Consider the following 57,671-nt stretch of genomic DNA (forward strand, 5'->3'; position numbering starts at 1 on the left):
TCGTGCAATTTGAATTCTAGCACGATCTTGACGAACAGCTTCACGAAGACGATTTTCAACTTCACGTTGATGTTTAATTGGGGTCATATCAATAAAATCAATAACAACTAAACCACCAAGATCTCTTAATCTCAATTGACGTGCAATTTCATCAGCTGCTTCAAGATTTGTTTTATATGCTGTTTCTTCAATATCGCATCCTCTAGTAGATCGAGAAGAATTAATGTCAATCGCAGTAAGTGCTTCAGTCGTATCTATAACTAATACCCCACCAGAAGGCAATCGTACTTCGCGTTTAAATGCTGATTCAATTTGCGATTCTATTTGGTAGTAACTAAATAATGGTATATCACCACAATAATATTTAATTTTTATTACAAAATCATTTCTACCAATGTCTTTTATATAATTACGTGCCATATCTACTATTTTTGGATTATCTATAAGAATTTCACCAATATCAGGATATAAATAATCACGAAATGCTCTTACAATTACATTACTTTCTTGATGTATTAAAAAAGGTGCTTGATGATTTTCAGCAGTTTTTTTAATAGCTTCCCAATGACGCAATCTATAAAATAAATCTTGTTGTAATAGTTCTGAAGTTTTCCCAACACCTGATGTACGAACTATTAAACCCATTCCATTTGGAAGTTTTAAAGTTGATAATACTTCTTTTAAATCTATACGATCATCTCCTTCAATACGACGAGAAATACCACCAGCTTTAGGATTATTTGGCATTAATACTATATAAGTTCCAGCTAAACTAATAAAAGTTGTCAACGCAGCTCCTTTATTTCCGCGTTCTTCTTTATCAACTTGTACAATAACTTCTTGTCCTTCTTTTAAAATATCTTTTATATTAGGGCGATTTAAATATTTATGATTATTTAAATAATATTCTTGAGAAATTTCTCTAATAGGTAAAAATCCATGTTTTTCAGCACCATAATCAACAAAAGCAGCTCCAAGACTTGGTTCAATACGAGTTATTTTGCCTTTATATATGTTAGCTTTTTTTTGTTCATGACCAGGAGTTTCAATATCTAAATCATAAAGACGTTGACCATCAACAAGAGCAACACGTAATTCTTCGTGTTGCGTTGCATTTATTAACATTCTTTTCATATTATAATTAACTTATTATTTTATTTTAAATAAACAGTAGAATAATTTATCTACTATAAAGTAGTACTTTTATAATTTTACGTAAAATTTAAATTTTTAATAATTTTATTTATTATAATAATGTTTTTAATAAACGTTATTTTTTTTAAATTTAAATATTATTTTTATGAAATATTTTATATTTTTTTATTAATTTATTTAAATAAATAATTTAATAAAAATATTTATTATTTAACGATATATTTTGCTTAATATTTATATATTTTTTTTAAAAAAATATATTACTTTTTAAAAAAAATATATTTGTTAATTATAATAACAAATTAATAAATAAGATATACGCAAAAATTATTTTTAAATATGATAACATATAATACATTTTTATTTTATGTATTCTTTTTTAGAATAATATAAAAAACATAAAATATATAAGTAAAAATTAAAATTAAATTATTTTATATGAATATAAAAAATGGGGTTCAATTTATTTGCATAGATGATGACGAATTTGAACAACGTATAGATAATTTTTTATTTACTAAATTTAAAAATGTTCCTAAAAATATGATTTATCGTATCATACGTAAAGGAAATATTCGAGTTAATAAAAATCGAATTAAACCTAAATATAAATTAAAAAAAAATGACATTATACGAATTCCTCCAATAAGAATTAAAAAAAAAATAATACTATCATCTTTATCAGATAAAAAAAATTTTTTAAAAAAATCTATTTTGTACGAAGATGAATCAATTTTAGCAATTAATAAACCATCAGGTATAGCTGTTCATGGTGGAAGTGGTTTAAGTTTCGGTGTAATTGAAGGATTACGTGCTATTTTTAAAAAACATCATTTTTTAGAGTTAGTACATCGTCTTGATAGAGATACTTCAGGAATTTTATTAATTGCAAAAAAACGATCTGTATTAAAAATATTACATGAGCAACTACGTTCAAATAAAATTAGAAAAGAATATATCGCACTAGTTCATGGTAAATGGTCATCTAAAATTAAATCTATACAAATACCATTAATAAAAAATATTTCAATTAATAATAAAAAAATAATAAAAGTTAATAAAAAAGGTAAATTCTCAGAAACTCATTTTGAAATAAAAGAGTATTTTGATAACGTAACGTTAATTAAAGCTATCCCATTAACAGGTAGAACTCATCAAATTCGTGTTCATACTATGTATGCTAAGCATCCAATCGTATTTGATGTATTATATGGTAATAAAAAATTAGATGAACAATTAAATAATATTGTTTTAAAAAGATTATTTCTTCATGCCAGTACATTAGATTTTATACATCCAAAAAGTGGTAAAAAAATACAATTACACGCACCTTTAAATGCAGAATTAATCAATTATTTAAAAAAAATACGTAATTACAAAAATAATTATAATTTATAACTATTTAAATTAAAATTTAAATAATTAAATTAATAATAATTTATATAAAATATTATTATAGTTGTACGTATATATTATATAATATAAAATATTATTATAAACTATAATAAACAATTTCATTATAAATTATTTGTATATTTAATATTACTAATAAACTTTAAAATTAAATATATTAGCTATAATAAATTATAATTTTTATAATTTATTATTCAAAATATCAAATAATAATATTACATAAAAAAAAGGAAATAAAAATGGCAGTACAACAAAATAAACCAACTCGTTCAAAAAGAGGCATGCGTAGATCACACGATAAAATTAACATTGCTTTAATATCTGTTGATAGAACTTCTGGTGAAACACATTTACGTCATCACATAACTAAAAATGGATATTATCTTGGACAAAAAGTTATAAATAAATAATGCATTTTTATTTTGAGAAATAATATAATTATTGCATTGGATATTATGAGCGGTGATATTGGTCCTAGCGTTACTTTACCTGCAGCTTTACAAGCTTTAACATCTAATCCAAGATTAAAATTGTTACTTGTTGGTAAAACAAAAATTATTCAAAAATTACTTAAAAAAGCTAATTCTGAACAAATATCTCGCATTGAAATTATTCATGCTGAACATATAGTTTTAAATAATATAAAACCATTAAGTGCAATACGGCAAAGCAAAGAAACTTCTATGCGAATAGCAATAGATTTAGTTAAAAATGGATATGCTAAAGCTTGTGTAAGTTCTGGAAATACTGCTGTATTAATAGGATTATCAAAATTAATGTTAAAATTAATTAATGGTATTAAACGTCCTGCATTAATGACAATAATACCAAATATTAAAAAAAAACAAACAATACTATTAGATTTAGGAGCAAATATTAATTGTACTAGCGAAATGTTAATACAATTTGCAATCATGGGTTCAGTTGTTGCAGAAGAAATAATTAATATTATAAAGCCTAAAGTAGCATTACTTAATATTGGTAAAGAAGAAAATAAAGGGTTAGATAATATTCAAAAAGCTGCAGCAATACTAAAAAAAATTACTTCAATTAACTATATTGGATATGCTGAAGGTGATGATTTATTAATAGGCAAAACTGATGTTTTAGTTTGTGATGGTTTTATAGGTAATGTTTTATTAAAAACTATGGAAGGTGTTATTCGAGTTATTTTTTCTTTTTTTAAATCAACAGATAAAACAACTAATAATAATTATTTTATACAATTAATTAAAAAAATTTTAATAAAAAAAATAACAAAACATTTTTTTAATTTAAATCCAGATCAATACAATGGTGCTATTATTTTAGGATTAAAAAATATTGTTATAAAAAGTCACGGTTCAGCAAATGAAAAAGCATTTAAATCAGCTATTGATTATACAATAAGAATTATTCAAAAACAAATTCCAGAAAAAATAACAGATAAATTAAATATACTTTCACTTAGGAGTATCAAATAACCTATGTCTATGTACAGTAAAATAATAGGAACAGGAAGTTATTTGCCTACACAAGTAAGAACTAATACAGATTTAGAAAAAATGGTTGATACTTCCGATGAATGGATTGTATCACGCACAGGAATTCGTGAAAGAAGAATAGCTAATGATAATGAAACTGTATCTATAATGGGTTCGTATGCTGCAAAAAATGCAATAAAAATGGCAAATATACATTTTAACGAAATTAGTTTAATAGTAGTTGCTACTACATCTGCAACACATGCATTTCCAAGCGTATCTTGTCAAATTCAACATATATTACAAATTAAAAATTGTGCAGCATTTGATGTAGCTGCTGCTTGTGCAGGTTTTACTTATGCAATTAGTATTGCAGATCAATTTATTAAAACAGGGATGATGGAAAATATATTAGTTATAGGTGTTGATGCATTATCTAAAACATTAGATCCAAACGATCGTGAAACAATTATTTTATTTGGCGACGCTGCTGGTGCTATAATTATTAGCAGATCGAATAAACCTGGAATAATTTCAACACATATACATGCAGATGGTAATCACGGAAATCTTTTAACATTACCGAATCGTAATCGTCATTCGAATGAACCAGCTTATCTAAAAATGATTGGAAACGAAGTATTTAAATTTGCAGTTCGAGAATTAACTCATGTCGTTGATGAAACATTATTAAAAAACGGAGTAGCAAAAGAACAACTTGATTGGTTGATCCCACATCAAGCTAATTTAAGAATAATTTCTGCAATGGCAAAAAAATTAAATATGACAATGGATAAAGTTGTTGTTACACTTGATCGTCATGGAAATACTTCTGCAGCATCAATCCCAACCGCACTTGATGAAGCAGTACGTGATGGACGTATAAAAAGAGGAAAACTTATACTATTAGAAGCATTTGGTGGTGGGTTTACTTGGGGTTCTGCATTAATAAAATTTTAATTTAATGAGAATATTAAAAATGAAAGAATTTGCTATGATTTTTCCTGGACAAGGTTCTCAATCATTAGGAATGTTATTAGAATTAGCTAAAGAAAATTATATAGTTGAAGAAACATTTAAAGAAGCATCTGATGTTTTAAGTTATGATCTTTGGAAATTGATACAACATGGGACAAAAGAAGAATTAAATAAAACACATAAAACTCAACCTGCTTTAGTAGCAGCATCTACATCAATTTTTCGTATTTGGAAAAAAAATAATTTTAAAAATCCTGTTTTTATGGCAGGACATAGTTTAGGTGAATATTCTGCATTAGTATGTGCTAATGTTATAAAATTTAAAGATGCAATTAAATTAGTTGATTTACGTGGAAAATTAATGCAATCTGAAATTCCTGAAGAAATTGGAGCTATGCATGCAATTATTGGTTTAAACAGTAATATAATTAAAAATGCATGCAAAAAAGCATCACAAGGTCAAATAGTATCTATTTCAAGCTTTAATTCATATGATCAAATTGTAATTTCTGGAGAAAAGAGCGCAGTAGAACGTGCTTCTATTATATGTAAAAAAAATGGAGCAAAACGAATAATAAAATTGCCAATTAGCGTTCCTTCTCATTGTGAATTAATGAAACCTGCATCAAAAAAATTAGAAAAAATATTAAATAAAATTATTTTTTTTGAATCAAAATATCAAATAATTAATAATGTTGATGTAAAAATAGAAAAATGTCCTAATAATATACGTAATTCATTAGTACGACAATTGTACAATCCAGTTCGTTGGACTGAAACTATAGAATTAATAGCAAAACAAGGAATTAAATATTTCATTGAAATTGGTCCAGGAAATGTTCTAAGTTCTCTTACTAAACGTATTATACATGATTCAACTGCTATATCTATAAATAATCCTACGTCATTTAAAAATTTTGTTTTAGGAATTAATTAAAATATAATGAACCATAATAAAAAAATTGCATTAGTAACTGGTGCTAGTCGAGGTATTGGTAAAGCAATCGCTTTAAAATTAATGAAACTTGGAATAATTGTTGTTGGAACATCTACAAATAAAATAGGAGCTGAAACAATTTCAATTTTTTTAAAAGAAAAAGGAAAAGGATTAATATTAAACGTAACAGAATCTATATCAATTAAAAATACTTTAACAAAAATACGAGAAACATTTGGTGAAATTGATATTTTAATTAACAATGCAGGTATAACACATGATAATTTGTTAATTCGTATGAAAGAATATGAATGGTATGATGTTATCAATACAAATCTTTCATCAGTTTTTCATTTATCTAAATCTGTGTTGCGTAGTATGTTAAAAAAACGTTATGGACGAATTATTTCAATTTCATCTGTTGTTGGTATTATTGGGAATATAGGACAAACTAATTATGCAGCTGCTAAAGCTGGATTAATTGGTTTTACTAAATCATTAAGTCAAGAAGTAAGTTCTCGTGGAATAACAGTAAATGTTGTCGCTCCTGGTTTTATAGAAACTGATATGACTAAAACATTATCAGATTTACAAAAATCAAACATTTTATCTAAAATTCCTATAAATAGGTTAGGTTATACAAACGAAATTGCTAACGCTGTAGCATTTTTGGTTTCTGATGAAGCTGCTTATATTACTGGTGAAACATTACATGTAAATGGTGGTATGTACATGGCTTAAAATTGAAATTTTACATCACTAAATTAATATTATACAATTATACTTTTAATATCTATAATTAAATTATCTTTTTTTATATTTTAAAAAACTACGAAAACTATCGCGAAAGCGAATTTTGATAGGAATTTAATATTATGAGCACTATCGAAGAACGTGTTAAAAAAATCATAGTTGAACAACTTGGTGTAAAAGAAGAAGAAGTTGTTAACACAGCTTCATTTGTTGATGACTTAGGAGCTGATTCTCTTGATACAGTCGAACTTGTTATGGCTCTTGAAGAAGAATTTGATTGCGAAATTCCTGATGAAGAAGCTGAAAAAATTACAACAGTACAAGCTGCAATTGATTATATTAAAAATACTTCTAAATAACTATGAAGTTATTACTAGACGTGAAATATTTCACGTCTAGAATTTTATTTATTTTATTTTTTTAAAATTAAAACATCAAAAAAATATATTTTATATGAAAATAAATCTTTTAAATTAATTTTTAAAATAAATATTTTTTAAAGTTTTTTAAATTTATTTATAATAAAATTATTAAATATAAAATTAACTAAATAAAATGTCATGTTGGATTAATGGTCATAAAAATAACCAAATTAATATTACTGATAGATCAATATCTTTCGGCGATGGATGTTTTACTACAATTTTTTGTTTTAATCAAAAAGCTATCATGTTAAAAGAACATATCATTCGATTAAAAAATGATTGCAAATGTTTAAAAATATCACAACCAAATTGAAATAAATTAAATAAACATATAAAATATATATGTAAATTACAAAATAAAAACAAATTTATAATAAAAATAATTATTAGTCGTGGAAATGGAACTCGTGGATATAGTTCTAAATTAATTAATAATTGCACTACAATTATTATGATTATGCCTTTTCCTAAACATTATAAAAAATTACAAAATAACGGTGTAAAACTTTTTATTAGTAGTATTTCGTTATCTCGAAATAAATTACTATCAGGAATAAAACATTTAAATCGATTAGAACAAGTTTTAATTTATCAAGAAATTGATAAAAAAGGTTATGATGAAGCTATAGTATTAGATACATCTGGGATTATAATAGAATGTTGTACTTCAAATATATTTTGAAGAATAGGTTTAAAAATTTATACACCTATTTTATCACATTCAGGTATAAATGGAATAATGAGACAAAAAATAATAAAAATTTTATCTAAAAGTTATTTTCATTTAGAAGAGATTAAAGCTTTTCCAAAAATATTATTAAAATCTGATGAAGTTATAATTTGTAATTCTTTAATGCCAATATTTTATGTTAATTATATTAAATTTAAATCTTTTAAAATAACTAAAAAATACTATTCTAAAAAATTATTTAATTATTTAAATTTTTATAAATAATATATACTTATTAAAAAATGAAATTTTTTAAAAAAAATATTTTTTTTGCAATAACATATATATTTTTGTTAATAATAATAACTATATATATTTATTTATTAGTATATGCAAAAAAAACTATAAAACTATCAGAAGAAAAAATTTTTATTGTACCTCCAGGTACAAATAGATTTTCTTTGGAAAAAATATTAATTAATGAAAAAATTATTTATAAAAAAAATAAATTTCAACTGTTATTAAGATTATACCCGTATTTATCTAAAATAAAAGCAGGTACATATAAAATAAAAACCAACATGACATTGGAAGATATTTTACTATTAATATCAAACGGAAAAGAATTTCAATTTAATATCCGTTTTATTGAAGGAAGTTGTTTTAACGATTGGATAAAAATTTTAAAAAAAACACCATATTTAAAACATGAATTACAAAAAATAACATACTCAGAACTTTGTTCTTTAATTGATTCAAAAAAAAAAATAAAATTAGAAGGATTATTATATCCTGATACTTATTTTTATACTGCAAATACATCTGATATAGAAATTATAAAGCGCGCTTATAATCGTATGAAACTAATCGTTAATAAAGAATGGAAAAACCGTGATAAATTAATACCTTATAAAAACAATTATGAATTATTAATAATTGCATCAATAATTGAAAAAGAATCAAAAATATATAATGAAAAATTAAAAATATCTTCTGTTTTTATTAATCGTTTAAAAAAAAATATGCGTTTACAAACCGATCCAACTGTTATTTACGGACTTGGTGATAAATATAAAGGAAAGCTTTATAAAAGTAATTTAAAATATTATACACAATATAATACTTATAAAATTATTGGATTGCCGCCAACCCCGATTTCGATGCCTAGTATTAAATCAATTAAAGCAGCTGCACACCCTGATAAAACAGATTATTTATATTTTGTTTCTGATGGTAAAGGAGGACATATTTTTGCTAAAAATTTAAAAGAACATAATTTATCAATCAGAAATCTCAATAATTCAATTAAAAAATTAAAATAATATGAAAAATCATTTTATAGTTGTTGAAGGTTTAGAAGGTTCCGGTAAAACAACAGCAATTAATACAATAAAAAAAACTTTAAATAATATAGGTATATCAGATATTATATTCACTCGTGAACCAGGAGGAACACGACTTGGTGAAAAAATAAGAAAATTAATAAAATATAATTTTAAAAATGATCAAATTACTCATAAAAGTGAATTGCTAATATTATATGCAGCAAGAAATCAATTAATTGAAAAAGTAATTAAACCAGCTTTAATGAAAGGTAAATGAATAATAAGTGATCGTCATGACTTATCATCACAAGCCTATCAAATAGGAGGACGTGGGTTAAATAAAAAATTAGTACAATTATTACGTTATTTAGTATTAGGAAAATTTCAACCATCATTAACATTGTATCTCGATATACCTCCAGAATTAGGATTACAACGTATCTATTCTCGTAATAAAATAGATAGAATAGAAAAAGAACCTTTATCTTTTTTTATTAAAACTAGAGAATATTATTTAAAAATTATATCAAAAAATAAAAATATTTTACTTATAAATGCAAATCAAAAAATAGAACAAGTTCAAAACGATATTAATTTAATTTTAAATAAATGGTTAATAAAAAATATTTAAGAACAATATAAAATGATAAATTTATATCCATGGTTAAATGATATTTATAAACAATTAATTATAAATTATAAAAAAAATATGATGCATTATGCATTATTATTACATTCAATTTCTGGTAATGGATGTGAATTACTTTGTAATTCAATTATTAATTGGTTATTCTGTAAAAATAAAATTAATGAAAAATCTTGTAATAAATGTCATAATTGTAATTTAATTTTATTAAAAAATCATCCAGATTTTTATACTTTAGAATCTGAAAGTAAAAATACCAAAATTAACATAGATTTAACAAGAAAAATAATAGAAAAATTTAATAATTACCAACACCAAGATAACTTTAAAATTTTATATATTCCATATATAGAAAAATTAAATGATGAATGTATAAATATATTGCTAAAAATGTTAGAAAATCCAAAAAAAAATATTTTTTATATATTAAAATGTGAAAAAAAAAATAAACTATTTAAAAATATACGTAATAGATGTTTTTATTTTTTTTTAAAAACCCCAAATCAAAAAAATACATTTTATTGGCTAAAAACAAAACTAACAAATATAAATAAGATTAATGCAATAACAGCTATAAAACTTAGCAATAACGCACCATTTGCAGCATTAAATTTACTTCAATCAAATAATTGGTTAAAACGAAAAGAATTGTGTTGTAAATTAAAAAATATTATACAACAAGGTGATTTATTAGATTTATTAAATATATTAAATACAAATAATCCTATAAAAATGATAAATTGGTTATTAACTTTATTATTAGATGCCATAAAATTACACAATAGAATTAATAAATTTTGTATAAATTATGATCAAAAACAATTATTGTTATTACTTGTAAATAAAATAAATAAATCACAATTAATTATTTTATATAAACAATGGCAGATTTGTAATTATCAATTACTAACAATTCCTGGATTAAATCAAGAATTAATTATAATAAATCAATTAATAAAATGGAAAAAATTAAATTATAAAATATAATATTATGTTTATAATAGATTCACACTGTCATATTGACTGTTTAAATTATAAAAAAGTACATATAGATGTTAATGATGTTGTTATAAAAGCATATAAACATAATGTTAAATTTATGTTATCCGTTTCAACAACATTACAACATTTTAAAAATATGAAAAAATTGATTGGAAAACGAGATGATATAGCATTTTCATGCGGAATTCATCCATTAAATTTAAAAAAAAAATGTAATTTTGAACATCTAGAAAAATTATCAGAAAAAAAAGAAGTAATAGCATTAGGAGAAACAGGACTTGATTATTACCATAAATATAATTGTGATATAAAATTACAACAAGAAGCTTTTCGTAAACATATTCAAATTGCTAAAAAACTAAAAAAACCGATTATTGTTCATAATCGTTCAAGTACTAAAGATGTAATAACTATTTTACGTGAAGAAAAAATTATGGATTGTGGTGGTATATTACACAGTTTTACTGAGGATGAAAATATTGCAAAAATATTTTTAGATTTAGGAATGTATATTTCTTTTTCAGGAATTATTACATTTAATAATGCAGAACATATACGTAAAGCTGTAAAAATAATACCATTAGATAAAATTTTAGTTGAAACAGATTCACCATATTTAACACCAGTTCCTTTTAGAGGAAAAGAAAATCAACCAGCTTATACATATAATATAATTAAATATATAAGTGAATTAAAAAATATTGATATTGAAATCTTATCGGAAATCACAACAAATAATTTTAATCGTTTATTTTGTTTAAAATTAAATAATAATTAAAAATATAAAAATCAATATAAACATATTAATTTAATTAATTAAAATGAAAATAAAAGAAACAATATTTAGTAAAATAATAAAACATGAAATTAAAGCTGATATAATTTATCAAGATAAATTAGTTACAGCTTTCCATAATATCAACCCGAAAGCCAAATATCATATTTTAATAGTTACTAATAAAATAATTCCAACAGTTAACTGTGTTACTAATAGTGATGAATTAATGCTAGGAAGATTATTTACAGTAGCTGCTAAAATTTCTAAAGAACTTGGAATATCTAAAAATGGATACAGATTGATAGTGAATTGTAATGCAGATGCTGGACAAGAAATTTTTCATATTCATATGCATTTACTTGGTGGTAATTTATTAAAAGATATATAATCATTTTTATTTTTATATAAATAATTATATTATTAAATTAATTATATTAAATCAATAAATATCAAATAATTTATAAAATTAAAAAATGATATTATAAATATTTAAATTAATTTAATTTATTTTTTTCGAAATCATCAATCAATTGTTTTACAAAATTAATTCTTTTATTTTTATCAATTAAATTATAAAAAAATTTTATCTTAAAAGGACCATCTAAACAATAAATATTAGAATTATTTAAAGGTAAACTAATTAAAAATTTTTGATTAATATTATTTTTTTTATTAAATTCAATAAAACCACCATTTTTACAAGCTTCTATACGTTTTATACCTAAAGACTTTGCTTTTAATTTAATTTTAGAAAAAATAAATAAATATTCACTTTCATCCGGTAAAATTCCAAACCGATCTATAAGCTCAGCTCGTAATTCATTAATTTCATATTCGCTTTTAATATTAGCAATTCGTTTATAAAATGAAAGTCTAATATTTACATTTTGTATATATTTCTCTGATAATATAGAAGATATATGTAATTCAAGTTCTGTTTGTTGAGATATTAAATCTATTAATGAAGGTTCTTTACCTTTTTTTAATGATTTTATTGCGTTTTTTAATAATTTAATATATAAGGTATGACCTATAGTATTAATTTGACCACTTTGTTCTTCACCTAATAATTCACCAGAACCTCTAATTTCAAGGTCATGCATTGAAATCGTAAAGCCAGAACCCAATTCATTAAAAGAAGAAATTACTTCAATTCGTTTTTTAGCATTCATTGTCATATTTTTTGGATTAGGAATTAACAAATATGCATATCCTTGATAATGAGATCTACCTACACGACCTCTAAGTTGATGTAATTGAGCAAGACCAAAATTATCTGCTCGTTCAATAATAATTGTATTTGCAGTAGGTATGTCAATACCTGTCTCAATAATAGTAGTACATATTAATACATTAAAACATAAATTACAAAAATCTATCATTACATTTTTAAGTTTTTTCTCACGCATTTGGCCATGAGCAATTAAAAAATTAGCTTCAGGAACTAGTTTTTCTAATTGTATTTTAACATTTTCTATATAATCTACATTATTATAAAGATAATAAACTTTTCCACCACGTGATATTTCATGTAAAATTGCTTCTCTAATAATTTTTTCATTATATTGATATACAAAAGTTTTTACAGATAAACGATTAACTGGCGGTGTAAAAATAACAGAAAGATCTCGAATTTCATTTATTGCCATATCCAAAGTACGTGGTATTGGTGTAGCAGTTAATGTTAAAACATCAATATTTGAACGCATAGAATTAATAAGTACTTTATGACGAACACCAAAACGATGTTCTTCATCAATTATAAGTAAACCAAGATTTTTCCATTTTATATTTTTTTGCAATATTTTATGGGTTCCAATAAGTATATTAATTTCACCTTCTGATATTTTTAAAAGTATTTTTTGTTGTTCTTTAATTGTTTTAAATCTAGATAATACTTCAATTTTAACAGAAAAATCTAAAAATCTTTTTTTAAAATTATCATAATGTTGTTGAGCAAGCAACGTTGTTGGAACTAATATTGCAACTTGTTTGTTATTAGTTACAGAAATAAATGCAGCTCTCATTGCTACTTCGGTTTTTCCAAAACCAACATCACCGCAGATCAATCTATCCATTGGTGTTGTTTTACACATATCTAATATAACAGAATTAATTGCATTTTTTTGATCTTTAGTTATTTCAAACGAAAAATTTTTACAAAATTTTTTATAAATATTCTCTTTTATTTTATAAGAAAAACCTACTTTTAATTTACGTTTTGCATAAATATCAAGTAATTCTACAGCAATATCTCTAGTTTTTTTAAACGCTTTTTGTTTTGCTTTTATCCAATTATCACTTCCAAGTTTATTTAATGTAATATTTTTATTAGAATTACTTACATATTTACTAATTAAGTTTAAAGATAAAATTGGAACATATAATTTAACATTATCTGCATACATTACAATAATATAATCAGCTTTAATATTGTTGGTTTTTATAGTAATTAATCCTTGATACCTACCTATTCCATGTTCTATATGTACTACAGCTTGATTAAAATATAATTCATCAATATCATTGATATATGTATTTATATTTTTTTTATAATAATTATTTAAATAAAAATCAATATTTTGTTCACCAAATAAATCATTTTCACAAATTACAGCAATATTATCTAACTTATTAATAAAACCATATTTACCTGTACAAATTATAATCGTAAAACGATTTTTTAAATAATCTTTATAATCATTAACTAATTTTACTATAACATTTATACTAGCTAATAATTCAATAATAATTTGACTACTGAATTTACTTTTTGCAAAAAAAATAATTTTTCCATTAAATTGTTCAATAAATAAACGTAATTTTTCTAATGATTTTTTATTTTCTATTTGTACTTTTATATTTGGTAATGATAAATAATTTAAATTTATAATATTTTTTTTATTTATCAATTTTTTATTTGAAAAATAAATACGAGGCCATTTATTTAAAAATTCTTTAAGGTTATCAACACTTAACCATAAAATATCAGGATAAAGCAAAGGACTTTTTAAATTATTATTATTTTCATAACGTTGTTTTATATCTTTTTGAAAATTTTGAGCAATTTTCATTAATTTTTGTAAAATAAAAAGAGTATTTTTAGGTAAATAATCAAAGATTGAAGATAGAGAATCAGAATAAAAAAAAGGATACCAATATTCAATTCCAACTTGTTTTTTCTTTTTATTAATTTGTTGATAAATATATTCAAAATTCTCATAAGTTTTAAAATGTTTTTTCCATTGATTACAAAAATTTTCAATTGATTTTTCATTGATTATAAATTCATGAATTGGCAATAAAATAATATTATCAACTTCTTTTACTATATGTTGTGAATTAATATTTAAAGTGTATAAAATAGTGATTTTATTTTTAAAAAAAATAATTCGAAATGCTATTGTATTTCCCATTGGAAATAAATCTATTAATGTTTCACGAACAATATACTCTCCATATGTTGAAATTTGTATAACATGACTATAACCAATTTTTTCTAATTTTTTTTTAAAATCATCAATAGATATTTTATCACCTTTATTTACAATTAATGTATTTTCTATTAAAAAATTTTTAGGGCAAATTTTTTGCATTAAAGTATTAATTGAAATAATTAAACCTCCTTTTTTTATTTTTAATAATTTATATAACACTAATAATCTATTAGATATTATTTCTTGACTTGGTGAAAATTTATCGTACGGCAATGTCTCCCAATCATGAAATATTTCAACAGGATGTTTTGTAAAACATTTTATTTCTTCGCATAAACGTAATTTATCTTGTGTTTTTTTTACAACTATAACTACTAATCCTTTATGTTTATTAATAATATCTCCATATTCAAATAAACTAGAAACACCAATTAAACATCCTAAATAAAGTATGTCATTATTATAAATAGGAAATTCATAATTAAACTTTGATAACATAAAATACCTGCTAATCAAAAACAAATTTTTAATTATTTTGTATTAAAATAATTATTTATAAAAAAAATGATATTAAATTTTAAAAAAATAAAATAATATTAATAAAAAATCTTATAAATTAAATTATACTTAATTAAATATAAAAAATAACTAAATATTTTATTTATAAAAAATATCACGTGCAATATTAAAAATAAAAGAATTAACAATCTTATGAATCAATCAGTTTCTCTTTTTATAGGTTTACGTTATATACGTGGTAATTCAATTGATAAATTTAGATTATTCATATCAATTTTATCAACTATTGGGATAACAATTGGTGTTACATCATTAATTATAATCACATCAGTAATGAATGGTTTTGAAAAATTATTACAAAAAAATATTTTTACTTATATTCCTCATGCAATATTAACAACTACATCAAGACATATTAATCCTAAAAATTATTCAATTAAAAAATTAAATAAAATAAAAGGAATTAATAGAATTGAAGAAATTATAACAGATGATATTTATTTACAAAGTAAAAATAATGTTATGCTTGCAATAATTACAGGAATTGATTCATCTAAAAAATCATTATTATTAGATAAATTAATAATAGGTAATCGCAACTCTTTAATTAATGGCAAATATAATGTTTTTATAGGTATAAAACTAGCAGAAAATTTAAATATAAAATATTTTGACAAAATACGTTTAATCGCACCAAATGTGAATACATTAACACCATTAGGACGAATACCAAATCATAAAATATTTACTGTTTCTGGAATATTTAAAACTGACAGCGATTCTGATGAAAATGAATTACTTGTTTCTAAACAGGATGCAATCAAAATATTACATTATCCTAATGAACATATTACAGGATGGCGTTTGTTTCTTGATGATCCATTAAAAGTAGATATTTTAAGTAAACAACATTTACCAGATAATTTAATATGGATTGATTGGAGAGAAAAAAAAGGAAATTTATTTCAATCTGTAAAAATGGAAAAAAATATGATGTTTTTGTTATTAAGTTTAATTATTATTGTAGCAGTATTTAATATTATAAGCTCACTTTTTTTACTTGTAATAGAAAAAAAGAAAGAAATAGCTATTTTAAAAACTTTAGGGTTAAATAAAAAAAATATTTTAACTATTTTTATATTTCAAGGTAGTATTCTTACGATTATTGGATCGTTACTTGGAGTTATATTAGGTGTAATATTTTCTTTTCAAATAAATACATTTATGCATATATTTAAAATAACATCTACATATATTACAATACCTGTTGTAATTGATTATTTCAATATTTTTATTATTTTATTTTTTACAATATTATTTTCAATGTTTGCAACAATATATCCTTCTTTTATCGCTTCAACAATTGAACCAATTAAAATTTTGCGATATGAATAAACAAATCCTTATATGTGAAAATTTAAATAAAATTTATAAAAACAAAATTTGTTCATTACAAGTATTAAAAAATATTAATTTTTCAATTAATAAAGGTGAATTAATAACAATTATTGGTAGTTCAGGTTCTGGTAAAAGTACATTATTACATATGTTAGGTGGGTTAGATACACCATCAAGTGGAAATATAATTTTTTGTGGAAAATATATTAATAAGCTTTCATCAAATGAACGAGCTATTATTCGAAATAAAAAAATAGGTTTTATATATCAATTTCATCATTTATTGCATGATTTTACATCTTTAGAAAATGTTGCAATTCCTTTATTAATAGGAAAAAATACAAAAAAAAAATCATTTATAATAGCTTCTGAAATGTTAAAGATAGTTGGTATGAATAAAAAACTTAATTGTTTTCCATCAGAATTATCTGGAGGTGAAAGTCAAAGAGTAGCTATAGCAAGAGCGTTAATAAATAAACCAATTTTAGTTTTAGCAGATGAACCCACAGGAAATCTTGATTTATACAATAAAAATATTGTTTTTGATTTATTAAAAACAATCAATAATAAATTAAAAACAACAATTTTAATTGTAACTCATGATAATTCTATAGCAAAACAAACAGATCGACAATTTGAAATATATGATGGTTATTTAAAACAAAAATAATCTTGGAAATAATTTAATGTTATTTTTTTCATTATTTACAGCTATACGTTTTAGTAATATTTTTCGTAAAATCAATATTTTATCTTTTATGTCAATTATTGCAATTTTTGGCATAATCTTAGGTATTACTGTTATAATAATTGGACTAAGTGCAATTAATGGATTTGAACAAGAACTAAATAATCGCATTATTTCAGTAATTCCACATGGACAAATTTATTCAATTAAACAACCATATAAAAATTGGTATTTAGCAAAAAATAAAATTAAAAAAACACCAGGAGTCTTAGGTGTTAGTGAATATATAAATTTTATAGGAATAATTGAAAATGGTATAAAATTAAAAACAACACAAATAATGTGTATTTCACCAGAAAAACAAAATCAAATTACTAATTTACATCATTTTGTTTTAAATGATGGATGAAAACATTTTATGCAAAATAATCAATCAATTATTCTTGGAGAAGGATTAGCTAAATTATTAAATATAAAATTAAATGATTGGATTACAATAATAATACCAAATATAAAAAAAATAACAAATATACAACAAAATAATCGTATTCGTGTTCATGTTATTGGTTTTTTACGTTTAAATGGTTTTTTAGATCAACAATTTGCATTAATTACAATAAAAAATGCACAAGAATTTCTTAATTATAATAATGCTATAACTGGTTTTATAATAAAAGTAGAAGATCCTTTTAAAGCTAGTAAAATAGTTTTTAATGCTGGATTAAGAACAATGCAAAATGTTGTTGTGAAAAGTTGGATTGATGATTATGGATACATGTATAATGATATACAAACTATTCGTGGTATTTTATATTTATCAATGTTTTTAATAATAGGAGTTGCATGTTTTAATATTGTTTCAATATTAATGATAACTGTAAAAAATAAAATTATAGATATTGCAATTTTAAGATCTTTAGGTATTAAAAATAATCATATTTATAAAATTTTTTTATGGTATGGATTAATTTATGGATTAATTAGTTCATTTATTGGTATTATATTGGGTATTTTAATATCATTAAATATTACTAAAATAATAAAAAAAATAGAATTTTTAACAAAATATAATTTTCTTTCTAGTGATGTTTATTTTATAAATTTCTTACCTTCTAAGTTAAAAATAATAAACATTATTTATGTATTAGTAACAACTATCATTCTTAGTTTATTAGCTAGTTTATACCCAGCATATCGTGCAAATAAAATAAAACCTACGCATATTTTAAAAAAATAATATAAAGATATATTATATATTATTTTCCTAAAAATATTTAAATAAAAAATAAATTTTATTTAATTTAATAATTATATACAAAAAAATATAAAATTATATATATTTTTTTTTTTTTTTTTTGAAAAATATATAATTAAAAATATTACAAATATTTAAATAACAAAAAAATATTTATAAATATAAAACATTCTATATAAATTATTTTAAATAATTTAAAAAATCAGAAGCATAACCTATATAGTTTGCTGGTGTTATTTTTTTTAATCGTTCTTTTTCATATTCTGGTAAATTTAAATTATTAATAAAATTTTTTATAATTCTAGGAGTTATTTTTTTGCCGCGAGTTAATTTTTTTACTTTTTCATATGATTTATCTATTCGATAACGACGCATAACAACTTGAAGAGCTTCACCTAATATAATCCAATTTTGTTCTAATTCATTAAGTAAATTTTTTTTATTAACTTTTAATTTATTCAAACCAATTAAAGTTGATTGGTAAGCTACCAAAGAATATCCTATAGCAACACCTATATTACGTAATACAGTGGAATCGCTTAAATCTCTTTGCCAACGAGAAATAGGTAATTTATTTGACAAGTGTTTTAAAATTGAATTTGATATTCCTAAATTTCCTTCAGAATTTTCAAAATTAATAGGATTAATTTTATGAGGCATGGTCGACGACCCAATTTCATGTATATATTTTTTTTGTTTAAAATGATTTAACGCGATATACCCCCAAATATCTTGATCAAAATTTAAAATTATAGTATTAAAACGAATTATACAATCAAAAAATTCAGACATATAATCATGCGGTTCAATTTGCGTTGTAAATGGATTCCATTTTAATCCTAATGACGTAATAAATTCTTCGCTTATTTTATGCCATCTTATATCAGGGTAAGCAATCATATGAGCATTATAATTGCCAACAGCACCATTTATTTTCGCCAAAATTTCAGTTTGTTCAAATTGAACATATTGTCGTTTTAAACGATATACTATATTTGCAAATTCTTTACCAACTGTAGATGGTGTAGCAGGTTGACCATGAGTACGAGATAATAATGGTATATTTTTATATTTTAACGCCATAGTTTTTATTGTATTAATAATTTGCTGCCATTTTGGTAATAAAATTTTTTCACGTGTAATTTTTAACATTAATGCATATGATATATTATTAATATCTTCAGATGTACAAGCGAAATGAAAAAAATCAGAAATTTTACATAATTCATTAATAGAAGAAACTTTTTCTTTTAAAAAATATTCTACTGCTTTTATATCATGATTAGTAATACGTTCGATTTCCTTAATACGTATAGCATCTTGTTCAGAAAAATTTGAAATAATTTTATTTAAATATAAAATTGCAGATTTACTTAATAAAGAAACTTCTTTTATTTTTTCTATTTCTGAAATTTTTTTTAACCAAAAAATTTCTACTTGAACACGAAATTTTAATAAACCAAATTCACTAAATATAGGACGTAATACACTTACTTTATCAGCATATCTACCATCAATAGGAGAAATAGCACTAAGTGAAGATAATTTCATTAAAAGCCTCAAAATTATTTTTATAATTATTTAAATCTTTGTTTAATGAAAACATTAAATATCTAATGAATAATAGAATCAATAACCCCGCCGCCAATACAAACTTCATTTATATAAAAAACTGCAGATTGCCCGGGAGTAACAGCTGACACAGGATAATCAAAATTTACTTTTATATTATTTTTATTAATTTTAATAATTGTACAAGGTATATCAGATTGTCTATAACGTGTTTTTACAACACAACGTAATTGTGTTATTTCTTCTCTGTTCACCCAATATAACTGTTGTGCGATTAAACCTGACGACATTAAACGAGGATGTTTATTATCTTGTGCAACAATAAGTTGGTTTTTTTTTATATTTTTATCAATTACATACCAAGGTTTTTCTAAAGCGTTTTTAATACCTCCTATTCCAAGTCCTTTGCGTTGCCCTAGAGTATAATACATTATACCATTATGTTGTCCAATAATTTTACCATCATCAGTAATAATTTCCCCTGGTTTTATTTTTAAATAATAACTTAAAAAATTAAAAAAATTACGTTTACCAATAAAACATATTCCTGTAGAATCTTTTTTTTTAGCTGTAATTAAATTAATTTTTGATGCTATATATCGTACTTTTGTTTTATTAAGATTTCCTATAGGAAAAATACATTTAGATATTTGTTTATAGCTAAGTGTATATAGAAAATAACTTTGATCTTTATTTTTATCTGATCCGCGTAATAATTGACTTTTTCCATTAATATTTCTATTACGAACATAATGTCCAGTTGCGATATAATCTGCTTTAAAGTTTTTAATAGCAAAATTAAAAAAATCTTTAAATTTAATTTCCTTATTACATAAAATATCAGGATTTGGTGTTCTACCAGTTTCATATTCTGATAAAAAATGTTTAAATACTTTATTCCAATATTCTGATGAAAAATTTATTGTATGCAATTCAATATTTAATTTATCACAAACAGAAATAGCATCCGCTAAATCAATTGATGAAGAACAATAATTAACATTATCATCTTCTTCCCAATTTTTCATGAATAAACCTATAACTTCATATCCGTATTGTTTTAATAAATAAGCAGATACAGATGAATCAACACCACCAGACATAGCTATAACAACTTTTTTTTGTTTTTTATTAAACATAATATATTAAACTAAAATTTTAGATTTTTTTATTATGAAAACACTTTAAAAAATATTTTTTTTTAATTGTTAATATTAATAATCAAATAAATAAAAATAATAATATTTTTTTATAAAAGAACATTATTATAATAAAAATATTTTAAATGAATTATATAAAAAAATATATTTTAAAAACAATTATAAAAATAATTAGTAATAAAATAAAATTAATTATATTTATTTTATAAATATACCAAATAAAAAAATAAAAAAATAATTTTTGTGAATTTTAATTAAATTAAACAAATAACTATTAATTAAATATTTTTTATATAAATATTTAATTAACGAAAATCATATTTCATAATTATAAAAATTACTTTTTACAAAAATAACTTCATATATAAAACAATTTATTTTTATAAAAAAATAAAACAATAATTAATTAAAAATAATGAAAAAAAATTTTATAAAATAATAAAATTAAAAAAAATCGTTTTATTATAAATTATTTACATTAATCAATATGATTTGTTATTTTATTTTCAAAATGTATATAAATTAAAATAATTAATTTTATAAAAATAAATATATATTTAAAAAAATAATTTATTTATTAGATTTCTAATTATATATAAGTATTATATAATAATTAAATAGAATATATAATAAAAACATTTAAAAATTTTATATATAAATATTTTTTAAAAATTAAATAACATAAAATTAATAAACTATTAATATTAATATTTTTTTATAATTATTTAAAATATTTTAAATTATAAATTTAAAATATTTTAAAAACAAAAAAAAATAATAAATATATTATATATATAATAATATAAAATACAATTATTTTGTATAAAAATTAAGGAAAATATATATGGATATTATTTTTATTGAACAATTATTAGTTTTTACTAAAATCGGTATATATGATTGGGAACAAAAAATAGAACAAAAATTAATTTTAAATATTGAACTTGGATATATAAAAAATCATTTTTTTTTCAAAAAAAAAGCTAAACATTATTTGGATTATGAAAAAGTAAGTAAATTAATTATTTTATATTTAAAAAAAAATAAATTTAATTTAATAGAAGAAGTAGCAGAAAAAATTGCAAATTTATTAATTATAAATTTTAAAAGTCCTTGGGTTCGTGTCAAAGTTTTAAAACCACATGCTATAGCATATGCAAATCAAGTTGGAGTTATTATTGAAAGAAAAAAAATATATAAATAATATTTTTAAATTAGATTTTTAATGTTTTTAATTAATAGTTATTTTTTTTAAAATTATAAAAAATTCTCTTTTAAAAAATATATTCATAAAAAAATACTTTTAAAATACTTTAAAATTTAAATTAACTAACATATATTATAATTAACATAATAATTTATTTATATAAAAATTATTCTTTTTAATTATAATATATAAAATTTTAATAAAATAATAATAATTTTTATTAATATTTTATATTTTATAAAAATATTTTTGGTGAAAAAATGAATATTAGTTTAATTACAGCAATGTCTATCAATAAAGTAATTGGTATAAAAAAAAAAATACCATGAAATTTAACAAATGAGTTAGCTTGGTTTAAAAAAAATACATTAAATAAACCAATAATTATGGGACGGGTTACTTATGAATCTATAGGACATCCATTAATAAAACGCATTAACATAGTCATAAGCAATAAAAAACATATTAATAAAAAAAATATTTTTTGGGCATCTTCTATAAGAAAAGCATTAGAAATTGCAAACAAAGCTAAAAATCATAAAGAAATTATGATTATTGGTGGTAGTAAAATATATCAACAATTTTTACCATTAGCAAATAAACTTTATTTAACTCAAATTAATATTAAAATTCCTGGTGATACATTTTTCCCTTCATATAATATTAATAATTGGGATTTAATATATAATAAATATCATAAGGCTGATAAAAATAATACATATAGTTATTATACAAAAATATTTAAAAAAAATATTTTTAAATAAAAAATATTTTATTTTTTTTGATAAGATTTTTGATAATAAAATTTTTTTTTATCCCAATGATATAATGCTAAATACCCACCCCAACAGCAACCTCTATCCATAGCAAATATATTTTCTGGTGTGTATTTTCCATCTAATGAAGCTCAATGTCCAAAAAATAATGAATATTCTTTAGGTATTTTTCTTATAAAATAAAACCAAGGTTTAATAAATGAAAAATATTTTTTAGGAGTATCTTTATGAAACATATCAAGTTGTCCATCCAAAAAACAATAACGTAACTTTGTTAATGCATTTACAATAAAACATAACTCAGATAAACCTGATAGTTTTTTTGACCAATTAATTGATTCATAATCATATATTGAATTCACAAATAATTGATAATTATCACTAGATAATATATTTTCTATTTTTTTTGCACATATACATACAGTTTCAAGATCTCATTTAGGAAAAATTCCTGCATGAGTCATTATTATTTTTTTTTCTTTATCAATTTGTAATAACGGTTGACAACGTAACCAATTTATTAAATCATTAAAATCAGATGAATATATTATTTTATTAAAATTATGTTTATTTTTTATACAATTAATTTTAGAATATTTTTTTATCAAATGTAAATCATGATTACCAAGAACAATACGAACAGAAGATTTAAGTGATTTTATATAACGCAATACATTAAGTGATTCAGGTCCTCGTGAAACTAAATCACCTGTTAACCATAATGTATCTAATTGTGGATTAAATTTAACAAAATTTAACAATGCACATAATTCATTATAACAACCATGAACATCACCTATAATATATGTAGACATAATATTTCATGTAAAATTTATATAACATCAAGATAATTAGACATTTTACAATACTCTTCAAAAGAAATATTTTCAGCACGTAATTCTGGATTTATATTTAAATTAATAAGCTGATTGACATTAAAATACTTTTTTAAGCTATTTTTTATAGTTTTACGACGATTATTAAATGCTTGTTTTGTAATAAATTTTAATAAATTAATATTTTTAACAAAATATTGTTTTTTTTTATGAGGAACTAATTTAACAAAAGAAGAATAAACTTTTGGTATAGGAATAAAAGATGTAGGTAAAACTTCTAATATTGGAATAACATTACAATAATACTGTATGATTACGCTTAAACTACCATAATTTTTATTACCAGGTTTTGCTATTAATCTATTTACTACTTCTTTTTGTAACATAAAATGCATATCAAAAATTAAATTATTAAATTTAAATAAATAAAAAATTAATTGTGTAGATATATTATAAGGTAAATTACCAAAAATACGAATAGATTGCCCTTTTTGTTTTGCAAATAAACCAAAATTAAACATCATAGCATTTTTATGAATAACTGTTATTTTATTTTTTAAGAAACTATTTGATATTAAATATTTTACTAAATTAGAATCAATTTCTATAACTGTTATATTATTTATTTTATTGCATATAACTTTTGTCAAAGATCCAAAACCAGGTCCAATTTCAATAATAGATTGATCAGGTTTCGGATCTATAATATTAACTATATTTTTTATAACAAAATTATCAATCAAAAAATTTTGTCCAAAACATTTACGAATTAAATGTCCTTTATAAATTTGATTTTTCATTGATATTGAATACGATTTGAATCGCTAAATTTAATGCATTTAAAAAACTTTTAGAACTAGCTTTAGAAGTTCCTGCAAGATTAAGTGCTGTACCATGATCAACAGAAGTTCTAATAACTGGAAGACCTAAAGTAATATTTACTAATTCTCCAAAATTTTTATATTTTAATGCAGGAATACCTTGATCATGATACATAACCAAAATAACATCAGAATAAGTAAAATTTTTATATAAAAATAAAGTATCAGAAGAAATAGGTCCAATTAAATTAATACCATTAGTTTTTAATTTATTTAAAACTGGTTTTATAATATCTATTTCTTCTGTACCAATATAACCATCATCACCTGCATGTGGGTTTAACCCACAAACATAAATTTTAGGTGATTTTATATTAAATTTTAATTTTAATTCATTATTTAGAACAGTAATTATTTTAAATAAATTTTCTTTAGTAATAGCTTTAGATACATCTTTTAATCTTAAATGCGTTGTAACTAAAGCAACTTTTAAATATTTTGAAACAAACATCATAACAACATGTTCACAACAACTATACTTAGCAAAAAATTCTGTATGACCAGTAAAATTTATACCTGCTTTATTAATAATACCTTTATGCACAGGCCCAGTTACAATAGCAGAAAATTCTCCATTTAAACATCCATCATAAGATCTTAATAAAGTTTTAATTACATATGCACTATTTTTTACATCTAAAATACCAGTTTTTACTGGAACATTTAATTTAACAGGTAAAACGAATAATGTTTTAGCAATATGATTTTCATAAATAATATCAGATGAATATTCTTTTATTTTTATTGATAAATTTAATTGTTTACTTCTAATAAATAATAATTCGGGATCAATACAAGCTACTATTGGTACTGTTAATTTTTTTTGAATAATTTGTATAAGTAAATCTGGACCAATACCAGCTGGTTCTCCAGCTGTTATTATAATAGGTTTAATTTTCATTTTTTAAATAAAATTATTAAAAATTTTTATGTATGAAGTGGAAACTTGTTCTTGAATCCAGTTTTCTACTTCATCATTTAATTTACGATTAAATAATATATTATATGCTTCTTCATAATTGACAAATTTTGTTTTATTAATACTACGTATATCTTCTAATTGAATTAAATGCCAACCTATATTTGTATTAATAGGTTTACTTAATTCACCTTTTTTTAATTTTATTAATATATCAAAAAATTTTGGATGATATATTTCAATCATATTCCAACCTAATTCACCTCCTTTTGACGAAGTATTTAAATCTTCAGAATATTTTTCCGCAGCATTTGAAAAAGAAATATTACCATTCAAAATTTCATTAGAAATTTTGAATAATTTTTCTTTTACTTGTTCATCATTAATTATCGGGGATACTTTTATTAAAATATGACGTACTTTTGCTTCAGTAACAAATATATTTTTATCAACAAAAAATATATTATTAATACGAAAAATACTATATCCAGCATTTGAAAATATTGGACCGATAATTTCACCATTTTTTGCTTTTTTTATTTTCTCTAAAATTTTAATAGGTAATTTTTCTAATTCTAACAAATTAATTTTTTTTATTTTTAACACATTAGGATTTTTATAAAAAATAATTCTTAATTTATTTAAATCAATATTATTTTTTAATTTATTTAAAATATTTTTTAATAATATAGTATTCAATCGTTTTTTATCTGTTTTTTTTGAAAATGAAATTAAAATATGATCAATATCAAGTTTTATTTTATTATTTTTTTTAAAAATAATTTGTTTTATAACAGTATCGACTTCTTTTGGAGAAATTATAATTTTATGTTTAACTGCATCAGTTTGTGTTTTATAAATTAATATTTCTTTACGAATTTCTTCAGTATATTTATTTAAATCGTTTTGTTTTTTATTTATTATACTATTTTTATTAAATAATCTTTTTATAATAGAATCAATTTCTTCTTGAAGAATATTAATTTGCATTTGTTTTGCTTTTTGTAAAATAATACGTTCTTTTATAAGTTTATCAAGAATTTGACTACGTAAAATATATAAATTATAATCCTTTTGATTTATATTTTTCATAGTTATTTTAGATGTATTAATTATCTTATTAAGTTCGCTTTCTAATATAACTTCATTATTAACAATTGCAATAATTTTATCTATTTGTTGTGGTGAACCAAACGTTTTACAACTTATTAATATTAATATAAAAAAAACAATTATATAATTATTCATTATAATCCTATAAAATTATCAACAAAAAAATATTATTTTATTTTTTTTAAAAAAGTAAACGATATGGAATTATACCTTTATTGAATAATTCTTGTTTATTTAAATTTTTTTTATTATCAAATCCTTTAAGTTCTACATTTATTAATATTTTATTATAATATTCACTATTAAAATTTTTATTTTTCCAAACAATTTTATTTTCATATCCTAAATTGATTAATAAACACGAAGTGTTATATTGTAAACCAAATAATTTACTAGATAATTGTTTTTGTTTTGTGTCAAAATAATAAGATCCAAAAAAATTCCAAAATTTATTTAAAGGATAATTTAATATTATTCCAAGTTGTGAAATATTATTTAAATACTTTTTTTTAACAAAATTATGATAATTATCATTAGTTGAATTTAAAAATATATTTTGAATATAATTATGATTAATAAAACGATAATTTAATTGTATTAATTGATTTGAATTTACATAATATTCAGCTGCTGAATTACCAAATGTTATATTACCTATATTTGAATCATATTGTAATTCTCCACGAATACCAAAGTTTTTATTTAATCTCCACATTAAATTACTTACTAATAAAATAGAATTCATATTATTATTATTTTTATTTTTTATAAAATTATTTAAATTTTCAATATCATATGTTTTTAGATTGTAAATTTGACCAATAGAAAAATTAAATTTTTCAAAAAAATATTTATCATATAAAGTAGTTTTTAAACCAGTAATAATTTTATTAGCAGAAGCTATTCGATCTAAACCGCTATAAATTTTATCACGAAATATACCAATATAGTCTAATGATAATAATGTTGAATCAAAATTATTTATTTTATTTTGATTTTTATATGGAATATAAATATATTGAATATGAGGTTCTAGTATATATATATATTTACTTCCATTAAAAAAATCACGTTCTAAAATCATTTTGAAATCACTTTTTAACATCGGTAAAATTCGAAATATATTTTTATTAAATTTTTTATTTAAATATATATATGATGAACTATTATTATATTTTGTAGTAAATAATTTAAAAGTATTATTTATAGTAACATATTTATTAGGAACAGTTATATTTAATTCTGGTTCTAAATGTAATCTTGTTGTATATATATCCTTATTACTAACATTAACAAATTTAGTTGCTTGCATATAAGTTTTAACGTTAAATATATTTAAATTATTTTTATAAAAATTAAAATCTATTTGAGGTTCAGTTTTATATACATATTCATCCGTATTTTCTGTAAATATTTGAAATTGTTTTTTTATAATTTTCGCGTTTAAATTATAATTAGAATAACCAATTACAAATTTTTGTTTAGTATAACCGTCTGTAGTGTCACCATACAAAGAACTAAAGTCTACAAAATATTGAAAATCACTAACTTTTGTATAATCTACAAAAAAAAATAAATTCTTTGAATAATTATCTTGGTTATCTAAATGCAACAACCATCTACTATTGTTATCACGAATATTACATTTTTCATATCCTTTATCTTTTATATATTTATAATCGTACTTTAAAAAATCAAAAACAATATTTCCTGTTTCTGTTTTTGTTAAATAATTAAATTTATTATTTATTTTAATACCACGATTAGTAATAAATTCAGGTGTTATAGTAGCATTAAAATTCTTAGAAAAATTTATATAATAAGGCAAAGAAAATTCTAAACCATTATTACTTGAATACTTTTCTATTGGAATCAAAAAACCAGTTCTATTTTTAGATATTGAAAATTTTATATAAGGACTATAAAAAATTGGCAAATAACCAATACGAAACTGTGAATTCCAAATTTTAACTAATTCTTTTTTATGGTCAATAATTATTTTTGAACCTAATATACTCCAATTATTATCTTTTTCTAAACAAGTAGTAAAAGTACAATTATCCATTATTGCAAATCTATTTTTATCACGTATTTTTATTTTTTTAGCTTTTCCTCTTATTTTATTATTTATAAATAAATATTCACTATTATTAATATCAAAATTTTTATTATTTAAATTATAAAAAGCAGATAAACCTTTTAAAAAAATTTGTTTATCGTAATAAATAACATTACCTGTTGCAAATGCTTTTCTAACAGGATTTAATTCTATTGTTTGTGTTAATTTTACGCTATCAGCTATTAATACTTGATTTTCTTTTTTTATATTAACATCACCTTTATAATTAAAAAAATTAGGATATTCGAAAATAAAATTTTTAGATGTTATATATATAGGTGAAATATTATTATCATTATTAATATTTTCTTTTGTTAATAAAGGAAATAACATACTTTCTTGTTTTACATTAGCGTTAGCATTTTGTAAAAGAAATATTCTTATAAAAAAAATAATCATAATAAATAAAATAAATATTTTTTTTTTAAAAAAAATCATATAATTCATAATATTAAATATTAAAAAATTTAAATTCATAAAGTTTATAAAAATATAATTTATCAATGTAAATTAATTTATAATCAAAAATATTTTATAAAAAATATTAACATATAAAATAAAGTATACTTTATAAACATAAAAGCAAAATAATTTTTTATAAAAATATTTCATTTTAATAAATAATTAATATTTTTTAAAATAAAATATTTACATTAATGAATTAAAATATTATACTGATTAATGATTAATATAATATTTTTACAATATCTATATAAAATATTTTTTTATTTATTCAGTTATATAATAACAAAAATAAAAAATATTTTTTTTTAGAGATAATTCAATGATTGATAATAATGGTTTTCGTAAAAATGTAGGAATTATAATCTGCAATCGTTATGAACAAGTATTATGGGCTCGTAGATATGGTAAATATTCATGGCAATTTCCACAAGGTGGGGTTGATTATGGTGAATCTAGTAAACAAACAATGTATCGTGAATTGTATGAAGAAATTGGGTTATTACATAATAATGTAAAACTTTTAGCATTTAACAATCATTGGTTATGTTATAAATTACCTAAGCATTTAATACGTTGGAATAAAAAACCTATTTGTATTGGACAAAAACAAAAATGGTTTTTACTTGAATTTAAATGCAATGAATCTGATATCAATATGCAAAATAATAAATCTCCAGAATTTGATAGTTGGAAATGGGTTAGTTATTGGTATCCTATCAGATATATAGTTTCATTTAAACGAGAAGTTTATAGATTAATTATGAAAAAATTTTCTTCAATTGTTATATCTTTAAAAACAAATATAAATTAAAAAACAAAAAAAATTTTTATTTAAATTTAATTCGCTAAATTACAAAATTTTTTATGATAATTAAATTAAAAATTTAAATTCTTGATTTAAGTATCATATATATCTTTTTTTAACTTAAATTATTTTAATATAAAATAAATATCTTATTTTTTAAATATTAATATAAATAATGGATAATAAATATTTAGAATTTCCTAATATTTCTCCAATAATTTTTTCAATTGGCCCAATATCTATTTATTGGTATGGATTAATGTATCTATTTGCTCTTTTATTTGCATTATGGCTTGCTAATCGACGTTCTGAGAAATATGGTTTTAAAAAAAATGAAATTGAAAACATAATTTATCTTGGATTTATAGGTATTTTTATAGGTGGGCGTATTGGTTACGTTTTATTTTATAATATCCAAGATTTTTTAAATGATAAATTTTATATATTTAAGGTGTGGAATGGTGGAATGTCTTTCCATGGTGGATTAATTGGAGCAATTTTATCAATTATGTGGTATTCTTATTATAAGAATAAACACTTTTTATATATTTCTGATTTTATTGTCCCACTTGTACCATTTGGTTTAGGAATTGGACGTATAGGTAATTTTATTAACGGAGAATTATATGGACGTTTTACACTTAATACACCATGGGCAATTTTATTTCCTAATTCAATAATTAAAGATATTGAACTTGCAATAAAAGATAATTCTTTATTTAAAGTTATCGATCAATATGGTGTATTACCAAGACACCCATCGCAACTATATGAAATGTTTTTAGAAGGAATTTTATTATTTTTTATACTAAATTTATTTATTTTAAAACAACGTCCAACTGGAAGTGTTTCAGCTTTATTTTTATTTAGCTATGCTTTTTTTCGTTTTATTGTTGAATTTTTCAGAGAACCTGATATACAATTAGGTTTATTTAATGGGATTAGTATGGGACAAATACTATCTATTCCAATGATTATTATTGGAATAATAATGTTTATTTTAAGTTATAAAAATATTTTATATAAAAAATAAAAATTTAAAAAAATATGAAATCATATCTTGATTTATGTAAAAAAATTATTAATGAAGGACAATGGATTAAAAATAATAGAACAGGAATGCGTTGTTTAACAATTATAAACGTTGATTTAGAATATGATGTTAAAAATAATCATTTTCCACTTATTACAACACGAAAAAGTTTTTATAAAACAGCCATTGCTGAATTAATCGGTTATTTACGTGGATATGATAGTGCAGCTCAATTTCGAAAAATTGGTTGTAACACTTGGAATGCTAATGCAAATAAAAATAAGGCATGGTTAAAAAATCCTAATCGTAAATATAAAGATGATATGGGTCGCGTTTATGGTGTTCAAGGTCGAAAATGGCAACGAGTAGACGGGACAAAATACGATCAATTAAAAAAAGTAATTAATAATTTAAAAAATGGAATTGATGATAGAGCTGAAATCATTACTTTTTTTAATCCAGGAGAAATTGAACTAGGCTGTTTGCGTCCATGTATGCATACTCATACTTTTTCTTTACTTAAAGATACTTTGTATTTAACATCATATCAAAGAAGTTGTGATGTTCCTATTGGACTTAATTTTAATCAAGTTCATTGTTTTGTTTTATTAATGCTAATGGCTCAACTTACTAATCATAAAGCCGGTAAAGCATATCATAAAATCGTAAATGCACATATTTACGAAAATCAATTAGATTTATTACAAAATATTCAATTAAAACGCAATCCTTTACCTTTACCATCATTAATTATTAATCCTAAAATTAAAAAATTAGAAGATATTGAAAATTGGGTAACTGTAAATGATTTTAGTGTACAAAATTATAAACATCATGAAATAATTAAATATCCATTTACAATATAAATATTTAATACTTTATATGTAAACTTAAATGTTTATACAATTTTAATTATATTTAAACTAATTTATTATAATGTATATGTTATTATTTAAAATTTTAAAAAAATATTTTTATTAATTATATATAAATATAATTAAAATTTATTTTTTTAAAATTACTTTAAATGTGTTTTGATTTTATCAAAATAAACTTTTATTTTTTGAGGAGTAATCATTCTTCGATCATCATCTAATACAATACCACCAACATCTGAAGCAATACATTGAGCTGATTGTAACATTAATTTAAAATTTTGTTCAGCTTCACCATAACAAGGAATAATCATAAATATAGTTACACCAAGAGTGGTTAACTCAAACATAGTTTTTATATCAAAATAACCTGGTTTAATCATATTAGCTAAACTAAACAAAATAGGACCACTACCAGATAAATTAACATGTCTATGAAAAATTTTTTTTTTACCAAATTTAAATCCAATTTGGATAATGCTTTTTAATAAAGAATCACCATGTAAAAGTTTGCCTTGATGAGCTGATACATGAAGAATTAAAATTATTTTTTCATTTTTTGTTAAATCTTCAATTTTTTTAAATTTTATTTTTTCTTTATTAATAAAACCTTCTTGTTTTTCATAATTTATTTTTATTTTTTCTTTTGGAATATTTATATTTTTATTTATAGAAAAAATTTTATTATTAATATCGCTATATTTTTTTTTATATATTTTATTATATAGAAGATTATTTGATAATGAAACTGAACTAAAACCAATATTTGTTTTAATGTTATCTTTAATTTCTGCTTGTGGTTTTTTATGTTTATATTTTTTATTAATTACTTTACTATTATCAATCGCTTTATTATGATTTAAAAATGTTTTATCATAAAATAATTTTGAACGTTCTTTACTGTTAGTCCATAAACCATGAAATAGCAAAACAATAATTGCTATTATAAATACGATTATTAAAATTAGTCGTAAATCTTGCATTTATTGTAATCTCTAAAATATTTAAAATATATTTATAAAAAAATATTTAATATATAATTATTTTATTTTATTTTTTTTATTTTTAATATTTATTAAATAACAATTTATTATATAAATTATTACAGTCTAATAGTTAAAAATATTAAAATCAATTAAAATAATTTTATTACTTTATCTTATTAACGTAGGTTAAAATAACATTATTTTTATTTATAAAAATAATGTTTTATTTATAATTCTTATTTATTTTATATACATATGGATTTTTATTTTCTTTAAAAGAAATAGTAATCAAAAAACCAAAAATATTTAACGAGCGTCTAAAAAAACAAATTAAATAACGTTTATAATTACAAGGTATATCATATAATTTTCTTCCATGAATAATTATGGTAAATGGATTTCTACTTCCTATATGTGCATATTTCATTTTTATTTTTTTTTTATAAATAAAAGGTAATGGATGTTTTTCTTCAGCTTTTTTCAAAATACGAGTTAATAGTGATGTTTTATAATTACTATTATATAAACTATAAGTTTCATTAATAGATAAAAACAAATCATCTATACCTTTTCCAGATAAAGCAGATACAAAATGAATCCTTATAAAATCAATAAAACTAAAACGTGAATAAAAATTATTTTTAATCAAATTAAAATTTAAAGATTTAATCTTATCTGATTTATTTACAACAATTATTAAAGAACGACCAGATTTTAATATAAAATTAGATAACAATAAATCTTGATTTGAAACACCTAAACAAGCATCAATCAACATTAAAACAACATTAGCATTTTTAATTGATTTTAATGTTTGGGATACTGAAAATTTTTCAATTATCCCTGTTATTTTAGTTCGTTTACGAACACCAGCAGTATCAATTAAAATATAATTTTGTTTTTTATAATTTGTTTGTATATAAATACTATCACGTGTAGTTCCTGGAATATCAGATGTAATAACACGATTTTCTTTTAAAATATAATTAATTAATGTAGATTTACCAACATTTGGTTTTCCAACAATTGCTATTTTTATATACGATATAATATCTTTATTATTTTTTTTATATTTTTTTATTCTATGATATTCTTTTTTTAAATTTAAAAGTACTTGTTGATTTTTTAATTTAAAAAAATACATAAAACAAAATTTAATCAATTCAAATAAACTTTTTTTATCTGAATTAATATAATACATATCACTAATTCCTAAAGTATAAAAATTATCAATAATAATATTGTTATTTACTTTATTAATAAGTAAATATATTTTTTTTTTAGTTTTATGTAAATATTTTGCAATATCCTTATCTGTTGATGTTAAACCTTCTTTTGCATCAACAACAAAAAAAATAATATTTGCTTCTTCTATTGCTAAAAAAGATTGTATAATTTCATTATTTTTTATATTTTTTATATTATCAATACCACATGTGTCAATAACTGTAATTTTTTTTCCTTTTAATGTGAAATTGCCATATTTTCTATCTCTAGTCACTCCATAATAATCAGATACAATTGCATCTTTTGTACGAGTAATCCAATTAAATAAAGTAGATTTTCCAACATTTGAACGTCCTATTAATGCTAATATAGGAATCATTGTTATTCCTTAATATAAAATAATATTTGTAATTATAATCAATTTTATTTTTATAAAAAATTAAATTTTTAATAAATAAACAGTGCCATTTTCTGTTTGAACCATCAATTTATCATCAAATTGTATCGGACGAATTTTAATTGCAGAATTATCTATTTTATTTATAGATACAAAATTACCATTAATAGTATTCAACCAATATAAATATCCTTCCTTATCGCCAAAAACTAGATAACCATTAAACATTTCCGGTGGAGATAAACAATTATTTATTAATTTATCTTGTATCCATAAAGTTTTTCCATCTGTTTTACGTATAGATAACACACGATCATTTAAATCAATGATGTAAATATTCTCACCTGAAATAATCATATCATTTATTGAAGATAAATTTTTTTTCCATAAGACTTCTCCAGAAAATATATCTAATGATAATAATATATTATCACAGGTAATCACATATAATTTACCATAATCAATAATAGGACTTGAATCTATATCATTAAATTTGTTAATAGTATTCATTTTAATTAATTGAAAAATATATTTTTTCCAAATTAATTCTCCTTGTGATAAAGATATTGCATTTATACTACCATCATCACCACAAACGATTATAGTTTCAAATGAAATAATTGGTGTAGATTCACCACGCAATGATAATAATTTCATAAATAAACTTACAGTCCATTTTATTTTCCCAGTTTTTATATCTATAGACTGTAATTGACCACTGTTTGTATATATAATTAATAAATTATTATAAACAATAGGTTTGGATAAAATTTCACCATTAACTTGAGTTTTCCAAAATATTTGACCGTTTTTTTTATTTAACGCAATAACAATTCCACGTTCAGTACCAATAATAATTTTATTATTATAAATAGTTAAACCACTAGATAGTAACGCAGATGTTTTTGAAGAAAAAAAAGAATTATTAATTGATAAATCTATATGCCAAAGTTCTTTGCTATTATTTATTTCGAATGCTTTTACTACACCTTCACGATTTGCTATATAAATAATTGAATCTTCCAATACTGGAGAAAGTTTTGAATAAAAATTTTTAGTTTTATTTTTAATTTTTTTTTTAAATAATATAGTTGGTGTAAATAAACTATTAAACTTAGATTTTTCAAATAAAAAAATTTTTTGCTTAACAGAACAACTTATAAATAAAATAAAAATTATTGATAATATTAAAGTTTTTTTATATAATTGCATAATTATAAAATTATAATGAAATTAAAAAAACTGATTTAATTTTAACATTAAAATAGTTTTAACGAATTTAGAATTTTCATTCTCTAAACCTATAGTATATGTTTTTTTTGAATTTATTTTATCTCCTTTTAATAAAAAGGCATCACCAAGTGTGATATTTGATATAGATTTCCATGATTTATTTTTAATATTAGAAATAAAAAAAATTGCTTTATCAGCATCACCTTGTTCAAGTTTAATTCTTGCAATACGTAAATTTACTAAATCTTTAATAATTAAATTTGTAGTATTAGATAAAATTTCAACTAAAATTTTTTCTGCATTTTTAAAATCACCGTTATTAACTGCTAATCTAGCTATTTCAAAACCTATAAAAAAACTATAAATATCATCTTTTTTAATTATATTTTTTTCTTTTATTTCAATGTATTTTAAATTATTATTATATAATTGTGAACTTAAAAATTCATATTGTTTTATTTTATATTGTAATTTTTGATGTTTACCTGATTCAAAATAATTCCAAAAAAACATACTAATAAAAAAAATAATTATTCCTATGATTAATATAGAACAATAATAAATAAAACAGTGTTTATTACTAGTTTTTTTTATATAATTCATTTTTTTTCCTTTAATATAATAATTTAGAAATATATAAAATTACTTTTTCTTGAGAAATAGTTTTTTGTATTTTTGTATATAAATTTTTAATTGTTATTTGATTTTTTTGAATTTCATTTTCACCTAAAATTAAAACAATTTTAGCTCCTTGTTTATTAGCTTGAGATAATTGTTTTTTTAAATTATTACAAGAATAATCTATAAATAAACGTAAAGAAGGAAAACTATCACGAATTTTTTCAGAAATCATTATAGCTATATGTTTGTTATTTTTATTGCAAAACGAAGCAAAATAAATATCAATTTCAGAAAAATTTTCAATAAATTTAGGATTTGTTTCTTGTATTAATAATATTAATCGTTCCATACCAATTGCAAAACCAATTGCTGGTGTTTTTTTTCCTCCTAATTCTTTTATTAAATTATCATATCGTCCACCTGCACAAATAGTTTTTTTTAATCCAAATGTATCTGTTACCCATTCAAAAACTGTATCATTATAATAATCAAGACCTCGTATTAAACGTTGATTTATATAATATTTAACCCCAACAAGATCTAATAAATTACATAAATCTTTAAAATGAAATTTTGATTTTGAATCAATATAATTAAATAATTTAGGAGCATCATTTAATAAATTTTGAATATCTTGATTTTTAGAATCTAATATACGTAATGGGTTACTATATATACGAGATTTAGATTCATTATCTAATTTATTTTTATTACATTCAAAAAATTTTATTAAAATACTACGATATTTAATACGTGTTTCTAATGATCCAATTGAATTTAATTCTAAATTTAAAACTTTATCGATACCAAATATTTTCCATAAACGAGATACAATTAAAATTAATTCTATCTCAATATAAAAATCAGATAAACCAAATACTTCTACACCAAATTGATAAAATTGTCTATAGCGACATTTTTGTGGTCGTTCATAACGAAACATTTGACCTAAATACCATAAACGTTGTTCATTATTATTACGTAATAAACCATGTTCAATACATGCTCGTACACAACTAGCTGTATTTTCAGGTCTTAACGTAATACTTTCATTATTTCGATCATTAAAAGTATACATTTCTTTTTCAACAACATCAGTAATTACACCTATTGCTCTATTAAATAAAATTGTTTTTTCTAAAATAGGAGTACGAATTTCATGAAAACCATAACTAGATATAACATTTTTTAATATTAATTCAATTTTTTGCCATATTTTAGTTGTAGCTGGTAAATAATCATTCATACCACGAATAGATTGAATATTTCTTTTCACTTTTAATTATCTTATTTAATTTTTTAATTAATTTCATATTTAAAGTTTTTTATAAAAAAATATTTTTATAAAATATTTTTTATTTTAATGAACCAATTTTATATCTAATTTTTTTTTCAAGATTTTCAATAATATTATTATTATCAAAACGTTCTTTTTGACGTATACCATCTATATAAAAACTACTTTTTGTTTTTATACCTACTACACCAATGGTAGAATTTTTCGCTTCTCCTAATCCATTAACTACACAACCAATAATAGAAACATCCATTGGAACAACAATATCTTCTAAACGCTTTTCTAATTCATTCACAGTACCTACAACATCAAACTCTTGTCTAGAACAAGTTGGACAAGCAATAAAATTGATCCCTCTTGAACGAATACGTAAAGATTTTAAAATATTAATAGCGACTTTAACCTCTTCTATAGGATTCGCAGCTAATGAAACTCGAAAAGTATCACCTATTCCTTCTGATAATAACATTCCTATACCAATAGCAGATTTAATAGAACCTATACGTACACTACCAGCTTCAGTTATACCTAAATGTAATGGTTGCTCTATTTTTTTTGATAAAATTCTATAAGAATTTACAGATAAAAAAACATCAGATGCTTTTGCACTAACTTTTATTTTTGTAAAATTAAATTTATTTAAAAGATCTATATTTTTTATAACTGATTCAACAATAGCTTCTGATGTATTTTTTTTATATTTTTTTTGAATATCTTTTTCCAAAGATCCAGCATTAACACCTATACGAATAGGAATATTATAATAAGTAGCACAATCCACAATTTGACGAATACGTAATTTATTACCAATATTACCAGGATTAATACGTAAACAATCAGCACCATTTTCAATAACTTTTAATGCAATACGATAATCAAAATGAACATCAGCTACTAAAGGGGTATCAACATTTTTTTTTATTTTTTTAAAAGCGTCGGCTGCATCCATTGTTGGAACAGAAATACGAACAATATCTACACCTGCTTTTTCAAGCAATTTAATTTGACTAATAGTTGTATTAATATCAATTGTTTTTGTATTAGTCATAGATTGAATAGATATTGGAGCATTATCTCCGATAGGAATCTTTCCTACATTAATTCGAATTGTTTTTCGTCTTTTTATTGATGATTTATTACACATTTAAAAGAGTTCCTAAATTTTAAAAAATAAAAACTATTTAAAAATATGATATTTATATATAATTTTAAATTATGGTATAATGATTCTTATTGAGCGATTAGTATTTATGGAATGATTAAAATTAATCATTTTATTTTGAAAAAAAATAATAACATTAATAGGTGCTCCTATATTTAAACTATATGGTATTATTCCGTATAACTCAAGTTTATCACCATTATTTTTTATACCACTAAATAAAATTTTTTTATTTGCATCACGTACTTCTAACCAACATGTTCCTAAAAATTTTAAATTTAATAAATTTGAGTTTTCATATAACATATCATTATCTTTTATATATTGTATATTATCTGTAATTTCTGTTATTGAATTTATTAATTTATTATCTAAATTTTTTTTTGTTATTTTTTCATCCAATAAATTATTATATCCAAAAATATCTTTTAAATTTTTATTTTTGAATGAAAAAAATGAATTAAAAAAATAAACTAATGATTTATTATATTTTAAACTTATTTTTTCATAATTATTTATCATAAATAATAACACATTACTTTCTTTGTTATAATATTTTAATAAATGGATTCCAATAATAAAAAAAAATATAATAAACAATATAATTTTTATTAAATAAAATTTATATTGTTTATATTTTTTTATAAAAATAAAAGATTTTTTGTCATTTAATGGCACAGATGAAATATCAACAATACTTTTTGTATTTAATAAAATATTAATATCATGTTCAGATATACCTACAAAACGAGCATATAAACGTATATAACCACGTAAAAACGTAGGTTCAACACCGTAAGGTTGAATATCTTGTTCTATCTCATTTACAGTACTAGTTTTGAGACATAATTGTTTAGCAATATTTTCAACAGTCAATCCTAAACGTTTACGTTCTTGAGATAATCTTTGACCTATTGTAAGAATTGTTATATCTTTTATATCTTTTTTAATAATCATTTTTTCAATAACACTATTTATTTTTTTTTAATTTATAACATCAATATTTCACCATAAATTTATAATTAAAATTAAATTAATTACGAAAATTATTTTTAAAATATTTCATACAAATAATATTAAACAAAAATATTTTAAATCATTTCAATTAATAGCAAAAAATATTTTTGTTTGTTATAATATTTAACAATTATTAAAAATTATATTTTATATAAAAAAATAATAAATAAAAAATAATTTTTATATTTTTAACATTTTTAAATTTAAAAAATTATTTAATAATATAATTTTTATTTTTAAAATATCTAAAATAATACATTTAATATCTTTTTGTGTAAAATTAAAAATTAATTATTATTAATAATAATATACTTCTATAGTAAAATATTATTTTTAATAAAAAAAATAAAATTCATACAATAATAATATATTATTACATTCTAAAATTTAGAATTCAATTATAATTAATAATTATTAAGATATTAATTATTATTAATGGTTTTTAAATGATATAATCTATACAAAATTATATTTAAATTATAATTTTTATATATAAAGCTTATAAAATTATTATTTTTTATAACAAACAACTTTAAATAAAACTATATACAGCTATATATCATAATTTTAATTTTTTTTATATAAAAATTATAAATTACAACTTTTAAAAAATTTAAACATATTTTCTTATTAATAATATAATATACTTTAATTTTAATATATATATTGTATACTTTATATAATAAAAACATTTCTTAAAATTAATGTGATAGTTAAAATTTACAGTATTTATTATCTTAAATTTTAAAAAAACTTTAATATAATATTTATTAAAAATAATTTATAAATTTTAATTATTTTAATTTTTAAAAACCATTTTTTTAAAAAAATTCAAAATAATTTTTATAATTAAATATTGATTTTATTTCGCTTTATTTATTAAAAAATTTGCTATTGTTCTAACACCAATTCCAGTTGCACCAACAGACCATAAATTAGATTGTGATTCACAATATGATGCAGAACAATCAATATGAATCCAATTTTCTTGATATTTTTCTACAAAATAAGATAAAAAAGCAGCAGCTGTACTCGCCCCAGCAGTATTTTGAACGGAAACATTATTTAAATCAGCAAAATTAGATTGTAGTTGTTTACGATGAAAACTATCTAAAGGTAAACGCCAAAATAATTCATATTCTTGATTAGAAGATTTTATAAAATCTTTAATTAAATTATCATTAAAACAAAAAATAGCATGATAATCATTACCAACTGCAACAGTTGCTGCACCAGTTAATGTCGCAGCATCAATTATTATTGATGGATTTTCTCTGCTAGCATCAATTAAACCATCAGCAAGAATTAATCTTCCTTCTGCATCAGTATTTGTAATTTCAACTGATTTTCCATTACGATAATGAATAATATCACCTAATTTATATGCATTGCCACTAATCATATTATCAGCTATACATAAAAATATTTTAACTCGTTCTTTAAAACCACGAGTAATAGCAAGAGCTAATGCTCCAACCAAAATTGCAGCCCCCCCCATATCTGCTTTCATTGATTTCATTGAAGACGACGATTTTAAACTATACCCACCTGAATCAAAAGTAATAGCTTTTCCAACTAAACATGCAAACACAGGAGCATCAACACTATTATGTGGATTATAATCCAAAGTTAAAAATATAGGATCTCTATTTGAAGCACAACCAACAGCATAAATACCAATATATTTTTTCTTTAATAAATCTTTTCCTTTAATTATATTACATTTAATTTTTTGTAAAGTAATAGTATTCAATAAATTTATTGTTTTTTCAGATAATTTTTCGGGTCCTAATTCATTAGATGATAAATTAATAATATCACGCACCCAATCAATAATACGAACGCGATTATTTAATTCAATATATTCCGATTCTAATAATTGAGGCCATTTTATAGTTTTAATATTTTTAGGAGAACGATAACCTTGCCAAAAAGCCCAACAATTTTCTAAATTCCAATATTTACCAATTAAAGCAACATTATATATACCATAATCATCAATTTTACGTCCTGCTATTTGTAATTTATGTAATTCATTTTCATTTTTTAAATGTATTTTTATATTATTAATTCCAAAACTTAATAATGATTTCTTCTTTAAATATTCATCTGCAGGTTCTAATGAAATTACTATTGACATAATTTTCATTTTATTTTTTTCTCTTTTTAATATAATTTTAAAAAAAATTTTTTATATATAATAAAATATTAATATAATATTTATAAAATTATTATTTTTATTAAAAAATAAATTTAATTAATATTTAATTTATTGTTTATATTTATTTAAAATTAATTACTTAATAATATATTTTCAACACAATATATAAAATAATATAAGTTTTAATATTATAAAGTATTTTTTTAAAAAAAACTATAAAATTTCATATAAAATTATTTTTATTTTTTTTATTTATTATTTTAATTTTTTTAATAAAATATTTTATTAATATTTTATTTTAAAAATATTTAATTTATTAAAAAATATTTGTTTTAAATGTTAAATTATATTAAATATATTTTTTAAAATAATTTTTTATATCTTAAAAAAATATTATTTACATAACAATTTTATTGTTTAAATATTTAAAATATCAAATTAATTCTGTTTTATAAAAAAATATTTATATATAATTCTATCATATGTATAGCTTTAATAAATAAAAATATTTAATAATAAAATAAATTATTTAAAATAAAAAAATATAAAAATATTTATATTGAAAATACTATTATAAAATATATAATAATAATTATTTTATATAAAAATATTTATGAATAAAAACATTAAAAAAATAAAAAATAAAATTAAAATTTTAAAAAAACTAATACAACATCACAATTATTTATATTATAATCTTAATAATCCAAAAATATCTGATCATGAATATGATACCTTATTAAGAAAACTTAATATTTTTGAAAAATCTTTTCCTGAACTAATAACAAAAGATTCTCCTTCTAAAACTATAGGTGCATCACCATCACTTAACTTTAATAAAAATTACCATAAAACCCCAATGTTATCATTAAATAACGTTTTTAATGATAAAGAATTTTTAAATTTTAATGAAAATATAAAAAATCGATTAAACATTAAAACAGAAATATCATTTTGTTGTGAATTGAAATTTGATGGATTAGCGATAAATTTATTATATAAAAATAAAAAATTAATACAAGCTTCTACTCGTGGAGATGGGTTTATTGGAGAAGATGTAACAACAAATATAAAAACTATTCCTAGTATTCCTATATTTTTGATAGGTGATGAAATTCCAAATTTATTAGAAATTCGTGGCGAAATATTTATGCCAAAAAATAATTTTGAATATTTAAATAAAAATTTAATTAAAGCTAATAAAAAAACATTTTCAAATACACGAAATGCTGCAGCAGGTTCTATTAGACAAAATAATCCTTCCATAACAGCTGAAAGATCATTAAATTTTTATTGTTATGGACATGGCTTTATAGAAAATGATAATTTACCAAATAGTCATTATAAACGACTAATGAAATTTAAATCATGGGGTATACCGGTTAATGAATATGTTCAATTACTAACAGGAGACCAATTAGCATTGAATTTTTATTATAAAATTAAAAAAATTAAAAATGATTTTAATTTTGATATTGATGGTGTAGTTATAAAAGTTGATTCTATACTTTTTCAAAAAAAACTCGGTTTTGTATCAAAAGCACCAAAATGGGCTATAGCTTTTAAATATCCTGTAAAAAAAAAAAATACATTATTAAAAGATGTAATTTTTAAAGTTGGTCGAACTGGAATAATAACTCCAGTAGCAAAACTTGATCCAATAGAAATTGATGGTGTAATCATAAAAAATGCTTCATTATATAACGAAAACGAAATAAAAAAATTAAATATTCATATTGGTGACACTGTTGTAATACAACGAGCTGGAAACGTAATTCCTAAAATAACTGATGTTATTTTAAATAAACGTCAATATAATAATCAAAAAATTATATTCCCAAAATATTGTCCTGTGTGTGCTTCTGAAATAAAAAAAGAAAAAGCATTTTTTCGTTGTACAGGATTATTAATTTGTAAAGCTCAACGCGAACAAGCATTAAAACATTTTGTTTCTAGTAAAGCATTAAATATAATTGGCATAGGAGAAAAAATCATAAAAAAATTAATAAAAGAAGAAATCGTAAAATCACCAGTCGATTTATATCAACTTACTATTGATAATTTTTCTAAAATTAACGGTATTGATATAAAATCTGGACAAAATTTAATTAATTCAATAGAAAAATCAAAAAAAACAACACTAACAAGATTTATTTATTCGTTAGGTATTCAAAAAGTTGGTATAACAACTGCAGCTAATTTAGTTGAAAAATATTCTACTTTAGAATCAATTATGAATGCCGATTTAATTTCATTAAAAAATATACCTAATATAGGTGATATAGTTTCAAAAAATATAATAAATTTTTTTAAAAATAAAAATAATCAAATTATAATTAATAATTTAATATATAAATCAAAAATTTATTGGCCTGAAAAAAAACTTTTAAAAAAACAAGATGTTAATATTCAATTTATATATAAAAATGTAGTATTAACAGGATCAACAAAAACAATTACACGAAATCAAATAATAAATAAATTACTTTTGTTAAAAGCAAAATTCTCAAATAAAATATCTAAAAATACTGATTTAATTATTATTGGGAAAAATCCTTCTAAAATTAAATTATCAATAGCAAATAAACAATGTATTAAAATTATTGATGAAAATGAATTAATTCAATTACTTAATTTTAAAAAATAAATTATTTTAAAAAAATATAAAAAAATAATATATCTTATATGTACACAATAATATTAATATTAAAATTAATTTGTATGAAGCTAAGCGGATTTGAACCGCTTATACTTTGTATTTTATGTAAATCTTCTTTTAATTGAATTATAGATTTTAAAAATAATCTTATTATATTCGATAATTAATCAAATATTTTTAAAAATCATAATTTTTTATTTAAAATAAAATTTAATGCTTTTTCAATACGAGAAACTGAACGAAATTTACCAATTATATAAATAATAATATACAAATTAGGTGTTTTAGTAATTCCAGTTATTGCTATACGTAATGGCATACAAATTTTACCCATACTAACTTTAAACTTAATAACAGCATTTTTTACTACTTGTTCAATATTTTTATGATTCCAATCTTTAATTAAATTTAATTTGCTTTTTATTTCTTCTAAAAAAATATATGATGTTTTATTTAAATATTTTTTTGCATCATCAAAATTAAAATCATTAAATTCTTCATAAAAATAAATACATGATTTAGCCATTTCTTTCAACGTTTTACAACGATTTTTAAATAAATTAACTAATTCGATTAAACTCGGCCCATCATTTATATCAATATTTTGTTTTTTTATATGCCATTTTAGATGATTAGCTACTTCTTCAGATGGTAATGTATTAATATAATAATGATTTAACCATAATAATTTATTAAAATTAAATGAGCTAGATGATTTATTAACATCATCAATACTAAAATATTTTTTCATTTCTTCAAGACTAAAAATCTCTTGATCACCATGTGACCAACCAAGCCTAACTAAATGATTTAATATAGCTTGCGGTAAAAATCCATTTTCACGATACTGTAAAATACTAACAGTATTATTACGTTTAGATAATTTTTTACCATCATCATTTAAAATTAATGAAACATGAGCATATTCAGGTATAGGAGCTTTTAATGCATTTAAAATATTAATTTGACGAGGAGTATTATTAATATGTTCTTCACCACGAATAACATGAGTAATATTCATATCCCAATCATCAATTACAACGCAAAAATTATATGTAAAAGAACCATCAGAACGTTGAATAATTAAATCATCAAGCTCTTGATTTTTAAATTCAATAAAACCGCGAATTTTATCATTAAAAATAACCGAGCCTTTATCAGGATTTAAAAAACGCACAACATATGATTTATTTAAAAAATTATCATTTACATAATTACGACAAAATCCATCATAACGAGGTTTTTTATTATTTAATATTTGTTTTTTACGCAAATTTTCTAAACGTTCTCTTGAACAATAGCAACGATAAGCAGTACCATTATTTAACATTTGTTCAATAATTTCATTATAACGTTTTAATCGTTTAGTTTGATAAAATAATTCTCCATCCCAATTTAAATTTAACCAATTCATACTATCTATAATAACATCAATAGATTTTTGATTTGAACGTTTTAAATCTGTATCTTCTATACGTAGAATAAATTCTCCTTGATTTTGTCTACTAAATAACCAAGAAAACAAAGCTGTACGAATACTTCCAATATGTAAATAACCTGTTGGACTTGGTGCAAAACGAGTTTTAACTTTTTTCATCAAAATATTCCTTATGTTTATAAAATATTTTATAATATAAAATATTATTTTTATATTTTTTAAAAAACAAAATTTTACAATGAAATAACATTCATATATTTTAAATAAATAAAATAAAAAATTATTTTTTAAAAATGAATTTTATATAAAAATTTTTTATAAAAAAAATATATATAAAAATTATTTTATCTAATAAAACTAAAATAATTTATTTTTTATCAAAAAATAAATTAAAAAATATATTGACTATAAACATTTTATTATTAATAATAAATTTTAATAAATAGGGCGATTAGCTCAGATGGAAGAGCATCTCCCTTACAAGGAGAGGGTCACTGGTTCAAATCCAGTATCGCCCATAATAAAATAATATCAAAATATAAAAAAATATATTAAGTAATCTTTTATATAAAATAATGTTTATTATATATATTACATTAATATAACAAACAAAGTATATAAATGGGTCGTTAGCTCAGATGGTAGAGCAGTTGACTTTTAATCAATTGGTCACAGGTTCAAATCCTGTACGACCCAATTAGTTAATATATTTATATTTTTAAATATTAAAAAAATAATTATAAATAATATTTCATCTAATATTAATATCTGATAATTAGTTCTTAATACTTAATTAAAAAATATTTTAAGAATATTTAACATTTTAAAATTAACATAATAATATCCTTTATAGTAATCAAATTTACAAAAAACTATTAAGAAGAGTTTATTATATCCATTTAACTAAGAGGATTTATCTATATAAAAATTTATCTTAAAACAAATAAAATTAATATTTTATATTTATAAAAAATAAATTAATATAAAATTATTATATAAAACTAAAATTTTTACAAAATTTTTTATATAATTATAAATTATATCGTAGAATATAAAATATATAATTATATATTTTATATAAAATTTAAAAATATTTTTATAAAATTATTTTTTTATTAATTTAACTGTAAACTTCATTTCGTTATAATAACAAAAAATATAGTTTTATTTATTGTATTAAAAATAAAAAATATAATAAATAAAAAAATATAAAAATAAAAAAAAGATAATTTTAATGTCTATAATAAAAATGACTGATTTAGATTTAACGAAAAAAAAAGTTTTTATCCGTTCTGATCTAAATGTACCAATAAAAAATAATAAAATCATATCTGATGCACGAATTTTAGCATCATTACCAACAATTGACTTTGCTATTAAAAAAAAAGCAAAAGTAATTGTAGCTTCCCATATAGGAAATCCTATTGAAGGTGAATATAATCATAATTTTTCAATGAAACCAATTGTAAATTGGTTTATAAAAAATACGAATTATCATGTTTTTTTTGAAAAAAACTTTTTAAATAAAATTAATATTAATAATGGAGAACTATTTTTTTTAGAAAATGTTCGTTTTAATAAAGGAGAAAAAAATAATGATATAAAACTAGCAAAACAATATGCTGCATTATGTGATATCTATGTATTAGATGCTTTTGGAACATCTCATCGTATTCATGCTTCAACACATAATATTGCAAAATATTCCCCTGTTTCTTGTGCTGGGATTTTATTATGTAATGAATTAAACGCTTTAAATAAAGCATTAGTTTGCCCTGAAAGACCTATGGTTGCTATTGTAGGAGGTTCTAAAATTTCTAGTAAATTTAAAACATTATATTCATTATCTAAAAAAGTAGATCAACTTATTGTTGGCGGTGGTATAGCTAATACTTTTATTGCAGCAAAAGGAAATAATGTTGGACTATCATTATATGAAAAAAATATGATTTCAAAAATAAAAGAAATATTAAAAAATTGCCAAGTTATCATTCCAAATGATGTTAGAGTAACAAATAAATTTTCAAAAAATGCAATAGCAATTTCAAAAAAAAATTCTGAAATTAAAAATAATGATAAAATCCTAGATTTAGGAGATGAATCAATAGAAAACATAGTAAAAATTATAAAAAAAGCAAAAACTATTATTTGGAATGGACCATTAGGAATGTTCGAACTTCCTAATTTTTGTCAAGGAACAAAAGCATTAGCAGAAGCAATTGCTGAAAATAATGGTTTTTCTATTGCAGGAGGGGGTGATACTTTAGCTGCAATCGAATTATTTAATATTTCAAATAAAATTTCATATATATCAACTGGTGGTGGTGCTTTTATTGAATTTATTACAAAAAAAAAATTACCAACTATTACAATGTTAAAAAAATGTGCTAAAAAATATAAACTATAGGATTCTACATGTCTAAAATTTTAAATTTTATTAAACCTGGTGTAGTTACTGGATATGATATACAAAAAATTTTTTTATTTGCAAAGGAAAATAATTTTGCAATTCCAGCTATAAATTGTGTAAATACAGATTCAATTAATGCAACACTTGAAGCTGCTTCTGAAATGAGAGCACCTGTTATAATTCAGTTTTCAAATGGAGGATCTAATTTTATTGCGGGTCAAGGATTAAAAACTAAAGATCAAAAATCAGCTATTTCTGGTGCTATTTCTGGTGCTAATCACATACATCAAATGGCTAAACATTATTGTATTCCAGTAATTATTCATACAGATCATTGCCCATATGAATTATTACCTTGAATTGATGGTTTATTAAGTGCAGATGAAAAATATTATGCAAAAAATGGAAAAACATTATTTTCGTCATATATGATTGATTTATCTAAAAATAATTTATATCAAAATATTGAAATCTGTTCTAAATATTTAATGCGTATGAGTAAAATCAATATGACATTAGAAATTGAATTAGGTTGTACAGGTGGTGAAGAAGATGGAATAAACAATAACATAATAAATAATTCAGAATTATATACTCAACCAAAAGATGTTTTATATGCATATGAAAAATTACATACAATTAGTAATAATTTCATTATTGCTGCATCATTTGGTAATGTTCATGGTGTATATAAACCAGGTAATATTAAATTAAAACCTAAAATTTTATTTGACTCACAAAAATATATTTCTAAAAAATTTAATTTACCTAAAAATAGTTTAAATTTTGTTTTTCATGGTGGTTCTGGTTCAAGTGATAAAGAAATTATGGAAGCAATAAGTTACGGTGTTATTAAAATAAATATAGATACAGATACACAATGGGCATTTTGGCACGGTACTTTAAAATATTATAAACAAAATTCTGAATATTTACAAAAACAATTAGGTACTACAAAAGATTTATACCATCCAAATAAAAAATATTACGATCCTCGTGTATGGTTACGTAAAAGTCAAGAATCAATGATATCATGCTTAAAAGAGATTTTTCATAAATTTAATTGTAAAAATGTACTTTAATTAATAAAAATAATTATATCATTTATTTTAAATACGAAAATACTGTTTAAATAAAAAATATCAATTTTATGTTATAAAATTGATATTTTTATTAACATATTAATACATAATATATATAAAATATATTTAAATTTTTTTAAAAAACACCTTGTTCAATCATCGCATCTGCTACCTTTACAAAACTTGCAATATTAGCTCCTTTAATATAATTAATTTTATTTTGTTTATCACTAAATTTAACACATTGATCATGTATATTTAACATAATACGTTTTAAATATAAATCAACTTTTTTAGCATCCCAATTTAAACGAGAAGAATTTTGAGCCATTTCAAACCCAGAAACTGCTACCCCACCAGCATTTGCAGCTTTACCTGGAGCAAATAATACACCAGATTTTAAAAATAAATTAACTGCTAATGCAGTAGTTGGCATATTTGCGCCTTCAGCCACAGCTTTTATGCCGTTTTTAATTAAGTTTTTTGCATCTTCTATATCTATTTCATTTTGAGTAGCACATGGAAACGCTATATCTACAGGAACACACCACGGTTTTTGATTAGGTAAATATTTTAACGAAAATTCTTTAGAATATTCTTCAATACGTCCATATCTATTTTTAATTGTTTTTAAACGTAATAATTTTTCAAGTGTAAAACCATCTTTATCTACTACAGTACCATTAGAATCTGATGCAGTAATTACTATTGCACCTAATTCTATACATTTTTCAATAGTATACTGAGCTACATTACCAGATCCAGATACTGATACACGCATATTTTCTAAATTTAAATTATGTTTATTTAACATTACATCAGTAAAATAAACTAATCCGTAACCAGTTGACTCAGGACGAATAAAACTACCTCCAAATGATAATCCTTTACCAGTAAAAACACAAGATGTGTTATTTGATAATTTTTTCATCATTCCTACCATAAAACCTATTTCGCGAATTCCAACTCCAATATCACCTGCAGGAATATCTGTATCTTGACCTAAATGACGATAAAGTTCAATCATTAATGATTGACAAAAACGCATTATTTCATTTGAACTTTTACCTTTAGGATTAAAATCAGAACCACCTTTACCGCCACCCATAGGAAGAGTTGTTAATGCATTTTTAAATATCTGTTCAAATCCAAGAAATTTTAAAATTGATAAATTAACAGTTGGATGAAATCTCATACCTCCTTTAAAAGGACCAATTGCAGAATTAAATTGTACACGCCATGCTCTATTAATATTTGTTCTGCATTTATCATCAACCCAAGCAACACGAAATTGAATAATTCTTTCAGGTTCTACAAAACGTTCTAATAAACCTTTATCACAATATTTAGTATTTTGTTCTAAAAATGGCCAAATCGAAGAAAAAACTTCACTTATCACCTGTAAAAATTCATTTTGAAACGGATCTTTTTTTTGTGTATATTCTAAAAATGAAGACAATGAATACGTCATTTATATATCCTATATAATAAATTTATTTTACATTTTAAAATATTTAATAATAAAACATAAACACTTAAACACATATTAATATAATATGATATTTTTTTATATAAAATATTTTTAAAAAACATAAAATAAACAATTTTAAACATTTAAAGGTACAATTAATATATCTACTTGAATTTTATCAATTAATTTACGAGCTGATGATGTCAATTTACTCCAAAAATCTTGATGATGTCCACAAATTACAACATTTATATTATATTTTTTTACAACGTCTTCAAGAACTTGACATAAATCACCATTAGCAATTAATATTTTTTCTATACAATATCCAGATTTCATCACTAAATCTTTAAATATACTATTATTAGTATAGTTATTTTTATCTTTTTTTATATTTTTTTTATTAATATTAATTATTCCAGTATAAGGCGCTAAATAATTAATATCAACATGAATTACTGAAACTTTAGACTGATAAGGTTTTGCTATAGAAATAGCTTTTTTAATTAAAATTTCACTATCAGGGGATAAATCTATAGCAACAAGTATATGTTTATAATACATAACATGTTTCCTTATTAATACTATTAATTATAATAAAAATTATATATTAATTTTGTTAATAATTAAATTAAATTTAATTATTAACAAAACAGTAATAAAATCCAATATAATATACTAGATAATAAAATAGACATTGGTAATGTTAACAACCATGTTAAAATGACACTTTTTACAGTTTTTATTTGCAAACCATATCCATCAGCTAACATTGCTCCAGCAACTGCAGAAGATAAAACTTGTGTTGTTGATACCGGCATACCAGTATAACTAGCTATACCAATAGAAACACCAGCAGTTAATTGTGCAGATACTCCTTGTGCATAAGTAATACATTTTTTTCCTATTTTTTCACCAATCGTAATAGATATTCTTTTCCAACCAAACATAGTACCAAAAGATAATGATAAAGCAACAATAATAATAATCCAAAGTGGTGAATATTCAATAGGTTTTAAAAGATCAAAGCTAATCTTTTTTAATAAATTTGAATCTTTATCATTAGTTTCTGGTAAATTAGCAATAAAATTAGCAATACCAGATATACATATTAATAAACTACGAACATGTTTTTTTTGTTCTAATGTTAATTTATTATAATTTTTGATATTAACCAACAAACTTTGAGCTTGATTTAAAATAGATGTTATTGCCACATTAACATCATTTATTTTATATATAAAATTTTTAATTTCATTGTTATCTTTTAAAGATTTTTTTATTTTACTATCAAATTTTAAATTATGAATTAAATGATATTGTTGCATACAAACAATTGCATTATAAGTTTTTGTAATATCATTCTTATTGGAATTTATATTTATAATAAAATCTGAAGGTGCTATACAAATTAATACAAGCATTATAATACCTATGCCTTTTTGTCCATCATTGGCTCCATGAGAAAAACTTACACCAATAGCAGAAAAAATAAGTGCTATACGAATCCAAAAAGTAGGTTTATGTTTATCATATTTTTTTTTATCTTTATTTACTTTTAAATAATTAGTATGATATTTTTTAATTTTTTCATAATAAAAACGAAAAATAAAAATTATAAAAGAAGATATTATAAAACCTATAATTGGAGAAATTATTAATGATATAAGAATATTAATCATTTTTGGTATATTTAAAGCATTAACAATTGATACTTTTGTAACTATAGAATTAGTTATACAAACACCTATAGTAGCACCAATTAAAGTATGCGAACTTGATGCAGGAATACCTAAATACCAAGTAGCTAAATTCCAAACAATAGCTGATAATAATAATGAAAACAACATTATTATCCCATAAAAAGGAGTTACATTAAATAAAAAATTAGTTGGCAATAAATGAACAATAGCATATGCAACACTTAATCCACCTAATAAAACACCGAAAAAGTTAAAAATTCCAGACATAATAACTGCTAATCTAGCACTCATTGCTTTTGTATAAATAATAATAGCTACCGCATTTGCGGTATCATGAAAACCATTGATAGCTTCATAAAATAATACAAATAATAGTACTAAAATTATTAGTAAACATGTATGAAATTCCAAATTAATAAAAAAATGAAACATAAGTTTTAAATACACTATTTATTAGATATTAATAATTAAATTATTTTCGAAATTATTTTTTTAATAAAATTTTTATAAAACTATTTAATATTTATTATTTTATATTATTTTATAAAAAATAAAAAAATAAAATTTTAAATTATTTACTACATATAAAATTTTCACAAATTCAATTTTTGAAAAATAATTAACAATTAATTAAAATACACAATTTTAATTAATTGTTAATTTAATAACATGTTATATAAATATTATGTTTTGTCTATAAAATTAAATATTTCTTATAATTAAAAAATTAATATTAAATTAATTATATTTTCATTATATTAATAAAATAATCAACAAAATATATTAAAACTTAAATATAAATTAATATGATTAATATATTATATTTGTGGACCAAATTTAATCAACATTTTCCCTTTTATTGAATCAGTATATTTATAAAAATTATCAATAAAACATTTAGCTAGATATTTAGCTTTATCAATCCATTCAGATTCATTTTTGTAACTACTACGTGGATCAAAAAAATATTTTTCAATACCAAATATTTTTTTTGGTATAATTAAATTAAAAATTGGTAAAATATCCACACCAAATTTTTCAATGTTATCGTTTAAAATTAAATCAATAATCATACGAGTTTTTTTAATTGAAATACGTTCACCTTTGTTATTCCAACCAGTATTAACTAAAAAAGCTTTTGCGTTTACTTTTTTCATTCGATTTGCTAATATTTCAGTATATCGTATTGGATGCAATGATAAAAATGCTGAGCCAAAACATGCAGAAAAAGTTGGCATATGTTTTTTAATACCGCATTCTGTTCCTGCTATTTTTGATGTAAATCCAGATAAAAAATAATATTGTGTTTGTTCTAATGTTAGAATAGATACTAATGGAAGTACCCCAAAAGCATCAGCTGTTAGAAAAATAACTTTTGTTGGATGTCCTGCTTTAGATATAGGTTTAACTATATTTTTAATATAATTGATTGGATAAGAAACACGAGTATTTTCTGTTTTTGAACTATTATAAAAATCAACAGATCCATCTGATAAAACTATTACATTTTCTAGTAAAGCGTCTCGTTTGATAGCATTAAAAATATCTGGTTCATTTTTTTTAGATAAATTAATAGTTTTTGCATAACAACCTCCTTCAAAATTAAATACACCATTACAATCCCATCCATGTTCATCGTCACCAATTAACTTTCGTTTAGAATCATTAGATAAAGTTGTTTTACCAGTTCCTGATAAACCAAAAAAAATTGCTGCATCACCTTTTTTACTAACATTAGCAGAACAATGCATTGATGCTATTCCTTTTAACGGTAACAAATAATTCATAATAAAAAACATTCCTTTTTTCATCTCGCCACCATACCAAGAACCACCTATAAGTTGCATACGCTCTGTTAAATTAAAAACAATAAAGTTTTCGGAATTTAATCCTTGTTCTTTTCAGTTTGGATTTACACATTTAGATGCATTCATAACAATAAAATTAGGTTTAAAATTAATTAAATCTTTATTATTCGGTCTTATAAACATATTTTTTACAAAATGAGCTTGCCATGCTACTTCTGTAATAAATCTAACCTTTAAACGAGTATCTATATTTGCACCACAAAAAGCATCTACAATAAATAATTTTTTATTAGATAATTGTTTACATACTAAACATTTTAATTTCATCCAAATTTCTTTTGATATTGATTTATTGTCATTTATTATTTTATTATTATCAGTCCACCATATAGTATCCTTAGTTATATCATCATATACAATATATTTATCTTTCGGAGAACGACCTGTAAATTTTCCTGTATCAACAGCTACAGCACCAAAAGTTGTTATTGTTCCACGTTCTAATCCATTAAGTTCTGGTTTTGTTTCTTCCTTTAATAAAAATTTATAACTAGGATTGCAAATTATTTCTTTTACGTTTAAAATGCCATAATTTTCAAGTGATTTTAAAATCATAACTCTACTATTCATTATACTATTCCTTATATAAAATATAATTACTATAAAATTATTTATAATATAGTTAAAAAATAAAAATAAAAATAAATTATTTTATAATTTTAATTTATATAATTTAATTATATTTAAACATATTAAATTTATTAAATAATCAGTAACAAATTATTTACATCCAATTATTTTATAATATAAAACTATATAAATTATTTTTTTAATTTTTAAAAATATTTAACCAAGAAATATATGATATTATCAAATTAACATAATAAATTTATTTTTAAGAAAAAATATTTTTTTAAAATTATTAAAAATATCAAATAATATAAATATAAATATTATTTGATATTTATATTTGATTATTTTTATGTAAAATTTTACAAAATAATTTTTATAAAATTTTACATAAAAATAAATAAAAATATATATATAATTAAAATCTATTTAAAATTATAAAAAACAATATAAAAAAATTATGATTAATTTAAAAAAACCAAAAATATTAAATATACAAAATATTATAAAATCTAAATTATTTAATATTCAATCTGTTGCACTTGAGTTTAGTAATGGTGTTAAACGAACTTATGAAAGAATGAAACCAAATAATAATGAATCAATATTAGTTATACCAATAATAAATAAAAAAATAATTTTAATATATGAATATGCGGTTGGAATTGAAAATTATGAATTAGGTTTTCCAAAAGGTTCTATTAATTCAAAAGAATCAATATTTGAAGCTGCACAACGTGAACTAAAAGAAGAAATAGGTTATGGAGCTAATATAATCACCTCTTTAGCAAAATTAACTATATCACCATCTTATTTTTCTTATCAAATGAATATTCTTATTGCACAAAATCTTTATAATGAAAAACTTAATGGTGATGAACCAGAACCATTATTACAAATCAAATGGCCTATTTCTAAAATGATGCATTTACTAAATCATCCGAATTTTAACGAAGCTAGAAATATTAGCGCACTTTTTTATTTAGAACGATTTTTAAAAAAAGATGCTTAAAATTATATAATATATTTAAAATAATTCTTCTCGATCAGAATTATCTTCTGTAAATATAGGTAATTCAAGTTCTTTTATTTCATAATCCTTTGGTTCCGTTCCTTCAATATAATATTCTTTAAGAGAAGAACCTAATTTACCAGTTTTATCATCTATAGAAACAGATATTATTCCTCTTGGTGGTAATATTTTTCTTATTGGAACACCAATTAAAACTGTTTTCATAAAATCATTCCAAATTGGTTGAGCACTTTTTGCTCCAACTTCTACTCCATACATATGAGTATTGCCTAATGTTCGTTTATTATCATCAAAACCTATCCATGCAGTAGCAACTATATTCGGGGCATAACCAGAAAACCATGCATCTTTCGAATTATTAGTTGTTCCTGTTTTACCACCAATATCCCGTCTGCCCATAAAAATTTTAGCAGAACGCCATCCAGTACCCAACCAATTTGATTCACCATATATATTTGTCATCATAGCATTTTTTATTAAAAAAGCAATTTGTTCGTTAATAACATAAGGAGCACATATATTTTTTAAATTATTTTGATATTTTTTATTTTTTAATGTATCAATTACTTTATTATTATAAATAACATCATTTGTTTTAATTAATTCATCTATTATTTTATCTTTCAAAAGTTCTTTTTCAAAATTATCATATGATATTTGTGTATTAATATAATTAGAACATATAGTCTTAGGAGTTGTTTTAAAAATAACTTGTTTTTTATTATTTTCTATT

At 21.0% G+C, this 57,671-nt stretch carries 48 protein-coding genes and 2 tRNA genes (2 of these 50 running past the window's edge); 27 read left to right on the forward strand and 23 right to left on the reverse strand.

Features of this window, described 5'->3' with window-relative positions:
- Positions 1 to 1,134 carry the 5' portion of a ribonuclease E gene (rne, locus tag AAGD61_RS01710; RefSeq protein ID WP_341764734.1) on the reverse strand. The gene continues 1,884 nt to the left of window position 1, outside the view, so the window shows 1,134 of its 3,018 coding nt (coding positions 1–1,134); its start codon is at positions 1,132 to 1,134; its stop codon lies off the left edge, out of view.
- Between the two features lie 459 nt (positions 1,135 to 1,593).
- Here rne and rluC point away from each other — a divergent pair, with 459 nt between their 5' ends.
- From rluC to AAGD61_RS01775, 13 genes are all read left to right on the forward strand, one after another.
- On the forward strand, positions 1,594 to 2,553 hold the full coding sequence (rluC, locus tag AAGD61_RS01715; protein WP_341764735.1) for a 23S rRNA pseudouridine(955/2504/2580) synthase RluC: 960 nt from the start codon (positions 1,594 to 1,596) through the stop codon (positions 2,551 to 2,553).
- Between the two features lie 254 nt (positions 2,554 to 2,807).
- The gene (rpmF, locus tag AAGD61_RS01720) at positions 2,808 to 2,978 is read left to right on the forward strand and encodes a 50S ribosomal protein L32 (protein WP_341764736.1); all 171 of its coding nucleotides are present in this window, start codon (positions 2,808 to 2,810) and stop codon (positions 2,976 to 2,978) included.
- 12 nt (positions 2,979 to 2,990) lie between these two features.
- The gene (plsX, locus tag AAGD61_RS01725; RefSeq protein WP_341764737.1) at positions 2,991 to 4,031 is read left to right on the forward strand and encodes a phosphate acyltransferase PlsX; all 1,041 of its coding nucleotides are present in this window, start codon (positions 2,991 to 2,993) and stop codon (positions 4,029 to 4,031) included.
- 9 nt (positions 4,032 to 4,040) lie between these two features.
- Positions 4,041 to 4,991: a beta-ketoacyl-ACP synthase III gene (locus AAGD61_RS01730; protein ID WP_341765299.1), complete on the forward strand. Its 951-nt coding sequence runs from the start codon at positions 4,041 to 4,043 to the stop codon at positions 4,989 to 4,991.
- 19 nt (positions 4,992 to 5,010) lie between these two features.
- Positions 5,011 to 5,946: an ACP S-malonyltransferase gene (fabD, locus tag AAGD61_RS01735; protein WP_341764738.1), complete on the forward strand. Its 936-nt coding sequence runs from the start codon at positions 5,011 to 5,013 to the stop codon at positions 5,944 to 5,946.
- Positions 5,947 to 5,952: 6 nt separating this feature from the next.
- Positions 5,953 to 6,687, forward strand: coding sequence for a 3-oxoacyl-ACP reductase FabG (fabG, locus tag AAGD61_RS01740; RefSeq protein WP_341764739.1), 735 nt, complete (start codon positions 5,953 to 5,955; stop codon positions 6,685 to 6,687).
- A gap of 134 nt (positions 6,688 to 6,821) precedes the next feature.
- Positions 6,822 to 7,058 carry an acyl carrier protein gene (gene acpP, locus AAGD61_RS01745; RefSeq protein ID WP_341764740.1) on the forward strand — a complete coding sequence of 79 codons (237 nt, stop codon included), beginning with the start codon at positions 6,822 to 6,824 and terminating at the stop codon, positions 7,056 to 7,058.
- Between the two features lie 196 nt (positions 7,059 to 7,254).
- Complete coding sequence (gene pabC, locus AAGD61_RS01750) at positions 7,255 to 8,079, forward strand: aminodeoxychorismate lyase (protein ID WP_341764741.1); 825 nt, start codon at positions 7,255 to 7,257, stop codon at positions 8,077 to 8,079.
- A 17-nt stretch (positions 8,080 to 8,096) separates the two neighbouring features.
- Entirely contained in the window at positions 8,097 to 9,116 is a 1,020-nt protein-coding gene (gene mltG, locus AAGD61_RS01755; protein WP_341764742.1) for an endolytic transglycosylase MltG, read from the forward strand.
- Position 9,117: 1 nt separating this feature from the next.
- The gene (gene tmk / locus AAGD61_RS01760; protein ID WP_341764743.1) at positions 9,118 to 9,750 is read left to right on the forward strand and encodes a dTMP kinase; all 633 of its coding nucleotides are present in this window, start codon (positions 9,118 to 9,120) and stop codon (positions 9,748 to 9,750) included.
- 12 nt (positions 9,751 to 9,762) lie between these two features.
- Positions 9,763 to 10,752, forward strand: a complete 990-nt coding sequence (locus tag AAGD61_RS01765) for a DNA polymerase III subunit delta' C-terminal domain-containing protein (RefSeq protein WP_341764744.1) — start codon at positions 9,763 to 9,765, stop codon at positions 10,750 to 10,752.
- Positions 10,753 to 10,756: 4 nt separating this feature from the next.
- Entirely contained in the window at positions 10,757 to 11,545 is a 789-nt protein-coding gene (locus AAGD61_RS01770; protein ID WP_341764745.1) for a YchF/TatD family DNA exonuclease, read from the forward strand.
- Between the two features lie 43 nt (positions 11,546 to 11,588).
- Positions 11,589 to 11,933, forward strand: a complete 345-nt coding sequence (locus AAGD61_RS01775) for an HIT domain-containing protein (RefSeq protein WP_341764746.1) — start codon at positions 11,589 to 11,591, stop codon at positions 11,931 to 11,933.
- 106 nt (positions 11,934 to 12,039) lie between these two features.
- Here the strand turns inward: AAGD61_RS01775 and mfd are convergent, their stop codons facing one another.
- Positions 12,040 to 15,480, reverse strand: a complete 3,441-nt coding sequence (gene mfd, locus AAGD61_RS01780; RefSeq protein ID WP_341764747.1) for a transcription-repair coupling factor — start codon at positions 15,478 to 15,480, stop codon at positions 12,040 to 12,042.
- Between the two features lie 213 nt (positions 15,481 to 15,693).
- On the opposite strand from mfd, the gene AAGD61_RS01785 reads away from it, so the two are divergent.
- From AAGD61_RS01785 to lolE, 3 genes are read left to right on the forward strand one after another with little or no spacing between them, the layout of a single operon-like run.
- Positions 15,694 to 16,896 carry a lipoprotein-releasing ABC transporter permease subunit gene (locus AAGD61_RS01785; protein WP_341764748.1) on the forward strand — a complete coding sequence of 401 codons (1,203 nt, stop codon included), beginning with the start codon at positions 15,694 to 15,696 and terminating at the stop codon, positions 16,894 to 16,896.
- The gene (gene lolD / locus AAGD61_RS01790) at positions 16,889 to 17,569 is read left to right on the forward strand and encodes a lipoprotein-releasing ABC transporter ATP-binding protein LolD (RefSeq protein WP_341764749.1); all 681 of its coding nucleotides are present in this window, start codon (positions 16,889 to 16,891) and stop codon (positions 17,567 to 17,569) included. Before AAGD61_RS01785 ends, lolD begins: the two co-directional genes overlap by 8 nt.
- Positions 17,570 to 17,585: 16 nt before the next feature.
- Positions 17,586 to 18,824 carry a lipoprotein-releasing ABC transporter permease subunit LolE gene (gene lolE / locus AAGD61_RS01795; protein WP_341764750.1) on the forward strand — a complete coding sequence of 413 codons (1,239 nt, stop codon included), beginning with the start codon at positions 17,586 to 17,588 and terminating at the stop codon, positions 18,822 to 18,824.
- Positions 18,825 to 19,022: 198 nt separating this feature from the next.
- Here lolE and purB read toward each other — a convergent pair whose 3' ends face one another.
- Together purB and mnmA are read right to left on the reverse strand one after the other, a co-directional pair.
- Positions 19,023 to 20,393 carry an adenylosuccinate lyase gene (purB, locus tag AAGD61_RS01800; RefSeq protein ID WP_341764751.1) on the reverse strand — a complete coding sequence of 457 codons (1,371 nt, stop codon included), beginning with the start codon at positions 20,391 to 20,393 and terminating at the stop codon, positions 19,023 to 19,025.
- A 62-nt stretch (positions 20,394 to 20,455) separates the two neighbouring features.
- The gene (mnmA, locus tag AAGD61_RS01805; protein ID WP_341764752.1) at positions 20,456 to 21,553 is read right to left on the reverse strand and encodes a tRNA 2-thiouridine(34) synthase MnmA; all 1,098 of its coding nucleotides are present in this window, start codon (positions 21,551 to 21,553) and stop codon (positions 20,456 to 20,458) included.
- Between the two features lie 865 nt (positions 21,554 to 22,418).
- Between mnmA and AAGD61_RS01810 the strand changes: the two genes are divergently transcribed.
- Entirely contained in the window at positions 22,419 to 22,778 is a 360-nt protein-coding gene (locus AAGD61_RS01810; RefSeq protein WP_341764753.1) for a FolB domain-containing protein, read from the forward strand.
- 263 nt (positions 22,779 to 23,041) lie between these two features.
- Positions 23,042 to 23,545 carry a type 3 dihydrofolate reductase gene (gene folA / locus AAGD61_RS01815; protein WP_341764754.1) on the forward strand — a complete coding sequence of 168 codons (504 nt, stop codon included), beginning with the start codon at positions 23,042 to 23,044 and terminating at the stop codon, positions 23,543 to 23,545.
- 8 nt (positions 23,546 to 23,553) lie between these two features.
- On the opposite strand, the gene apaH is transcribed toward folA, so the two are convergent.
- The 5 genes from apaH to lptD are packed head-to-tail and all read right to left on the reverse strand — an operon-like array spanning position 23,554 to position 29,824.
- Entirely contained in the window at positions 23,554 to 24,372 is an 819-nt protein-coding gene (gene apaH / locus AAGD61_RS01820; protein WP_341764755.1) for a bis(5'-nucleosyl)-tetraphosphatase (symmetrical) ApaH, read from the reverse strand.
- Between the two features lie 17 nt (positions 24,373 to 24,389).
- Positions 24,390 to 25,193 (reverse strand): 16S rRNA (adenine(1518)-N(6)/adenine(1519)-N(6))-dimethyltransferase RsmA, encoded by an 804-nt coding sequence (rsmA, locus tag AAGD61_RS01825; protein WP_341764756.1) that lies wholly within the window; start codon positions 25,191 to 25,193, stop codon positions 24,390 to 24,392.
- Complete coding sequence (gene pdxA, locus AAGD61_RS01830; protein WP_341764757.1) at positions 25,174 to 26,175, reverse strand: 4-hydroxythreonine-4-phosphate dehydrogenase PdxA; 1,002 nt, start codon at positions 26,173 to 26,175, stop codon at positions 25,174 to 25,176. The genes rsmA and pdxA overlap by 20 nt, the downstream gene beginning before the upstream one ends.
- A 3-nt stretch (positions 26,176 to 26,178) precedes the next feature.
- Positions 26,179 to 27,441, reverse strand: coding sequence for a peptidylprolyl isomerase (locus AAGD61_RS01835; protein WP_341764758.1), 1,263 nt, complete (start codon positions 27,439 to 27,441; stop codon positions 26,179 to 26,181).
- A 46-nt stretch (positions 27,442 to 27,487) separates the two neighbouring features.
- Positions 27,488 to 29,824: an LPS assembly protein LptD gene (gene lptD / locus AAGD61_RS01840; RefSeq protein ID WP_341764759.1), complete on the reverse strand. Its 2,337-nt coding sequence runs from the start codon at positions 29,822 to 29,824 to the stop codon at positions 27,488 to 27,490.
- Positions 29,825 to 30,209: 385 nt separating this feature from the next.
- On the opposite strand from lptD, the gene rppH reads away from it, so the two are divergent.
- The 3 genes from rppH (at position 30,210) to AAGD61_RS01855 (ending at position 32,594) form a co-directional block, all read left to right on the forward strand.
- Positions 30,210 to 30,701 (forward strand): RNA pyrophosphohydrolase, encoded by a 492-nt coding sequence (gene rppH, locus AAGD61_RS01845; RefSeq protein ID WP_341764760.1) that lies wholly within the window; start codon positions 30,210 to 30,212, stop codon positions 30,699 to 30,701.
- A gap of 169 nt (positions 30,702 to 30,870) precedes the next feature.
- The gene (gene lgt, locus AAGD61_RS01850) at positions 30,871 to 31,728 is read left to right on the forward strand and encodes a prolipoprotein diacylglyceryl transferase (protein ID WP_341764761.1); all 858 of its coding nucleotides are present in this window, start codon (positions 30,871 to 30,873) and stop codon (positions 31,726 to 31,728) included.
- A 14-nt stretch (positions 31,729 to 31,742) separates the two neighbouring features.
- A complete protein-coding gene (locus AAGD61_RS01855) occupies positions 31,743 to 32,594 on the forward strand; it encodes a thymidylate synthase (RefSeq protein ID WP_341764762.1) in 852 nt (283 codons plus the stop codon).
- A gap of 152 nt (positions 32,595 to 32,746) precedes the next feature.
- Here AAGD61_RS01855 and zipA read toward each other — a convergent pair whose 3' ends face one another.
- From zipA to pepB, 8 genes are all read right to left on the reverse strand, one after another.
- Positions 32,747 to 33,586, reverse strand: a complete 840-nt coding sequence (gene zipA, locus AAGD61_RS01860; protein ID WP_341764763.1) for a cell division protein ZipA — start codon at positions 33,584 to 33,586, stop codon at positions 32,747 to 32,749.
- A gap of 226 nt (positions 33,587 to 33,812) precedes the next feature.
- Entirely contained in the window at positions 33,813 to 35,195 is a 1,383-nt protein-coding gene (gene der / locus AAGD61_RS01865; RefSeq protein ID WP_341764764.1) for a ribosome biogenesis GTPase Der, read from the reverse strand.
- Positions 35,196 to 35,255: 60 nt separating this feature from the next.
- A complete protein-coding gene (gene bamB / locus AAGD61_RS01870; protein WP_341764765.1) occupies positions 35,256 to 36,425 on the reverse strand; it encodes an outer membrane protein assembly factor BamB in 1,170 nt (389 codons plus the stop codon).
- 21 nt (positions 36,426 to 36,446) lie between these two features.
- Positions 36,447 to 37,049, reverse strand: coding sequence for a YfgM family protein (locus AAGD61_RS01875; protein WP_341764766.1), 603 nt, complete (start codon positions 37,047 to 37,049; stop codon positions 36,447 to 36,449).
- Between the two features lie 10 nt (positions 37,050 to 37,059).
- Positions 37,060 to 38,343: a histidine--tRNA ligase gene (gene hisS / locus AAGD61_RS01880; RefSeq protein WP_341764767.1), complete on the reverse strand. Its 1,284-nt coding sequence runs from the start codon at positions 38,341 to 38,343 to the stop codon at positions 37,060 to 37,062.
- A 79-nt stretch (positions 38,344 to 38,422) separates the two neighbouring features.
- Positions 38,423 to 39,508: a flavodoxin-dependent (E)-4-hydroxy-3-methylbut-2-enyl-diphosphate synthase gene (ispG, locus tag AAGD61_RS01885; RefSeq protein ID WP_341764768.1), complete on the reverse strand. Its 1,086-nt coding sequence runs from the start codon at positions 39,506 to 39,508 to the stop codon at positions 38,423 to 38,425.
- A gap of 69 nt (positions 39,509 to 39,577) precedes the next feature.
- Positions 39,578 to 40,483, reverse strand: a complete 906-nt coding sequence (locus AAGD61_RS01890; RefSeq protein ID WP_341764769.1) for a RodZ domain-containing protein — start codon at positions 40,481 to 40,483, stop codon at positions 39,578 to 39,580.
- Positions 40,484 to 41,405: 922 nt separating this feature from the next.
- Positions 41,406 to 42,683 carry an aminopeptidase PepB gene (pepB, locus tag AAGD61_RS01895; RefSeq protein ID WP_341765300.1) on the reverse strand — a complete coding sequence of 426 codons (1,278 nt, stop codon included), beginning with the start codon at positions 42,681 to 42,683 and terminating at the stop codon, positions 41,406 to 41,408.
- Between the two features lie 634 nt (positions 42,684 to 43,317).
- Between pepB and ligA the strand changes: the two genes are divergently transcribed.
- Positions 43,318 to 45,351: an NAD-dependent DNA ligase LigA gene (gene ligA / locus AAGD61_RS01900; protein ID WP_341764770.1), complete on the forward strand. Its 2,034-nt coding sequence runs from the start codon at positions 43,318 to 43,320 to the stop codon at positions 45,349 to 45,351.
- A 175-nt stretch (positions 45,352 to 45,526) separates the two neighbouring features.
- Here ligA and gltX read toward each other — a convergent pair whose 3' ends face one another.
- Positions 45,527 to 46,960, reverse strand: coding sequence for a glutamate--tRNA ligase (gene gltX / locus AAGD61_RS01905; RefSeq protein WP_341764771.1), 1,434 nt, complete (start codon positions 46,958 to 46,960; stop codon positions 45,527 to 45,529).
- A 286-nt stretch (positions 46,961 to 47,246) separates the two neighbouring features.
- Between gltX and AAGD61_RS01910 the strand changes: the two genes are divergently transcribed.
- The 4 genes from AAGD61_RS01910 (at position 47,247) to fbaA (ending at position 50,293) form a co-directional block, all read left to right on the forward strand.
- A tRNA-Val gene (locus AAGD61_RS01910) sits at positions 47,247 to 47,319 on the forward strand.
- Positions 47,320 to 47,424: 105 nt separating this feature from the next.
- Positions 47,425 to 47,497: transfer RNA gene (locus AAGD61_RS01915), tRNA-Lys, on the forward strand.
- A 538-nt stretch (positions 47,498 to 48,035) separates the two neighbouring features.
- On the forward strand, positions 48,036 to 49,208 hold the full coding sequence (locus AAGD61_RS01920; protein WP_341764772.1) for a phosphoglycerate kinase: 1,173 nt from the start codon (positions 48,036 to 48,038) through the stop codon (positions 49,206 to 49,208).
- 8 nt (positions 49,209 to 49,216) lie between these two features.
- Entirely contained in the window at positions 49,217 to 50,293 is a 1,077-nt protein-coding gene (fbaA, locus tag AAGD61_RS01925; protein WP_341764773.1) for a class II fructose-bisphosphate aldolase, read from the forward strand.
- A gap of 136 nt (positions 50,294 to 50,429) precedes the next feature.
- Here the strand turns inward: fbaA and gdhA are convergent, their stop codons facing one another.
- The 4 genes from gdhA to pckA all read right to left on the reverse strand — a co-directional run bounded on the left by gdhA (position 50,430) and on the right by pckA (position 55,905).
- A complete protein-coding gene (gene gdhA / locus AAGD61_RS01930) occupies positions 50,430 to 51,764 on the reverse strand; it encodes an NADP-specific glutamate dehydrogenase (RefSeq protein WP_341764774.1) in 1,335 nt (444 codons plus the stop codon).
- A 135-nt stretch (positions 51,765 to 51,899) separates the two neighbouring features.
- Positions 51,900 to 52,328, reverse strand: coding sequence for a universal stress protein (locus AAGD61_RS01935; RefSeq protein WP_341764775.1), 429 nt, complete (start codon positions 52,326 to 52,328; stop codon positions 51,900 to 51,902).
- Between the two features lie 80 nt (positions 52,329 to 52,408).
- A complete protein-coding gene (locus AAGD61_RS01940) occupies positions 52,409 to 53,899 on the reverse strand; it encodes an inorganic phosphate transporter (RefSeq protein WP_341764776.1) in 1,491 nt (496 codons plus the stop codon).
- 386 nt (positions 53,900 to 54,285) lie between these two features.
- Positions 54,286 to 55,905, reverse strand: coding sequence for a phosphoenolpyruvate carboxykinase (ATP) (gene pckA, locus AAGD61_RS01945; RefSeq protein ID WP_341764777.1), 1,620 nt, complete (start codon positions 55,903 to 55,905; stop codon positions 54,286 to 54,288).
- Between the two features lie 460 nt (positions 55,906 to 56,365).
- On the opposite strand from pckA, the gene nudE reads away from it, so the two are divergent.
- Positions 56,366 to 56,917, forward strand: coding sequence for an ADP compounds hydrolase NudE (gene nudE / locus AAGD61_RS01950; RefSeq protein WP_341764778.1), 552 nt, complete (start codon positions 56,366 to 56,368; stop codon positions 56,915 to 56,917).
- Positions 56,918 to 56,932: 15 nt separating this feature from the next.
- Here the strand turns inward: nudE and mrcA are convergent, their stop codons facing one another.
- Positions 56,933 to 57,671 carry the end of a peptidoglycan glycosyltransferase/peptidoglycan DD-transpeptidase MrcA gene (mrcA, locus tag AAGD61_RS01955; RefSeq protein ID WP_341764779.1) on the reverse strand. 1,781 nt of this gene lie beyond the right edge of the window, so 739 of the gene's 2,520 nt are visible here — the last part of the coding sequence; the start codon falls outside the window, past its right edge; the stop codon is at positions 56,933 to 56,935.

This window comes from Candidatus Providencia siddallii, assembly GCF_964026685.1.
In the GTDB taxonomy this organism is placed as follows: Bacteria; Pseudomonadota; Gammaproteobacteria; order Enterobacterales; family Enterobacteriaceae; genus Providencia_A; species Providencia_A siddallii_A.